48 protein-coding genes, 1 tRNA gene, 1 pseudogene and 1 riboswitch are annotated in these 54230 nt (G+C 62.4%); of the genes and pseudogenes, 15 read left to right on the forward strand and 35 right to left on the reverse strand.

Annotation, left to right across the window (positions count from 1 at the left end; all coding sequences use genetic code 11):
• Positions 1-65: 65 nt before the first annotated feature.
• Together TEP_RS18185 and TEP_RS18190 are read right to left on the reverse strand one after the other, a co-directional pair.
• Positions 66-368: a hypothetical protein gene (locus TEP_RS18185; protein ID WP_132826212.1), complete on the reverse strand. Its 303-nt coding sequence runs from the start codon at positions 366-368 to the stop codon at positions 66-68.
• A 126-nt stretch (positions 369-494) separates the two neighbouring features.
• Complete coding sequence (locus TEP_RS18190) at positions 495-1787, reverse strand: tryptophan--tRNA ligase (protein WP_132826213.1); 1293 nt, start codon at positions 1785-1787, stop codon at positions 495-497.
• A 108-nt stretch (positions 1788-1895) separates the two neighbouring features.
• Here TEP_RS18190 and TEP_RS18195 point away from each other — a divergent pair, with 108 nt between their 5' ends.
• On the forward strand, positions 1896-2690 hold the full coding sequence (locus tag TEP_RS18195) for a hypothetical protein (RefSeq protein WP_132826214.1): 795 nt from the start codon (positions 1896-1898) through the stop codon (positions 2688-2690).
• 67 nt (positions 2691-2757) lie between these two features.
• Here TEP_RS18195 and TEP_RS18200 read toward each other — a convergent pair whose 3' ends face one another.
• From TEP_RS18200 to rocF, 3 genes are all read right to left on the reverse strand, one after another.
• Complete coding sequence (locus TEP_RS18200; RefSeq protein WP_117309302.1) at positions 2758-2979, reverse strand: CsbD family protein; 222 nt, start codon at positions 2977-2979, stop codon at positions 2758-2760.
• A 202-nt stretch (positions 2980-3181) separates the two neighbouring features.
• Entirely contained in the window at positions 3182-3319 is a 138-nt protein-coding gene (locus TEP_RS18205) for an entericidin A/B family lipoprotein (RefSeq protein ID WP_019661832.1), read from the reverse strand.
• A gap of 167 nt (positions 3320-3486) precedes the next feature.
• Positions 3487-4407, reverse strand: coding sequence for an arginase (rocF, locus tag TEP_RS18210; RefSeq protein WP_080150399.1), 921 nt, complete (start codon positions 4405-4407; stop codon positions 3487-3489).
• A gap of 130 nt (positions 4408-4537) precedes the next feature.
• Here rocF and TEP_RS18215 point away from each other — a divergent pair, with 130 nt between their 5' ends.
• A complete protein-coding gene (locus tag TEP_RS18215) occupies positions 4538-4885 on the forward strand; it encodes a hypothetical protein (RefSeq protein ID WP_132826215.1) in 348 nt (115 codons plus the stop codon).
• Positions 4886-4909: 24 nt separating this feature from the next.
• Here the strand turns inward: TEP_RS18215 and TEP_RS18220 are convergent, their stop codons facing one another.
• The 3 genes from TEP_RS18220 to TEP_RS18230 form a co-directional block, all read right to left on the reverse strand.
• A complete protein-coding gene (locus TEP_RS18220) occupies positions 4910-5686 on the reverse strand; it encodes a DUF3011 domain-containing protein (protein WP_132826216.1) in 777 nt (258 codons plus the stop codon).
• 355 nt (positions 5687-6041) lie between these two features.
• A complete protein-coding gene (locus tag TEP_RS18225) occupies positions 6042-6419 on the reverse strand; it encodes an addiction module antidote protein (RefSeq protein WP_132826217.1) in 378 nt (125 codons plus the stop codon).
• A gap of 88 nt (positions 6420-6507) precedes the next feature.
• A complete protein-coding gene (locus tag TEP_RS18230; RefSeq protein WP_276321423.1) occupies positions 6508-6807 on the reverse strand; it encodes a type II toxin-antitoxin system RelE/ParE family toxin in 300 nt (99 codons plus the stop codon).
• 1379 nt (positions 6808-8186) lie between these two features.
• Here TEP_RS18230 and TEP_RS18240 point away from each other — a divergent pair.
• Positions 8187-8300 (forward strand): annotated as a pseudogene (locus TEP_RS18240) (IS5 family transposase); the annotation flags it as partial.
• Between the two features lie 1237 nt (positions 8301-9537).
• On the opposite strand, the gene TEP_RS18245 reads toward TEP_RS18240, so the two are convergent.
• The 6 genes from TEP_RS18245 to TEP_RS18270 form a co-directional block, all read right to left on the reverse strand.
• On the reverse strand, positions 9538-10827 hold the full coding sequence (locus TEP_RS18245; protein ID WP_165933938.1) for a S41 family peptidase: 1290 nt from the start codon (positions 10825-10827) through the stop codon (positions 9538-9540).
• A 64-nt stretch (positions 10828-10891) separates the two neighbouring features.
• Positions 10892-13981 carry a lantibiotic dehydratase gene (locus TEP_RS18250; RefSeq protein WP_240790764.1) on the reverse strand — a complete coding sequence of 1030 codons (3090 nt, stop codon included), beginning with the start codon at positions 13979-13981 and terminating at the stop codon, positions 10892-10894.
• A gap of 5 nt (positions 13982-13986) precedes the next feature.
• A complete protein-coding gene (locus TEP_RS18255; RefSeq protein WP_132826221.1) occupies positions 13987-16128 on the reverse strand; it encodes a peptidase domain-containing ABC transporter in 2142 nt (713 codons plus the stop codon).
• Positions 16125-17282 (reverse strand): HlyD family efflux transporter periplasmic adaptor subunit, encoded by a 1158-nt coding sequence (locus tag TEP_RS18260; RefSeq protein WP_165933939.1) that lies wholly within the window; start codon positions 17280-17282, stop codon positions 16125-16127. Before TEP_RS18260 ends, TEP_RS18255 begins: the two co-directional genes overlap by 4 nt.
• Positions 17283-17731: 449 nt before the next feature.
• Entirely contained in the window at positions 17732-19306 is a 1575-nt protein-coding gene (locus TEP_RS18265) for a lanthionine synthetase LanC family protein (RefSeq protein WP_165933940.1), read from the reverse strand.
• 416 nt (positions 19307-19722) lie between these two features.
• On the reverse strand, positions 19723-20214 hold the full coding sequence (locus tag TEP_RS18270) for a hypothetical protein (protein ID WP_132826224.1): 492 nt from the start codon (positions 20212-20214) through the stop codon (positions 19723-19725).
• A gap of 567 nt (positions 20215-20781) precedes the next feature.
• Here TEP_RS18270 and TEP_RS18275 point away from each other — a divergent pair.
• Positions 20782-21905, forward strand: a protein-coding gene (locus TEP_RS18275) for an IS3 family transposase (protein ID WP_132826225.1) whose coding sequence is annotated in 2 segments (ribosomal slippage) — positions 20782-21058 and positions 21058-21905 — 1125 coding nt in all. Because the reading frame shifts where the segments join, the coding sequence is not laid out codon by codon here.
• Positions 21906-22322: 417 nt separating this feature from the next.
• Here the strand turns inward: TEP_RS18275 and xopAX are convergent.
• The 6 genes from xopAX to birA form a co-directional block, all read right to left on the reverse strand.
• The gene (gene xopAX / locus TEP_RS18280) at positions 22323-23351 is read right to left on the reverse strand and encodes a XopAX family type III secretion system effector (protein ID WP_132826226.1); all 1029 of its coding nucleotides are present in this window, start codon (positions 23349-23351) and stop codon (positions 22323-22325) included.
• Between the two features lie 668 nt (positions 23352-24019).
• Positions 24020-25240, reverse strand: coding sequence for an integrase arm-type DNA-binding domain-containing protein (locus TEP_RS18285; RefSeq protein WP_132826227.1), 1221 nt, complete (start codon positions 25238-25240; stop codon positions 24020-24022).
• 173 nt (positions 25241-25413) lie between these two features.
• Positions 25414-25489 (reverse strand) — tRNA-Thr (locus TEP_RS18290).
• A 41-nt stretch (positions 25490-25530) separates the two neighbouring features.
• The gene (locus TEP_RS18295) at positions 25531-26352 is read right to left on the reverse strand and encodes an SPOR domain-containing protein (RefSeq protein ID WP_132826228.1); all 822 of its coding nucleotides are present in this window, start codon (positions 26350-26352) and stop codon (positions 25531-25533) included.
• A 9-nt stretch (positions 26353-26361) separates the two neighbouring features.
• A complete protein-coding gene (locus tag TEP_RS18300; RefSeq protein WP_132826229.1) occupies positions 26362-27093 on the reverse strand; it encodes a type III pantothenate kinase in 732 nt (243 codons plus the stop codon).
• Complete coding sequence (gene birA, locus TEP_RS18305) at positions 27090-28055, reverse strand: bifunctional biotin--[acetyl-CoA-carboxylase] ligase/biotin operon repressor BirA (RefSeq protein ID WP_132826230.1); 966 nt, start codon at positions 28053-28055, stop codon at positions 27090-27092. Before birA ends, TEP_RS18300 begins: the two co-directional genes overlap by 4 nt.
• Before the next feature lie 143 nt (positions 28056-28198).
• Between birA and TEP_RS18310 the strand changes: the two genes are divergently transcribed.
• Together TEP_RS18310 and TEP_RS18315 are read left to right on the forward strand one after the other, a co-directional pair.
• A complete protein-coding gene (locus TEP_RS18310) occupies positions 28199-28474 on the forward strand; it encodes a hypothetical protein (RefSeq protein ID WP_132826231.1) in 276 nt (91 codons plus the stop codon).
• Positions 28441-29229 (forward strand): M90 family metallopeptidase, encoded by a 789-nt coding sequence (locus TEP_RS18315; protein WP_165933941.1) that lies wholly within the window; start codon positions 28441-28443, stop codon positions 29227-29229. The genes TEP_RS18310 and TEP_RS18315 overlap by 34 nt, the downstream gene beginning before the upstream one ends.
• A gap of 73 nt (positions 29230-29302) precedes the next feature.
• On the opposite strand, the gene TEP_RS18320 is transcribed toward TEP_RS18315, so the two are convergent.
• From TEP_RS18320 to dusA, 4 genes are all read right to left on the reverse strand, one after another.
• On the reverse strand, positions 29303-30727 hold the full coding sequence (locus tag TEP_RS18320; protein WP_132826232.1) for a sensor histidine kinase: 1425 nt from the start codon (positions 30725-30727) through the stop codon (positions 29303-29305).
• Between the two features lie 22 nt (positions 30728-30749).
• Positions 30750-31433, reverse strand: coding sequence for a response regulator transcription factor (locus tag TEP_RS18325; RefSeq protein WP_004136763.1), 684 nt, complete (start codon positions 31431-31433; stop codon positions 30750-30752).
• Positions 31434-31505: 72 nt separating this feature from the next.
• Entirely contained in the window at positions 31506-31874 is a 369-nt protein-coding gene (locus tag TEP_RS18330; protein ID WP_025878314.1) for a hypothetical protein, read from the reverse strand.
• 222 nt (positions 31875-32096) lie between these two features.
• The gene (gene dusA, locus TEP_RS18335) at positions 32097-33128 is read right to left on the reverse strand and encodes a tRNA dihydrouridine(20/20a) synthase DusA (RefSeq protein WP_132826233.1); all 1032 of its coding nucleotides are present in this window, start codon (positions 33126-33128) and stop codon (positions 32097-32099) included.
• A 199-nt stretch (positions 33129-33327) separates the two neighbouring features.
• Between dusA and TEP_RS18340 the strand changes: the two genes are divergently transcribed.
• The gene (locus TEP_RS18340) at positions 33328-33570 is read left to right on the forward strand and encodes a hypothetical protein (protein ID WP_132826234.1); all 243 of its coding nucleotides are present in this window, start codon (positions 33328-33330) and stop codon (positions 33568-33570) included.
• 12 nt (positions 33571-33582) lie between these two features.
• Positions 33583-34479 carry a hypothetical protein gene (locus TEP_RS18345; RefSeq protein ID WP_132826235.1) on the forward strand — a complete coding sequence of 299 codons (897 nt, stop codon included), beginning with the start codon at positions 33583-33585 and terminating at the stop codon, positions 34477-34479.
• A gap of 158 nt (positions 34480-34637) precedes the next feature.
• On the opposite strand, the gene TEP_RS18350 is transcribed toward TEP_RS18345, so the two are convergent.
• Entirely contained in the window at positions 34638-36092 is a 1455-nt protein-coding gene (locus tag TEP_RS18350) for a SulP family inorganic anion transporter (RefSeq protein ID WP_132826236.1), read from the reverse strand.
• Positions 36093-36302: 210 nt separating this feature from the next.
• Here TEP_RS18350 and TEP_RS18355 point away from each other — a divergent pair, with 210 nt between their 5' ends.
• Entirely contained in the window at positions 36303-37283 is a 981-nt protein-coding gene (locus TEP_RS18355) for a cation transporter (protein ID WP_132826237.1), read from the forward strand.
• A 111-nt stretch (positions 37284-37394) separates the two neighbouring features.
• Positions 37395-37820 (forward strand): organic hydroperoxide resistance protein, encoded by a 426-nt coding sequence (locus tag TEP_RS18360; RefSeq protein WP_004153735.1) that lies wholly within the window; start codon positions 37395-37397, stop codon positions 37818-37820.
• Between the two features lie 267 nt (positions 37821-38087).
• Here the strand turns inward: TEP_RS18360 and mmsB are convergent, their stop codons facing one another.
• The 5 genes from mmsB to TEP_RS18385 are packed head-to-tail and all read right to left on the reverse strand — an operon-like array spanning position 38088 to position 43628.
• Complete coding sequence (gene mmsB, locus TEP_RS18365; RefSeq protein WP_132826238.1) at positions 38088-38978, reverse strand: 3-hydroxyisobutyrate dehydrogenase; 891 nt, start codon at positions 38976-38978, stop codon at positions 38088-38090.
• Entirely contained in the window at positions 38975-40150 is a 1176-nt protein-coding gene (locus tag TEP_RS18370) for an enoyl-CoA hydratase/isomerase family protein (protein ID WP_132826239.1), read from the reverse strand. The genes mmsB and TEP_RS18370 overlap by 4 nt, the downstream gene beginning before the upstream one ends.
• The gene (locus TEP_RS18375; RefSeq protein WP_132826240.1) at positions 40147-40944 is read right to left on the reverse strand and encodes an enoyl-CoA hydratase; all 798 of its coding nucleotides are present in this window, start codon (positions 40942-40944) and stop codon (positions 40147-40149) included. Before TEP_RS18375 ends, TEP_RS18370 begins: the two co-directional genes overlap by 4 nt.
• Positions 40941-42107, reverse strand: a complete 1167-nt coding sequence (locus tag TEP_RS18380; RefSeq protein WP_132826241.1) for an acyl-CoA dehydrogenase family protein — start codon at positions 42105-42107, stop codon at positions 40941-40943. The genes TEP_RS18375 and TEP_RS18380 overlap by 4 nt, the downstream gene beginning before the upstream one ends.
• Before the next feature lie 15 nt (positions 42108-42122).
• Entirely contained in the window at positions 42123-43628 is a 1506-nt protein-coding gene (locus TEP_RS18385; protein ID WP_132826242.1) for a CoA-acylating methylmalonate-semialdehyde dehydrogenase, read from the reverse strand.
• An 87-nt stretch (positions 43629-43715) separates the two neighbouring features.
• Between TEP_RS18385 and TEP_RS18390 the strand changes: the two genes are divergently transcribed.
• The gene (locus TEP_RS18390; protein ID WP_177177078.1) at positions 43716-45110 is read left to right on the forward strand and encodes a short-chain fatty acyl-CoA regulator family protein; all 1395 of its coding nucleotides are present in this window, start codon (positions 43716-43718) and stop codon (positions 45108-45110) included.
• Between the two features lie 188 nt (positions 45111-45298).
• On the opposite strand, the gene TEP_RS18395 is transcribed toward TEP_RS18390, so the two are convergent.
• Positions 45299-47149, reverse strand: a complete 1851-nt coding sequence (locus TEP_RS18395) for a patatin-like phospholipase family protein (protein ID WP_165933942.1) — start codon at positions 47147-47149, stop codon at positions 45299-45301.
• 154 nt (positions 47150-47303) lie between these two features.
• Positions 47304-47521: riboswitch (cobalamin riboswitch) on the forward strand.
• Between the two features lie 140 nt (positions 47522-47661).
• Here TEP_RS18395 and TEP_RS18400 point away from each other — a divergent pair.
• The 3 genes from TEP_RS18400 (at position 47662) to TEP_RS18410 (ending at position 49881) form a co-directional block, all read left to right on the forward strand.
• Entirely contained in the window at positions 47662-48333 is a 672-nt protein-coding gene (locus TEP_RS18400) for an epoxyqueuosine reductase QueH (RefSeq protein WP_132826244.1), read from the forward strand.
• A gap of 57 nt (positions 48334-48390) precedes the next feature.
• Positions 48391-49017, forward strand: a complete 627-nt coding sequence (gene pncA, locus TEP_RS18405; protein ID WP_132826245.1) for a bifunctional nicotinamidase/pyrazinamidase — start codon at positions 48391-48393, stop codon at positions 49015-49017.
• 144 nt (positions 49018-49161) lie between these two features.
• Positions 49162-49881, forward strand: a complete 720-nt coding sequence (locus tag TEP_RS18410) for an NYN domain-containing protein (protein WP_132826246.1) — start codon at positions 49162-49164, stop codon at positions 49879-49881.
• Here the strand turns inward: TEP_RS18410 and purU are convergent.
• Positions 49874-50725: a formyltetrahydrofolate deformylase gene (gene purU, locus TEP_RS18415; protein ID WP_132826573.1), complete on the reverse strand. Its 852-nt coding sequence runs from the start codon at positions 50723-50725 to the stop codon at positions 49874-49876. The genes TEP_RS18410 and purU overlap by 8 nt on opposite strands.
• A 113-nt stretch (positions 50726-50838) precedes the next feature.
• Here purU and TEP_RS18420 point away from each other — a divergent pair, with 113 nt between their 5' ends.
• Positions 50839-51750, forward strand: coding sequence for a LysR family transcriptional regulator (locus tag TEP_RS18420; RefSeq protein ID WP_132826247.1), 912 nt, complete (start codon positions 50839-50841; stop codon positions 51748-51750).
• Between the two features lie 3 nt (positions 51751-51753).
• Here TEP_RS18420 and TEP_RS18425 read toward each other — a convergent pair whose 3' ends face one another.
• The 3 genes from TEP_RS18425 to TEP_RS18435 all read right to left on the reverse strand — a co-directional run bounded on the left by TEP_RS18425 (position 51754) and on the right by TEP_RS18435 (position 54216).
• Entirely contained in the window at positions 51754-52857 is a 1104-nt protein-coding gene (locus TEP_RS18425; protein WP_132826248.1) for an NADH:flavin oxidoreductase/NADH oxidase, read from the reverse strand.
• Positions 52858-52958: 101 nt separating this feature from the next.
• Positions 52959-53762, reverse strand: coding sequence for an NAD-dependent protein deacetylase (locus TEP_RS18430; protein WP_132826249.1), 804 nt, complete (start codon positions 53760-53762; stop codon positions 52959-52961).
• Positions 53763-53805: 43 nt separating this feature from the next.
• Positions 53806-54216 (reverse strand): acyl-CoA thioesterase, encoded by a 411-nt coding sequence (locus TEP_RS18435; protein WP_132826250.1) that lies wholly within the window; start codon positions 54214-54216, stop codon positions 53806-53808.
• Positions 54217-54230 lie beyond the last annotated feature (14 nt).

Raw genomic sequence — 54230 nt, forward strand, 5'->3', positions numbered from 1 at the left:
CCGCTGGCCGGCAACCCGGGTTAGCCAGTTGAATGCAGTTGCCGGCCAGCGGCCGGCACTACCGATCAGCTGCAGCGCAAAGCGAATCGCGGCCGCAGCAGCAGCGCCAGTACCAGCACCGCCAGGAACGCGCCATAGGCATACAGCACCGCCAGCACCTGCGGCCAGATCGGCCCGGCGCCCGGCTGTACCAGACCGATGTGGTGGCCCCACAGCATCGCCACGATGCTCAGGGCCAGCGCCAGTGCCAGCGTAGCGCCATCGAACAGGCGTCGCCGCGGGGTACGCGGCTGGCGCGGAAACAGCCAGTACAGGCTGCCCAGCAGAATGAACCAGGGCAGGAACAGCAGCAGCGACAACCAGGCCATTGCAGACTCCATGTCATCGCGCCTGAGGCGCGCGGACATCATGCCATGGGTGCACTGCCGTGGTAGTGCCGGCCGCTGGCCGGCATTTCGCCCTCAACAGCGCCGACCAAGGTCGGCATCTACCGATCAGTCGGCGCGCAGCACAGCCAGCGCCGCCAGCACCGCATCCACCTCGGCTTCCAGCTTGAACAGGTCGCTCTGCAGCTGGTCACCCTGCTCGGCCTGCTTCAGCACCGCGATCAGCTGGCCGGCATCGCGCGGCGAGTCGAAGCCTTCGCTCTGGATCAGCAGCGTGCCGTCACCGGCGGTCAGCTTGAAGTAGAAGCGACCATCCTTCTCGCGGTACTGCTTGAACAGCGGCGGAGCGGCGCGGGCTTCACCGGCATCTTCGCTGGCGATGTCGCCGGCATCGGACAGATCACGCAGGCCCACCGCATGGCGCAGTTCTTGCAGCAGCGGTGCTGCCAGCTGCTCACGCAACTGCTGGCCACGGCGCTTGAGCAGTGCTTCGATCTTCTCCGGCTCGGCCATCAGCGCGTTGTAGCGCTCGCGCAGCGGCGACAGTTCGCTGTCGATGCGCTCGAACAGCTGCTGCTTGGCACCGCCCCAGCTGATGCCATCGGCGAAGGCCTTGGCGAAGGCAGCGGTCTGCTCCGGGGTGGCGAACGCCTGGTACATCTGGAACAGCGCCGAACCTTCGGTGTCCTTCGGCTCGCCCGGGGCACGCGAGTCGGTCAGGATCGAAAACACCAGCTTCTTCAGCTCCTCGCGCGGCACGAACAGCGGAATGGTGTTGTGGTAGCTCTTGCTCATCTTGCGGCCATCCAGCCCCGCCAGGGTTGCCACCTGCTCGTCGATCACCACGTCGGGCAGCGGGAAATATTCCTTGCCGTACACATGGTTGAAGCGCTGGGCGAAGTCGCGCGCCATCTCGATGTGCTGGATCTGGTCACGGCCCACCGGTACTTGGTTGGCCTTGAAGATCAGGATGTCGGCCGCCATCAGCACCGGGTACATGAACAGGCCAGCGCTGACACCTGCGTCCTCGTCCTGGCCTTCCTCCCGGTTCCTGTCCACCGCCGCCTTGTAGGCATGGGCGCGGTTGAGGATGCCCTTGCTGGCGATGGCGGTCAGGAACCACATCAGCTCGGTGGTCTCGCGGATGTCACTCTGGCGGTAGAACCACACGTGTTCCGGGTCCAGGCCACAGGCCAGCCAGCTGGCAGCGATCTCCAAGGTCGCGCGCTGGGTGCGCTGCGGGTCCTGCGACTTGATCAGGCTGTGCAGATCGGCCAGGAAGAAGAAGCTCTCGATGTCCGGCGCGCGGCTGGCCGCAATGGCCGGACGAATGGCGCCAACGTAGTTGCCCAGGTGGGGCGTGCCGGAGGGGGTGATGCCGGTAAGGACTCGGGTCGTCATGACTGCGTGCGGAAACCTTCTATGAACGCGGCCAGTTTACCGTGCACACGGTCAACCCCGTCAGGGCCTCCGGCGCGTTCATTCACCCAACCCCGCTGGAGACGCCCGATGAAACGCCTGCTGCCCCTGCTGCTGATCCTGCCCCTGGCCGGCTTCCGCCCGGCTCCGCTGCCCCCGCCGATGCCGCAGGACGGCCCGGTGCGCGTGGCCCTGGTCGACCGCGACCGCGGCACCGAGCTGCGCAGCTACCCGGCCGACGGCCAGCGCTGGGTGGCCGGTGAGCGCGGCCACCGCTATGCCGTGCGCCTGTACAACGACAGCCCGCGACGGGTGCTGGTGGTGCTGTCGGTGGACGGGGTCAACGCCATCTCCGGTGAAGACGCCGATCCCTCGCAGACCGGTTACGTGCTCAACCCGGGCCAGCGCGCCGACATCACCGGTTGGCGCAAGACCCAGGACGAAGTGGCCCAGTTCGTCTTCAGCAGCCCCAGCGGCAGCTATGCCAGCCGCACCGGTCGCCCGGACAACGTCGGCGTGGTCGGCGTGGCGGTGTTCGAGGAAGCGCGTCGCTGGCGTCCAGAGCCGATCCTGCGCCGTGGCCTGCCGGTACCTGCGCCGGCCGCCGAGGCCGCCGCCGATGCGAGTGCCAGCCGCAGCGAAGGCTACGCCACGAAGTCGCAGGCACCCGCGCTGGGCACCGGGCATGGTGCGCGCGAAAGTTCATCGGTGCGCGATACCGATTTCGAACGCGCTACCCGCAGCCCGGCACAGGTGCTGCAGCTGCGCTACGACAGCGCCCGCAACCTGCGAGCACGCGGCATCCTGCTCGATTCGCCCTCGCGCCTGGACCGCCAGCCACAGGCCTTTCCCAACCCTTACGTGCCCGACCCGCCGGTACGCTGATCTCCCCACAGCACGACGCCCGCACCGGTAGGGTGCGGGCGTCGGACGTGGGAGAAGAAGCCGGGTGTTACTTGTAGTCCGGATAATCCTTGCGCACGCTGGCCTCGAAATCACGGACCTCGCTCTCGGCGCGGTCCTTGGCCCAGCCATAGCGCTCCTGCAGGCGGCCCGCCAGATACTCGGCATTGCCCTCTGCCACATCGAAGTCGTCGTTGGTCAGATCGCCCCACTTGGCCTGGGCCTTGCCCTTGAGCTGCGACCACTTGCCGGAAATGATGTCTTTGTTCATTGCTGGAACTCCTGGGTTGCAACGGCGTTCTTACCGTGCATCCAGCCTGCCGCATCACCTGTTGAAGAGCGGTCAACCCGTAATGAAATGCATGCTCACCTGCTTGAATGGTTCACTGCTCCGACGGAATCCCACGGACAGACGCGCATGAAAAAAGGCCGGGGAGACCCCGGCCTTTTCCATACTGCGCACCACCTCAGGCTCAGTTGCCCTTGGCGGCATCCTCAACCTTCTCACCAGCCTTCTGCACGTCCTTGCCGGCACCGGCAACGGTGTTGCAACCGGCCAGCAGGGCCACCGAGAACATCGACAACAGCATCAGGGCAACTACGCGCTTCATGGGCTTCTCCTTGGGTTTGCCGCTACACCGCTCAATCACGGGGTTCGGTTGTATTGATCGGGGCGGCAGGCTGGCTCGAAGCCAACACTGCCGCGTGAGGTGCAATCTGGCGGCAGGGGCGTGGAGCGCGTGTGAACGGTTCGTCCAACCGTTCAGGCTGGATCCTCTCAGTCGCGCATCAGGGTCGATTTCCCGAACAGGCTTTCGACCAGGTCCACGGCCAGTTCGGCGGTGCTGTTGTGGTTGTCCAGCAGCGGATTGAGTTCGACGATATCCAGTGAGCCCATGCGGCCACTGTCGGCGATCATCTCCATCACCAGCTGCGCTTCGCGGTAATTCACCCCGCCCGGCACGGTGGTGCCCACGCCCGGGGCAATGCTCGGGTCGAGGAAATCGACGTCGAAGCTGACGTGCAGGTGGGTGTTCTCGTCGATGCCGGCCAGCGCCGCTTCCACGGTGCGCTTCATGCCGTTCTCGTCGATGTAACGCATGTCGTAGACATCGACCTTGTGGGTCTTGATCAGGCGCTTTTCTTCCGGGTCCACCGAACGGATGCCGATCTGGTGCACCTGCGAAGGCTTGATCGCCGGTGAGGTGCCGCCCAGCCTGGTCAGCGCATCCGGGCCGAGGCCGCACAGGCAGGCCACCGGCATGCCGTGGATGTTGCCCGACGGGGTCACCTCGCTGGTGTTGAAATCCGAATGCGCATCCAGCCACAGCACGCGCAGGTCCTTGCCCTGCTCGCGGCACCAGCGCGCGACGGCAGTGATCGAACCGATGCCCAGGCAGTGGTCGCCGCCCAGCATGATCGGCATGCGGCCGGCCTGCAGTTCGGCATAGCTGGCCTCCATCAGCGCATGGTTCCACGCCACCACTTCATCCAGGTGCCGATAGCCCTGCACCGGCGCGGTCCACGGGTTGCGCGGGCCGTCCAGGTTGCCGAGGTCGCGCACGTCCACGCCGCGCGCTTCCAGTGCTTCAGGCAGGCCGGCCACGCGCAGGGCTTCCGGCCCCAGCCGGGCGCCGCGATGGCCCGCCCCGATGTCGGTGGGCACGCCGATCAGGGTAACGGCGGGATGATGGGCCATGGGTGCCTCCTGCGAACGAAAAAGAAGCACAGTCTAGCCAGACGCATGTGACACCACTCGCGGCGGTGCAGCAGGGCCATCGCATGGCATGATGCCGCGCGGACCCGACCGCCCTTCATGGAAGATTGCGATGTCGCCCTTCATCAACACCGCTTGGTCGCGTTTTTTCATCGGGGCGCTGCCCATCGCCGTTTTCGCGATTCTGTTCAGCAGCTCGATGGATGCGTCGCCGAATGGCTGGCTGATGCAGGCGGCGCTCCTGCTGGTGCCGTTCTCGACCCTGGTATTCCTCGGGTTGGGCTGGCAGCGTCTGCGCAAGGCACACGCCGAATATCCGATCCTGAAAAGCGAGCTGCACCGTATGCTGACGGCGTTGATCGGCAATGTGAAGCTGGCGGCGCTGTGGTCCGGCCTGACCTTCGTCGGCATGCTCGGCTTGGTGCTGGCGTGGGTACTGCTGTATACATCCTGCGGCTGAAGCAAGCACCGGCCCACTGCACGCTCAGCTTCCGCGGCGGCGAATCGGCGTCACGCTCTGCACCCGGCCGTCGTTGCGCATCATGCACAGGAAGCGGCCCTCGGGATAATCGATGATCAGTTCCTGGTAATCGGTGCCGACCGGCACCTGGGTCACCAGCGTGCCCTGTGCACCTTTGCTTGCATTGCACGAACCGAGCGCGGTATCGCCCGCTGGCGCGTTGGCTGCGGCCTTGGACATGTTGCGGAACGTCGCGCGGCAGCCGCCATTGACCCAGACCGAATGCCGCGACAGGCCCCAGTTGCTGCCCTGCTCGCAACGGGTACGGCTGAGCTGGCGCACGATCTCCACATTGCCACGCGTGTCCATGTCACAGGACACCTGGCGCTGGTCGGTGGATTCGCAGGTCACCTCGCGTGGCAGTGCTGCATCGTCATCGCGATCCTGATCACGGTGGTGCCTGCCACCTTCCACGGCAGCCGCCGGCGTGCCGTTGTTGCTGACCTGGCAGATGCCGTTGGCACCGCCGCGTCCGGTGTAGCTGACCTGCGGCGTACCCTCGTCACCGGTGCTGATTGAAAGCGTGGTGCCGCTGTTGGCATCGCGCGCTTCGAAGTAGCGATCGTTGAAGCGCTTGAGGGTGGTCTCGCGGCCCTGCACGTAGACCGGCCCGCCCTCGTCTGCATGGACATCCAGCCCACCGGGGCAGCTGGCATTGAAGAACGGCACGGCGGCCATCGCCGGTGCTGTGAAGGCGCTGGCGAGCAGCGCGACGGTCAACGGCAAGCGGTGGCGGCGCATGGTCGGCTTCCTTGTGAGGAGTGAGCGGAGGGCGCCAGTATGGGGACTGCCGGAGTTGCTCGACCGTGAGGAATATCAAGCAACCGATCACGGGCCGCAGACCACCGCCATCAGGCCAGCGCCATCATCGGGCGCATCACACGGACGTCCGGTATGCACACATGACAGCTCCGCCCTTCGGCCACGCACAGCAGCAGCTGCTGGCGCTGCAGGCCATGCGTCCGCGGTTGTCGTTCATGGTCATCCAGGCAGCAACGGGGGCTGCGTCAGCCATTTCGCCGAGGATGTGTTTCCGTGGCCGCAACCCGTGCCGGGTGATCCGGGGACGCGTTGACCGAACACGAACATTGCCAACTCACGCCACCTTCTTCGCCGTCTTCGAAGTGGTCTTGCTTGGCTTGGTTTTGGACTTCGCCTTGATCGGCTTGCCGTTGCTGTCGACCGGTACCAGGCTCAGACGGAACCCGAGCGATCTGGCCAGCTTGCTGAGGTTGCCCATGGTTGGGTTTCCTTCTCCACGCAGCATCTTGTAGAGCGTTTCGCGGGCGATTCCCGTAGAGCGTGCAAGATCTGAGATGTTCCGTGCTCTCGCCGCGATACCCAGTACGGATGCGATGAAGGCCGAGTCATCGGGAGCCTCTTCCAGCGCGGCTTCGATGAAAAAAGCGATGTCTTCTTCGTCGCGCAGGTGTTCAGCAGCGTCCCAATCGTGCAGCTGTACTTTGTTGTTCATGATTGTCTGCCTCATCTTCCGTCGCATATACGCTGCAGCCACTTGGTCAAAGCAGACTGGCGAGCTTGCGGGCCTGCTCGATGTCGCGTTACTGGCTGTCTTTGTCGTCGCCGCACAACAGGATGTAGGTAATCCCCGCGCGCTGCGTGTAATAGATGCGGTATCCCGGGCCGAAGTCGATTTTCAGTTCGGCGATACCGCCGGCGAGCACCCGGTGCTTGCCAGGATTACCCAGCGCCAGCCGTGTGATGCGTACAGCGATGCGCTGACGGCCCTGCTTGTCACGCAGACCGTTGAGCCAACTGTTGAACTCAGTGGTTGTCTGAATTCTCGTCACATGTCCAATATAATGGACATGCAACCATGGCAAATCAAGTGGGGAACGCAACTGGATTGCTTGCACTGATCTCAGTCAGTGGATGGTGCTTATCCGAACCACAAAGGACATCCATCTATTTAATTACAATGGATATTTTTAATGAACGTCAACATTGACACCCCCAATTGTACCCCGCATGACTTGGCATGGTGGCGGACCCCCACAGATGCTATGGACGGTGGTGCTCGCTACTGGGGCAAATTGACATGGTCAGAGCAACGCGCCCAATCCGGCATAGTCCGTCTGGTGCACCCTGGTTAAGCTCGCCAGCAGTGCTGGCGATCCAGGCAGGCTCGTAGCTTAGCTAAGCCCAATGACATATCGAGTGGGCTAGCGGAGTCTCGATCCGTGCCATAGCTATCCTTCTGGAGCCGCATGCCGTCCACGATGAGCCGAGAAATCCGCGTCGACGGTTAGCGCCATGAGCCAAGCTGAACGTTCTGCCTCAAACCGTCCGCGCCGCTCCAAGCACCGTATGCTTGCGCCGAATCGCCCCATGGCCGCCGATGCGTTGGCAGCAAAGACTGGGCTTCAATCGCGCGTACAGCCGCTCTGCCGAACGTCAGGAACTGCACTTGGAACCATCGGCAGTCTCAACTCAGCGACGGCACCGCCTAGAGGGCTTCTTCGATTTAGCGAGATGCTGCCCCCCGCACTCTCAACGATCTGCCTCGACAGGGCTAGCCCGATCCCTGAACCACCCTCTTTGGTCGTGAAGAACGGAACGAAGAGGTTTGGGCTTGGGGGCGATCCCGGGCCACGGTCGAGAACTCGCAGCTGGACCGTACTTCCACAACAGTCCGATTCAATCTCGACCAAACTGCCCGCTCCAGCCTCAGCAGCATTGCGGATGAGATTGATCAGTGCTTGGCTCATCTGATCCGGATCAACCAAGACCGTAACATCAGGATCGACGTCAATTCTGATAGGACAATCTACGAACGCAGCACTGCTAACGCAGAGCTCCGCAACCCGCGTACGCCCTCAGCGCCAACACGAACAGTGCGCCGGCTATGACGACTGGACAGCACCCCGCGTTAGATGAAACCGATGAGGGAGGAGCGTTTCCGGGGACAGGCGGCCGATGCGGGGCCAGAGGTCGCTGACTCGGAGACTGCTGCTGCATACCCCCAACAATGGACTGATTCCTACTCTGCGTCGGCGATGGATTCAGGACTGGCAGAGGGGGAACTCCCGATCCTGGCACCGCTCCCACCATCCCCTTGATGATGCTTGCATTGCGACTGGCTGCTTGAGTCGAGATGCCCCCAAGGCAGCTCCTACAGACTTCCCAACCACCCGAAGCCGGAACTTGGCGTCCTATTCGCCCAGCATCTGTATCTGACCAGGTGAGCTGATCGTAATTAACACGTGGGTATAGGTGATAGTTCGGCTACGCCAAGGTCCACTATCGCGGCCTGGCCAAGAACACTGCGCAGGTACTCACGCTGTTTGCGCTGTCCAATCTATGGATGGTGCGTCGGCAGTTGATGCCGGCGTAGGGGCTGGTGCGTCCGGCGCAAAGCGGGACGCGCAGATGGGCGCTGGAAGCGCCCGCAAGGTCGGTTGAAGCCGCCCAGATAATAGAGGTGTGGATCCATCGCTCCGGGATGCCTTGAATCAAGATGGCGAGGCGAATTGATCAGATGATCCCTAGGAGCATGCCCACCACCCCCGAATTGACTCTACCAATTCGAGATTCCCAGGGCCATCCGGGGAACTATCACTCCGCAAGCTGCAGAAATACTCGCCTACCCAAGCATGCCTCACCGTAGTCTCTACCGATCGAAAGAATGTGGGAAGATACCATTGAATACATTTGGGTAGGCGCAAGACTCCCGGACACGAAGCGCATCAGAACATTATTTCTGCCCAGTTCAGATGATATTTCCCAGAGCATTCCATTCGTGGCAGAGTTAATTGACTCGACTGGCTGATGACAAAGCAAGATGTCAAAGCAGCTCTCTCTGCCATCCACGACACCTAAAGGCACGACGACGCACCAAACCAATCCAGTGACCTTCCGGACGCGCTGGAGGGCACTCCAGACGTCTTGATGCACGAATGAAGGGCGCTGAAGTGAAAGATTCACTTCCCTCACCTCCTCAGCCTTGTAACCCGGCGGAGACGAGTGAGTTGACCTCGAAATATCCTTCGCAAAGTACTGTTGCAGCCTCTGCTTCTGCGCATCGAAGAACGCGCCCGCGGATGAGTACGCAACCAGACTTACATCGATAAATTCTTGCCTGTACTGCTCCGAAATATCGGAAGAAATCGACTTCACCCTGGAGCGCACATCGCAAAGGGGCATGTAGCTAAAATTAAGAACTCCTCTTCGCGCACACTCAAGGAATTTCTGCCGAACTTGATAAGGCGTCCTCGCTCCAGGTGCGATTAGAGTGGGAAATGCGTCCACCTCAGAGTAGTTCGCACTTACACCGGCCGCTGCTCGAAGACATCTCTCTGTAAATTCTCGATCGACGACAGCCAGATCAAGATCCGATCTGCCACGAGCAAATGAATGCCCGTGGAGCAGGCTTATTCCGTACTTGGCGGAGCCACAAGCGTATACTGCGCTCTTTGGAACTGCCAAAGCGTCAGAGACACGATCACGAATAGCGTTGACGATAGACTCATCAGCGCCTTGATCGTCGTGAGAATGGTCTCGAAAAGCAAAAGCAGCAATATCGGCCGACGAGCACCCCTCACTTTGCAGCAGCGTCAATTTCTCAAGCAAACTCACTTGTCCACCTCGTCTTCACGCAACCAATTTTCGGCGGCTCGTTCCGCTCTGGAATCGGACAAAGAGAGAACGGCCTTGTCGGGCTCAATACCGGAAGGATATACCCGACCAGCCCTGTCCATAAATGTGGCGCATGCAACGTGCAAGCGATAGCCACCGGGCAGGTCGAAGCTCCTATTGGATGTAGAGTACCCCCCGCTGCGCTCACCGAAACTCCTCGTTCGGGGCCGCCCATTGAAGGCGATCGCAACAGCTTCACCAGAGCTCGCGGTACTTGAACCAAGCAGAACTGCCACCTTATCTCCCGTGAGATCTGGTACAGATGGTGCTGGCGGATCAACAATCCAAGCGTCGACGGATCCATCCCCGTTCTCGGTTCCGCCGATATCCTCGGTTCCAAGGAGGGGACTCAAAGCTGAAAGCATAGGCCACATATTCCCTCCACTATTCAACCTAAGATCTACAATCCACCGCCTGACCCCGAGAGCGTGCAGCCTGGATAGCTGTGAATGGAACGTCCCCACAAAACGATCAACTTGCTCTCGATCGCCGCCTGAGAAAGGCGGCACTGACACAATTGCGACGTTGGCACCAATCTGGGTGAACTCTGGCTCAAATTTTGGACCCGACTGCCCCTCAGCCGCAACTACATCGTCAGGCGTCTGAAGAGCACTATGATGATCTCCAAGAGCTCGCAAGACCCCCCTGATGCGCCGCTCCATTTGCCAGGGCGTTTCTCGAGCAACCTCCGCCAACACCGCCTCACCGTCTACTACTCGCCAGTCCACCTTGCTGGCAAATAGAGCATGCTCACGGACTATGCGCGTGGCTTCCTTGTATATCTCAACTGTAGAAACCTTAGTTACCAAGCCCTTATCGACATCAGCAAGGGGGGAAACAGTTAGCGATTCCAACTCAACGCCGATTCCATCAAAAATGGCAACTCCCACAATCAGTGTATCTGCACGACTATCTATGTCGAATCTCCTGACGAACAGACCCTTCTGATCGACAAGGGCCATCTCAGCAGCGTCAATCTGAGCCGAATCACTGTCGACCCTGAGCATGATCTTTGCCCTACCGGCACCTTCAAGCCGATATTTAGCCTTGATCTCCACCTGACGACCCTTTAACTGCGCAGCATCCAAACGAATTGCAACTCCGCCGTAGCGGCACGTTCCGCCGCCGCCACCTGCACCTATGCTCGCCCCCCCGGAATTAAGTGGATTACCCTCACCGTGCCAAACACATGATTTGTCAGGCGAGACAGCGAACCACTTGCCCATCAACTTTCCTCGCGAACATGAAGCAACAGATATTGATATTGCGAACGCAAGTAAAATAGAGAGACTACGCATGGCACACAGCCGTGGAACTCTCATTATCTGTCGCCCGACGTTTCACAAAAGCGACATAGGACCGCTTCAGAAGCTCCCACACAACCGCCTCTTGGTATCGATGATCCTGAACGAACATTCTATTTACCCTCATGTGTATTATCGCCCATGAAATAGAATATCTCCTTCCCTCTGACTGCATAGCAAGATCGCTGGCAATTTGATCTGTCAAAGACTCCGGCGCAAGCGCTTCGCACCACTGCGTATCAACCCCGTCAAAGCTGATCGCCCCTTCGAGCAACCTACTCCCTGCGGTAGCAAACAAGCGCCCTATTCGCTTCCTGTCATTCTTTGAAAATCTAATTTCAGCGTGAAAATCTGCAGCAGCTCGCGTTGCGAACTTCAGCCGAGATTCAAGCGACCTGTACCCTAGGGAGATCATTAAGCGGTCCATTGAAGCTGCAACGCACTTCCAGTAATCGCCCCCCTGATCATCCAGGCGATCGGACTGCCTCATTAGTGATTCACTCTCACATACCCAAAGATCTTCAATCTTCGAGAGGAGCGCATCTCCTCCATACCGCTGAAGTTCACGGACATAGGAGTCGACTGATATCTCCTGAATGATAAATTCACGCCGGAGAGCATCTAGCGCCTCTACTAACGACCCCACCACCTCCAAGCTAACTTTGCCTTTCGACGTCCTAAGCCTGACACGAAGATGAAAGCCCTTATCGTCTCTATACCTGACAAAGAACAGTTCTAGCTGCTTCTCAGCAGCGAATTTCGCGAGTGCATCAAGCACATACGATGCACTTTGGGCGGAGGAGTATATTTTCACATAGATCCAACCCCTACCAAGCACCTTGACGGCCGAATCAATATCTGCATGGCACTCCGAGTCATGCGGGCGGCCTTGCCCAACAAGCCGATGGACGAGCTGCAGCTCATGAGCTCGCGGGCCGTCGGCCGCCATGATGGCTGGCTGAAGGCCAAGTGGTGATGTAGTCGTCAAAATGGACTTCTCGGCACGTTTGAGGTGCCGTATTAGCTCGGTTAGCATCCACCCAACCCGGGTGTCAAAGGGGATAACTCGATCGCCCTGTACCAATGCCACCTCGTGCGGCATCGAAAAATCGTCAGATAGTGTACGCCAGGCTTGAAGAAGCTGATCTCCCTTCAGCTTAGCTACGTCATCAATCCTTTCGGGTTTAATGTACCAGGTCGGCCTGCTGAGAATAATATCCTTGAACCTCATTCCTGGCACATAAGGCGCCGTTGGAAAACGGTCACGCAAGGTGGGGATAGAGACCGCTTGCCCCTGTGTAGCGATACTGCTTAGGAATCGGTAAAGGGGCAGACTGCCGGGTCGATCGACTGCGTGAGCGTTGCTCATTCGAAGGGACAGGAAACGTCCTAAGGATCGCGATTTGACAAGGACACGACCATCTCTGACCAGAATCACCAAGTCTGCGAGATTAACACGCAGTACGTTCTTCGAAGGACCAGCGCGTATCCCGATCTCCACTGCACTCAACACTGGACGCGCACAAACACTACCTAAATCATCTTCCGGCAAATGAACGATCTCTGCGGGCAGCGCATCAGATTTTGAGTGGGGCATGCCGTCACGAGCGAGAGCACTTCTTAGCTCCGGCAGCTGATACGAAAATCGTCCCATCACCCGCCCAGCTCTTTGCGCGCCAACGCTTCGTATTTCGATCAACTCACCAGCGTTCGACTTCCAGACGCTCAACCATGAAACCACTTGCGCATCCAGAGAGTTTTGCGAAAGCCCGACATAAGACTCCGGGCCGGGCCGAAGGTGGATATACTCCTGTGTAGAATCGGAAATCAACTTATCCACCACATTGGATATACCTGTGGCAGCCGTACTATCTCGTGACCTCGTTACCGATGACGCGCCCAGGAAGCGGAGGATGGACGGAGCTGAAGACGACCTCTCGACGTACCCAAGGCCTGAAAGCTCACTTGCAATATCAAGTAGCGGGACCTCTAAGTCCCCGTATCGAGCAACGAAATTAGCAGCGAACTTAGTCAACCCATTGTTCTTCTCAGAGAACACCGCAAACATCGCGATCGCCTCCTCTACGCTCTTGACAACACGCGAGGAGACTGCTCCGAGGCTCTTCCTAGCGTACAGATCGACTTTCACAGGCAGATCAGAGCGCTCAGCACCAGGACCTTGCAGATCTGCAAGACTACTCATCGCCGCGTCATAAGACGAAGGGACAGAGAGAGCCATTTCTCCTGAGAGGCAACTGACCTTGGATTGCGCGTCTGCGATTTTCTTTCCATGGATGCCCGCCTCAACGAAAGAATTCGCCATACTATCCAAAAGATCGTCAGACGTCAGATCAAGGAGGCCATCGCAGCAGAGCAGCTGAGCATCAACGAGTTCAGCCAAAAATTCGGCGAACTGACCCTCGGAGACCTCAGGGTAAGAGTCCGTCGCGGCTCTAGCGAGTGTCGTGAGACTTAAACCCTGACGGGCAAGCTCCAGCACGTGCGAAAGATACTTATCGACCTCCACCATTTCATTCCGATATATTCTCTTCCCCTTTCTATTTAGGGAATACGCCACCCATGATGCGCGCCCGCAGCGAATACTTAGCGTGTCATTTGGATAAAAGGGCAGGTCTGGATTATCATGCATCTGTCGCAACAATCTTGAAGCTATCAGACTGACCGCCGCTGTGGAGGCCTGAACGTGACGATAAAGCTCTCGCCGGACGGGGGCAACCACGCTTCCACAGCCCGCGACAGCTACAGTACCAACGCCGGCAAAGGTGCCAAATGGCGTAGACCGATACGACATGCGGATTAGGTATTTTGCAACTGCTGCGATGACGTCAACGTCAATCTCGCAACCTGTCGAGCTAACGTGATCATATCGAGCAAGCAGTGCGGGGCTGGCCAACCACACTGCCTCGCGAACATAGGGATCCGCCATAAGAGCAGCAACTTCCCTTACCAAATCTTCCTCGCCGCAAGACAGCCTTCTGACAGTGTCAGCGGGCAAAACCGCGAATCGAACGAATGCAACGTCAGACGTCATTACCTTCAGCTGATTGGTAGGCATATTACTCACGACCCGACCTCCAGTATTCGACCACTCCGCACCTCTAGTACTCTGTCTGCCAGATTTATAGTCTGAGGACGATGTGCAATTACTATTGCTGTAATTCCGCCGTCACGGACGGCCTCGCCAATTGACTGCTCATTTTCCAGGTCGAGTTGACTCGTCGCCTCGTCAAGGACCAAGATCTTCGGCTTCTTATAGAATGCCCTAGCGAGTAGTATGCGCTGCACCTGCCCCCCCGACAGAGTGCTACCCATATCACCAACTGAGGTGCGATAACCCATTGGCATTCCCTCAATTTCTCCAGCTACGCGAGCCCGCCGGGCCGCGTGCACGATGTCTTCCATCGACGCATCTTCGTCAAAGAACGAGATGTTCTCTGCGATCGTGCCAGAGAAGAGCTGATCCGTCTGCATAACACAGCCAATCGCATCACGCACCAGCCGTTTGCCCGCAGTGCGAATGTCCACACCACCAACAGAGATAGCGCCAGCTTGTTGGTCATGAACACCAAGGAGCAGCTTTGCAATTGTGCTTTTTCCGGAACCCGACGCGCCGGTAATGGCGACCACCTCACCACTCCTAACAGTAAAGCTCACACCATCTAGAATCTGGGGTGTCCCGTAGCCATAACTAAACTTTACATTGCAGAACTCCACGTCACTCCCGACCAATCCAGCAATTGTGGATTCCGTATATTTTTCCGGAGAAGAAAGCGCGATATCTGCGATTCGCTCTGCGTGGAACTTCAGCAGTCGAAACTGAACCGCATAGTCAGCCAACTTTGCAAATCGCAAAGTAAATTGATCGCTGTATATAACAAATGCAACAAGCGTCCCTGAAGTCATCTCGCCACTTAGCGCGAGAAATCCACCAATCCAGAGAACGGCCACTCTCTGGCCGGCTGTGCAAATAGTGTTTGCAATTTCGAAGAATAGATCTAGCCGCTGAAACTTAACATTCGTATTAATGACTCTGGCCGTGGCATTCATGAAGCGGACCGACCGCGATGCCGCTTTATTGTTGAGCCGAAGAGTAAGCATGCCGCGCAAGGACTCGATCAACTCACCCTGCTGGACAGCAGTAACGTTGACCTGTCTCTGAGCCACTTCTTCGTATGCACGCAGATACAAAAGCCGCGCTACGACGTAGGACGCAGCAAAGAGGAAGACGACCCCAGCTAGAACCTTACTGTAGTAGAGCAGCAAACCGAGCGCTGCGACGGCCATCACCCCATCGATAACTACCACAACAAAGTTAGTCGTCAGGGTCTGCTGTATTACCGATATGGACCCAAATCTGGCAACTATGTCTCCCAGCTGACGCTTGAAGAAGTAGTCCAGTGGCAGCCTGAGCAGGTGATTATAGGTGTTAGCGTTCCATCCAATATTTATGTTGCTTGAGATCCATATAAGCATCCATTTCCTCATCGCCTCCGTCGCGGCACGTAGTCCGAGCACCGCGAGAAAAGTAAACCCAAGAAAATGTAGCAACTGCATATCAGAAAAAGGAAGGACCTGGTCGATGGTCATCCTGAGCTGCTGCGGAACAACAAGCATTAGCGCTTCCAAGAAAAGCGCGAGCACTAATACTTGTGCCAAGCTACGCCCTAGACCTTGGATTGAACCTGCGAGAGCCCTGAGAGACACCGGCTCCGCACGCACTTTTCTCTTGACCTTTACCCCGGGCTCGACCTCAAGGGCTACGCCTGTCGCAAACTCATCGAGCTGCTTCAATGAAATTTTCTGTCGACCTAGTTTGGGGTCGACAACAATCACGTGATCACGAGCGACTCTGGTCAGAACGACAAAATGCTTCATCTTCCAATGAAGTATGCATGGAAGCTGCAACTGAGGAAGTTCGCCGAGATCGTACTTGACTGGACGTGACGAGAGACCTATGTCGCTCAAAATTTCAATAAGATGCTGCAACCCCATTCCGCGCGAGGTTACCGGGTATCTCTCACGAAGCTCATAGAGGCTCTGTTCGACCCCGTGGTACCCGGCCACCATCGAAATGCATGCCAATCCGCACTCCGCCTGCTCGGTCTGGAGAACCGTCTCAACTCGCTTCTCAGACCGTAAATTGAGGAGCCTTGAGTAGCTGTGGCCAGCGGCCTCGGCATTTCCGCTCAGATCACCGCTCATTTAAGATCTTCCGTCTTTCTTACAACTTTGAACACCGGCTCGAATACCCATTCATATATGGCGCGACTTTCGAGCATAATGTCCCCTTCGACAGCCATCCCTGCTGAAAGCGCTCGGGGCCCGTACTGTGTCATTATTTCATTGTCACGAAGTTTTACCAGGACGCGATAGGAACTCTCCGCCTTCTCGTCTCCAATCCCAAGACTACTCCTGACTTCATCGGACCCGAGCGAAACCCTGGTCATGGAAATTACTTCTCCTGAATGTGTTCCATACTTCTGATGAGGAAAGGCCAGGTACCTCAGCCCTACGTTAGTGCCGGGCGAGATGAAGCCTGACGCGGCCGTAGGAACATATAGCTCTGCCTGAAGCGCGGAGTTCAAAGGCAATACTGTCATGATTGAACCGCCGGAAATAACGGTATCGCCGCTCTTCACGAGGATATTCGTAACCACCCCCTCCCGAGGAGATACTATTGAACTGCGCTCCTGGACGTAACTCTCGTTCAGAGATCGAGTCAGTTCACCGCGCTTTCTTTCGAGTTCGTTTCTCAACCTTATGGTATCCGCGTCCTGCCTGTTGAGCTGCAGCATCAATTCGGACTTAACTCTCATCAGTGAAGAGATCTGTGCAGTTTGCTGTGCAATTCTCGCCTTAGCCTGTAGCACCGAAGATCGCTGCAGCACGACCTGCGCTCCAGATACGTATCCTTCCCCCTGAATGGCTTCGTACTTTTGCAGCAATTCATTCTGCGACTCGAGATCTGCGCGATAAGCGTCTAGCTGCTGGTTGGCCGCGGCTACCTCCGAGCTCAAAAAATGTATTCTATCTCGGATACTTCTGCGCTCTTCTTGCGCGACTTCACCAACTCCGGAGGTCTCCTCCAGAATGTCTGAGATCTCCGACTTTATCCGCGCCTGATCTGATTCAGACATTGCGCCGGATTTCTCAGATCTCAGATCATTAGAAAGCTCAACTAGAATCTGCCCTGCGCGGACCACATCCCCTTCTCGGACATGAAGATCAACAACTTCACCAGCAGACCTCGCCTTGACCCGAGCCATCCCTTCTACGGGAACCAACACCCCTTTTGCGGTTTCTCGCCGACTGTATGTGCCCAGCAGCATCCACACAATCAGCACCAGCAACGTCATCAATGCAAGCCCGGCCCAGACTGTGTGGCTAAGTGGTGCGCCGACACGTATTTCACCGAGGACAGAACGCCCTGGCCGCTCCCGCGCGCCCTTTCCTAGGTGGTGACGCCCCGGATCCAACTTACGGGCAAACGTCCGTGTAGTTGCAGTTATAGGACGCGCACGTTCCATCGCTGTCGCAAATGTTGCTCACACAGCCGTCGCTGTCACAACCGAAGCTACCACACCAGTCGCTGGTGCAGTCCCCGCTCGCACACCAGCCACTTGGATTATCGCATCGGCCGCTCATGGTCTCGATTCCACCACTAACCAGCGACACTTCGTCGTTAGTCAGGACCGTGACAGTACGCTTCTTAAGCTTGAGCATTTTTTTATTCCTTGTCCTTGTTTATAGATATTAATGCAAGTCCAGTGCACACATCTTTCTTCCACACACCTCCTTCAGTAGTTCACTCCAATATTCCTAGCGCGGACATCCAAGGCCGGACGTTGGTTCCTCTTCGAATTGCACGATTTGCGAGCGCAATCCCCGCTGCGCCCTCAAGCAGAGAACGACGTATCTCTTGCGTACCGTTGTACTCACTTTTGAAAGCAGGACCGGGCACTTCCAGTGAAATTGCCCTTTCGTCCATTTCGCGAGAAACGTCCCTCAGACGTCCGCGTATATTCATCGGAAGATGAGACGAGCCGGAAAGTAGGTTAGTTATAAGAGCAGCCCCTGAGAATCCATGACACAAAGACGCGTCCTTCATTCCGTGGTCACCCGACTTAAACTGCTCAAGAATTCCGTTGGCTACAAGAGCGAATCTCTCAGACCAGCTTCCATCCAGCCTACAGACTCGATCTAAAATTATTCCAATACCCAGACCTCCGTAGCACCACGCTAAACGCGATGGTTGCGCTCCACCTATAAAGGAAGGGAATGCAACGGCATCTGATGAAAGTGCTATGGATTGACTCCAAATGCGCTGGGCGGCCATTTGGATCACACCAAACTCCTTGTCTGAAAGCTCACTTCCATACACTCCTAGCGCAACAAGCAGCAGTCCAGGGACACCATGGGCAACACCGAGGTCTAGCGCGCGTTTTGACACTGATTTTTCCGAACCATCTCGCCAGGATGAGAGAATTCGGAAGACATCTTCTCGCAGCGCGGCTTTCAGCGCGCCCGAGCCACCATAGGCAGAACGGCTAAATGCATAAACCAGAACGCCAGCCAAGCCATTTACAAGATCGACTTCCGGGTTCCTGATTGCGGAGTACTGCTCAGCAAGAATGTCATCAAGATCACTCAATAGCTCAATCAAGTGCTCTGGCGCCGCTTCAGAAGGTCCCATCTGAGCAACCAAGGCGAATCCGGTTATTCCCTTATATAGGGAAGAATTCAGAGAACGGGAGTCTAGCAACTCGATTGTCGAATCAAAACATGCTCGGTAAGAAAGTAGCCGGCCCGGCACTTTCGAGTCGCTGTAATCGTCGGACATGCAGAGCATGGAGAGAGGCAAGCCATGCCCGAGCGAGTGGGACATTGGGCCATTGAACTGCAGCTCGCGAGACGAGCAAAGTCTGGATAGCAGATCATCATCAGGCGAATTTCCGACATCACGAGCAGGCTCCACAACTGCGTCCAGATCCATACTATTCGCTCTCGCGCTCCAAACAGCTGATTCCGAGATAACCCCGAGGATCTCGGAGAAATAGTCAACTAGTGATATCCAGTTTCCATTTGCTTCGACATCGCGCACCTTTATTTCATACGCACCGTGGGCCTTTTGATTTACAATAGATAGAGGCAGGAACAATTCGTCAAGCTTTGGATCTGCGTTGAGGTGACAACTGAATAGCGCGCGCGCAACTCTGCCATTCCCATCTGCAAATGGGTGAATGTTCAATAATACTGCCTGTGCAAATATTGCACCGCCCACTGGAGGGAATTCTCCAGCGCACAGTTGAGCCCTGAGCTCTTCAAGCCGATCTTCAATATCACTCGGATGAGAGAAACTTACTAGCTTGTCGCCTGCCATGCCAGTTATGCCAACTTCGAATGTTCGCAGCTCCGCACGCTCACCAGTTGCCGCAGAAGCGACACCAGTTAGCCAACGCTGGAAATTTTCTCTTGAGCTTATGGCCAGAGGATATATGGCGCTCGCACTTCTGAAGATCCTGTAGGCGTCAGAATGAGTGCACACCCTTCTTTCGGCTATCCCGCGTTGAAAGGACACGCTTGGGTGAGCGGCGGGGTGCACAAGCCGCGAGGAATTGGCCTGCCAGAACTCTGCGGCGCTAACAGCACTGGTTAGATCGCGGTTCCCACTCAATATTTTACGAACCCTCTTCGATTCGCAATCAAGGCTGTTCAGCCTTTTGAGGCAAACGGCTGAAAGATCTCCGACCTTAGGAAAATTGAGACGTCGCACACGAACCATTTCGCTGGCAGACATCAGTCCAGCTCCATCTGATCACAACGCAGAAGTATGGCGCCGTTCGGCGCGGACTCATCACCAGCCTTCCGCTGGCTGTAGAGCGTCGCAAAGTACATCCCGATCTTCAGGACTTCGGAGCCATCCATGTCTAGTGGAATCATCCGTATATCTAGCCCATACCCCAACTGATCTTTGGACCACTCTGCGAGCGCAGCGGGACGCAACCTTTCCGATTGGTAGAAAAGTACGCAGTCCAGGTCTACCGGGAACTTCTTTGGGTTACAGAAACTCCCACCAATTAGGGCAACTTCTACAGAAACCCCCATACCTTCCAGTGCGAAGATAGCCTCTCTCAAGCACTCAACAAGGCGAATTCTCGCATCGTCTAAGTCTAGAGATACTAGATCAGACCAGTTCGCTATGTATGGAGATGAGTTCTCCGGAGCACTTCTATCTATCGGCCGCGTGAATAGCGGAAGGCCTAGCATCCATGCATGCTTCAGTTGCATCCTTTATTCCTAGCTAATTATTTACTAGTTGATGCCCGGTGAAATTCACTCTCCACCCTATTCCGATTGACACAAATCGACTCACTATGTGAAGGCGCACTTGCTGTGACCAGCGAGGCCGTTTGCACCGCGCCTGCACTGCCTATCCGGAATCACGGCATGGGGATCAGCACCCTCAGCGGGAGCGCTTTACTCCGGACATCGGCCAGCCGATTTCACTGCGCGTGCAGATATCAACCTCGCACGTAAGCTCCTTTTGCGCGCGCGATGCATAACCAACCCCCTTTGATCAATCGGTCCCAATTCATTCCTCTCCCTTGTCGGAACACGTCGGCATACGCGGAAGATTCTAAACCGCCCGTGGGCATCTTGAACTTGCACCGCACGCGAATGATGTCCCGCCCTTGGTGCCTTGCCGTGCACAAAGGCTATCAGCTTAGTTCTGCAGGTTCTGCCTAAGGAGGTTACATCTGGACAGTTTTTCTTAAATCTGCGCCATGCATCACGATTTCATTAGCGACGTCCCCCCAAGATTGAGTAGCGAAGCGGTTTGGAGTCCAATCCTCAATAACAAGGAGATTGGACGTGAAAAAGCGCTTTTCCGAAGAGCAAATCATCGGCTTCCTACGCGAGGCTGAGGCCGGCATGCCCATCAAGGACCTCTGCCGCCAGCATGGCTTCAGCGAGGCCTCGTATTACCTGTGGCGCAGCAGGTTCGGTGGCATGAGCGTGCCCGACGCGAAGCGGCTCAAGGACCTGGAGGCGGAGAACACACGCCTGAAAAAACTGCTGGCAGAACAGGTCTTCGAGAACGACGTCATCAAGGATGCGTTGCGAAAAAAGTGGTGACCGCGCCGGCGCGCAGGCTGCTGGTGCAGAGCATGGTCGAGAAGGGGCTGAGCGAGCGGCGAGCGCTCACGGTCGTACGGATGAGCGCGAGCGCACTGCGCTATGAGCCTCGGCCCGACCTCAACGTTGAGCTGCGCGAGCAGATCGCTGCGCTGGCGCACCGGCACAGACGCTACGGGGTGGGCATGATCCATCTGAAGCTGCGGCAGAAAGGACTTGTAGTGAACTACAAGCGAGTGGAGCGCTTGTATCAGGAAGCGGGCCTGCAGGTGCGTCGCAGAAAGCGTAAGAAGGTGCCGGCAGGCGAGCGCCAGTCCCTTCTGCGGCCGTCCGCCGCCAATGAGGTGTGGTCGATGGACTTCGTGTTCGACCGTACCGCCGAAGGCCGGGTGATCAAGTGCCTGACCATCGTCGACGACGCCACCCACGAGGCTGCGGCCATCGAAGTGGAGCGGGCAATATCCGGGCAAGGCGTGTCCAGGGTACTGGACAGACTGGCCATGCAGCGCGGCCTGCCACGAGTGATCAGGACAGACAACGGCAAGGAGTTTTGCGGTAAGGCGATGGTGGCCTGGGCTCACGAAAAGGGAGTTGCCCTGCGTCTGATCGAACCGGGCAAACCGAACCAAAATGCTTACGTCGAGTCCTTCAACGGACGGCTGCGCGACGAATGCCTCAACGAGCACTGGTTCCCGACATTGCTTCATGCCCGCACCAGCATCGAAAGCTGGCGGCGCGACTATAACGAAGAAAGACCCAAGCGAGCGCTTGGCGGGCTAACCCCCGCCCAGTACGCCGCACAGTTGGCGGCGAAGAACGATAACATCAGCACCGGACTCTAAATCCACCCACTACTCAAACCGGGGGACGTCGGCACGACGGGGGCTTTCATCGCGAGACGCTTCGCGTAGAACCCGCTCGTAGACACCAGCTATTCGGCCCTCTCCACTCAGAGGCACTCTCGAATTGGCGCATCAGCTCATCGTCAGCAAAGTCAGGAGCTTTCAGGAACGCGTGACTCAATGCGATCTGAATATCGCCAGCAAGATCGCGCACCTCAGAATCACGCTCGAAGTCAAGTAGACGGTCAAGCCGAGAGAGATGGCCGGCCAATGGACGCGTGAAAGAATTTGGCGCGGACGGAGAATTGGATAGCCGACATTGATCTCCAATGCGCGTTGAGTGAGCGCGACGCTGCCAATGAACGCGCCCAAGAGCCCAGTCACTCCACCTGAGCAACGATCTCCCCTACGCTAGCGTCACTGGAGGGTCAGCCACCGGATGTAGCTCGCCGCTGCGTCATCATTCAGTTCATGCCTAACCCGAGCCTCGAAGAACAGCGCACAGACTCCAGGAAATGCCGTCGGCGCTATCCGGTAGTCTTCGTCATAACTGTCTGCATGTAGAAAGCCAGTACGCTCCAATTCTTCCAGCATTTCGTGGATATCGAGGTCCTCGAATTCCTCGGAATCGTCAATACCGTCTTCATCGAGCTCGACGACAGCTTCATCGTCGTCATCCTCACATGCGTCATCCTCACTTCTTTCACGCTCAGAATCGCTAATGGCGTCTTCGAGGAACGACGCCACTTCTTCGCGAGAAATACGCTCTCCGTACACTAGCGCAGGGACGATATGTTCAAGGACAAATGCCGCAACGCTCGGATGACAGGCAGCCACCTCTCCACGCGCAGTCCGCAGAACTACATCATCTCTGCACAAAAGCAACGTGCAGAATGCATCAATTTCGGCCTCACTCATGTTTAGTACGGCTGCACAGGCCCTTGGATCAATGACACGAATCAACCGATTTTGCTTGCCTCCGGTGAGTTCTGAATTGATGGCTTGGACCAACTTGTGGTGTTTCGCCAAGTCAAAACAGCAGAGAATCCACCACTCGTCGACGCGCTCAAACGCGTCGTGAGATTGGCGCTTTAGGGTGCCGATCATGGTTTCCTGACCGGCCTTCTTAGTGCGATCCTTTAAGGCTTCCTGCTCGGACTTAATTTGCAACCCCAAACGCCACTCACTGCCCTGGTGGTTCGAGACGCGGAGCAGAACATCGATCCCCTGATCTCGGACGAACTGGGTTGGATTAACATCAATGCCATAGCGTTTAAAGGATTCAAGAATGCAGTCAACTCGATTGGACCACTCCTCGACAAGCCAATCATGGCTCGTCTTATCATCCTGAAAGAACCTTTTCGTGTCTGCTGATGTAGTTCCACGACGAGTGGCAATCTCAGCCAGGATTTCGATAGGCGAGTAGTTGTCGTTGGTAATTCGCATCGGGACTTGAAAGAAATGAGAAGGTATTGAGTATAGCCGCGCAATAGTCCATCATCCCGGCTTCTGGCGTACCAAGACCGCAGCACCCATTGCATATAAGCGTGCGATTGTCGCTAGACACGTCAACTTCAATCCCTCTCCGGCATATCACGAGCAGTGGGTGTTAGCGTTTCCTCCGTGCCGAAGCGGACAGCCGGAGAAGATGTGGTCGCCACCAAAGTCAACCTGTCTGACTCTCCTCTATTCCGTGATCCACCTCGCAGAGTTGCTGCGCGGGGGCAAAGACTAATAGGAGGCGACGTTCACGGAGCGGGCCATCGCTGATTTGTATTACGAGCTATTCGCTGCAATAGATAGCTGGAATGAAGTCAGGAGCGGGAGCGGGCAGGTGGAGGTTGGGAGGGCGCTGGAAGTCGCGTACGACGCTGCCTGGCAGTTCGAAGACTATTTTTATAATGCCAAGGGTAGCGCCTTGGATGCTGAGCTCTATAAATCGTAGCTGGAATGGCTAGAACACGGGTCGCGCAGCGTTACCGTCAGCGTATCAGGCGATTGCCAACGCCCGCTCTTGGCCGGAAGCAGACATCCGATCTGGGAGAGCAACCGCAAGGACGTCCGCTAAGCACTTCAGTTTTTCCTGGTTGAGGGCGACCTACCAGTTAGGGCGCTTACGCCACAGCCAGCAACTTTGGCTTCCTTGTTTCAATCCTTAGCCCGTCCAAGTAGTCAGCCCATGCCTGCATCATCCGACGTCGCTCTGGAAGATGCTCAGCGCGGTTATAGGCTGCCTTGATAGGGTTACGCTCCGCATGAGCCAACTGCCGCTCAATCGCATCTGAAGTCCACCCCATCTCATGCAAGAGAGTTGAAGCCATGCTCCGGAAGCCATGACCTGTCATGTCGTCCGTCCCGTAACCCAGCCTACGCAGTGCCGCATTGACAGTGTTCTCGCTCATCGGATCCCGCAGGCTGCGCACTGAAGGAAAGATGTAGCGACTCTTGCTGGTCACTGGTTGGAGCTCACGGAGGACCGCCAAGGCCTGCTTTGATAGAGGGACGATGTGCGCGACGCCCATCTTCATCTTTTCTGCGGGGATACACCATTGGCCAGCCTCGAAGTCGATCTCGGACCACTCCGCCTTTCTCAATTCACCTGGGCGGGCGAACACCAGCGGCGCGAACCTGAGGGCACACAGGGTCGTGAGCTGCCCCGTGTATCCGTCAATCGCCCGCAGCAGCTCTCCAATCTTCGATGGGTCCGTGATCGAGGCATAGTGACGGTTCTTTGCGGTCTTCAACGCCCCTCGTAGGGCTGCAGTAGGATCCCGATCTAGCCGACCGGTGGCCACTGCGTATCGAAACACTTGGCCGCAGATCTGGCGCAGCCGTTGGGTCGACTCAATCTTGTCCTGCGCCTCAAGCCGGCGCAGAACTGACAGGATCTCTGCAGTGCTGATGTCTTCGATTGTGCGCTTACCCAGCCATGGGAACGCGTATGTCTCTAGCATCCACTTGGCCTTGGACCGTGTGCTTTCCGCCAGATCCCCTCTTGTGTCGAGCCATTCAAGAGCCACTGTCGCGAAGCGACCATCTGCGGACAACTGTGCCTTCAGCTTTTGAAGCTGCTTCTCCTCAGACGGATCCTTCCCGTCTCGCAGCTGCGCGCGCGCGGCGTCGCGCCTGTCACACGCCTCTTTCAGAGTCACCTCCGGGTAGACCCCGATGGAGAGCAACTTCTCTTTGCCCGCATGGCGGTACTTCATTCGCCAGTAGCGATTCCCATTGGGCATGACCTGCAGGTAGAGCCCTGCTCCTGCCGCAAGCTTGTAGGGCTTCTCTTTGCCCTTTGCGTTCCTTGCAGCCATATCCGTCAACGACTTATGGGCCATTGGGGGTACATCCTCCTATCCATCTTGCTTGATTCCCCATGTACCCCCAATTGCACCCCCAGTCTGGGTGGATGCTCATGGACGGCCGGGGACAAAAAAGCACAAAAAAACCCGCTATTTCAGCGGGTTGATTGTGCACCGTGGACATCCGTGGATGCCAGTGGATCGGAAGATGGTGCCGCTTATCCGAATCGAACGGATGACCTACTGTTTACAAGACAGTTGCTCTACCAACTGAGCTAAAGCGGCACGGGGTGAAACGCCGACGGCAGCGCCGTGGTTTGGGAATTCTAGCGCAGTCGCGTGCATTCCAGCGACCGTTGCTGCGCGGCGCCACTGCGCTGCTGTGCCTGGGCCGGTTCGCTGCCGGTGGCCAGCTGCCCTTCCAGCCACCATTGGCCGGCATCGCCACTGGCCACCAGACGCGGCTGGAAGCCGGCGGCCTGCACCGCGGCCATGCGCCGTTCGGCGCCCTCGCGATTGCGGTACTGGCCCAGCGCAATGGCGTTGGTCTCGTCGCCCTGGCTGATGATGTAGTAGTCGCTCAGCCCGGCAGCGACGATGCGCTTGACCGTGGCCTGCGCGTCATCGCGGCTGGCGGCGGCGGGCAGCAGCACGCGGTAACGGGCGCTGCCGCTGGCGGCGGGCTGCTCGCGCAGGCGCATCTGGCTCAGCAGGTTGCCGGCACGGCCCTGTGCGGCGGTGGCAGCGGCGCGATCAGCGAACGGGCCCAGTGCCAGGCAGCGCGGCGGTACGGCCGGGGCTGCGGGTTTCTCGGCCACCGGTTCGGGCGCTGGCTTGGCGACGGCGGCCATCGGCTCAGGCGCCTTCACCGGTTCGGCGGGCTTGCTGGGTGCTGTCGCCGGTGCGGGTACAGCGGCCACTGCGGTAGCCGGCGCCGCCTCACGCTCCACCAGTGCTTCAGTGGGTGCCGCTGCCGAGGCCTGCGCGGCCACGGCGGCATCGGTGCCGCCGGGCAACCAGCGCAGCTCGGCCACGCCGGTCGGGGGCGGCGGCAACGGCGCGCGCGCGGGTTCATCGCGCAGCAGCCACCAGGTGGCAACACCAAGATTGAGGATCGCCAGCACGACGATCAGGGCACGGGTCAGCATGCGCCGATACTAGCCTGCGGGCTGGTGTACCGCCCAGCGGGCGAGGCCATCCAGCACCAGCGAGGGGTGATAGTCGGCGCCGTCCAGCAGCGGCATCAGTGCGGGTGCGCCACCGCCATGCACCAGCAGCGACGGCACGACGCCCAGCAGCGCCTGTGCTTGGCGGGCGCTGCGTTCAACCAGCGCCACGGCGGCACCATCGCAGCCGGAGGCCAGCGCATCGGCGGTGTCGTTGGCGAATTCGCTGTAGTCACCGCCGCTGGCCGGCAGCTGCACCGCGCGCGCGTGCAGCGCCTCGCGCATGGTGGTCGGCGAGGCGGAAATGCGTCCACCGTGATGCTGGCCGTTGGCATCCAGCAGGTCGATGGTCAACGCGGTGCCGACACCGACCACCAGCACCGGCCGCTGTGCCTTGGCGGCAGCCAGCAGAGCCAGGAAGCGGTCGACACCGAATTTTTCCGGCTTGGCGTAGGCAATGCGTACACCCGCGCACTGGGCGCTGGTACGCACCACATGCACGTGCTCGAAGCGGCGCTGCAGCTGATCCAGCATCGCGCTGGTCAGCGATGGCGCGGCGACGCTGGCCACAAACGCGGTGCCGCCACTGGGCAGGCTGTGCGGCGGTTGCCCGGCCATGCCTTCGGCGCCATGCGCCCACGCCTGCACATCACCGGCACGGTCACCCTGCAACGGCGCGAACTTGAAGCGCGAATTGCCCAGATCGAACAACCAGTCGCTCATGCTTTTCTCACACTGACTTCGCCGGCATGCAGCAGGCGCTCGCGGCCATCGATACGCACGCGCAGCGCGCCATCGTCAGCCAAGCCGAGCGCGGTACCGTGCTGCCATTCGCCATCCAGCTGCACGCGCACTTCGCGCCCGGCCAGCATGTCGAACGCTGCGTAGCGCTGCAGGAACGGCGCCAGCCCTTCGCGATCGAATTCCTCCAGCGCCGGCAGCAGGCGTCCCAGCACGGCGGCCACCACCGTGTTGCGATCCACCGATGCGCCGGCCAGTGTGTCCAGGTCCACCCACGGCTGGGTGATCTGTTCGGCGAACGCCGGCGGCATGTGCACGTTGATGCCGATGCCGATCACTGCACGCGCCGGGCCGGCGTATTCGCCACCACCCTCGGCCAGCAGGCCCACCAGCTTGCGGCCATCGACCAGCACGTCGTTCGGCCACTTCAGCTGCGCCTGCGTGTAGCCCAGGTCGTGCAGGGCTTCGGCCACGGCGACGCCGGCGACCAGGCTCAGCCCGGCCAAGCGGCCGAGGCCACCCTCGAACAGCCGCAGCACCGACAGATACACATGCGCGGCCAGCGGCGACGCCCAGGTGCGCCCGCGACGGCCTCGGCCACCGGTCTGGCGTTCGGCCAACAGGACGCTGACACCGCGCTGGGGCGCGCTGCAGCGCAGCAATTCGGCGTTGGTGGAGTCCACGGTCCAGGCCACCTGCAGGTCGTGCAGCAGGGCTGCGGCCGCCTTGGGCAGGCCGGCGCGGATGGCCCCGGCGTCCAGCAGGTCGACCGGCCGGGTCAGCCCGTAGCCCTCGCCTGCGCGCCCTTCAACCTCGACGCCAGCGGCTCTAAGCCCTTGAATTCGCTTCCAAATGGCGGCCCGGGTCTGGCCGAGCTCACGGGCCAGGGCGTCGCCGGACAGGCGACCGGCAGCGAGTTTGGCCAGCAATTGGCGATCGTCCACGGCAGCTTCCACAAGGTCAGGACGGAATTATGCGGGAAAGCCGCCAGCGGCGCCCGCCGGCCCCGGTTCCGGCGGGCTTCCAATCTGGCGCCGGGTTCGGGCTAGAATCGGGAACTCACCTTCCCTTAACGTGGATGTCGTCAATGCGCCGTTATGCCCATTGCCTGATCCTGCTGACGATGCCCTTCGCGGCATCTGCCACAGCAGCGCTTGATGACAGCCGTGGCGCCTGCGTCTATTCGGCCAGCGATGCAGCCTCGCAGCGCGCACCGACCAATGCGCCGACAGCAACGGCCGCCAAGCCGGCACCGGTACGTCCGGCCGCTGCGACCAGCAGCGGCGGTGGCGGTGACGACGATGTACTGCAGCGCATCCGTGCCCCGAAGTGGCACAGCTACCTGCCGGGTATGTTCCGCTGATCAAGTCGTTGCTGCAGTGGCTGCGGCCCGCGCCGCGACCGATCGAAGACGCACACTGGAACGATGCCTGCCACCGCGCAGCGTGGTTGCGCGGCCTGGACGACGAACGGCATGCACGCCTGCGCGCGCTGACCACGCGCTTCCTGCATGAGAAGACCATCTCCCCCATCGGCGAACTGCAGCTGCAGCCGGCCGATGGTGTGCTGCTGGCCGCACTGTGCTGCCTGCCGCTGCTGGAGTTCGGCGAGGTGGGGCTGGAAGGCTGGTCGCAGCTGATCGTCTACCCCGATGCGTTCCGCGTGCATCGCAGCCATATGGACGCCGCCGGCGTACTGCATGAGTGGGATGACGAGCTGATCGGCGAGTCGTGGGACAGCGGTCCGCTGATTCTTTCGTGGGCCGATGTGCAGGCCGATCTGGCGGCACCGCATGAGGGTTACTGCGTGGCCGTGCATGAGATGGTGCACAAACTGGATGCGCTCGACGGTGCGATGGACGGCACGCCACCGTTGCCGCGTGCGTGGCAACGCGAGTGGGCTGCCGACTTCCAGAAATCGTACGACGCGTTCTGTGCGCAGGTGGATGCCGGCGTGGAAACACGGATCGATCCGTATGCGGCCGAGGCGCCGGAAGAGTTCTTCGCGGTCGCCAGCGAGTACCACTTCTCTGCGCCGGACCTGCTGGCCGAAGCGTTGCCGGAGGTGGCTGCGCATCTGCGGCGGTTCTACGGCGAGCCGCCGGCAATGGTCGGGTGATTCATCCGTCCGCCGGGCATGGCCCGGCGCTACCCGAGGGTGTACGTCGACCGGATCGGGTTGCAACGGATCGTTAAGGCCCCGGCGGCAGCCGCACTTCGAAGCGGGCGCCGCCCAGTTCGCTGGAACGGGACACCTGCAGCTCGCCGCGGTAATCCTTGATCAGGTCCTGCACGATCGACAGGCCGATGCCGTGGCCCTGTACGCGCTCATCGCCGCGCACGCCACGCTGCAGCACCTTGCCGATGTCCTCCGGCGCAATACCCGGGCCATCGTCATCCACCGCCAGCAGCAGGCCGGCGCGACGCGCATTCGGCGCCGGCAACGGCTGCGCGGTCAGCAACACGCGGCGCTTGGCCCACTTGAACGCGTTCTCCAGCAGGTTGCCCAGCAGCTCCTGCAGGTCGCCCGGTTCGCCGTGGAAGCGCGCGGCCGGGTCGATGTCGAATTCGCACAGCACGCCCTTGGACGCATAGACCTTTTCCAGGCCACGCACGATCTCTTCGGCGTTGGGTTCGATCGGCAGCGGTGCCGAGAACAGCTTGTGGCCCGACGAGGCCGCGCGTGCCAGCTGGTAGGACACCAGGTTGTTCATGCGCTGCAGCTGCACGTCCAGCTCTTCGCGCAGGGCGCCATCGCCGGCGCCGCTGTCCATCTGCGTACGCAGCACCGCAATCGGCGTCTTCAGGCTGTGCGCCAGGTCGGCCAGGGTATTGCGCTGGCGCTCGAGGTTCTCACGCTCGCCCTCGATGAAGGCATTGATGCTGTCGGTCAACGGCTCCAGCTCTCGCGGGTGGCGCTCGCTCATGCGCTCGGTCTCGCCGCGCTGGACCTTGGTCAGTTCGGTGATCACCCGCCGCAACGGGCGCAGGCTCCACTGCAGGATGACCGTCTGCAGCAGCAGCAGGATCAGGCCGATGCCGCCCAGGTAGAACCAGACCCGGCTGCGGAACACGCGCAGCTGCGCACCCAGCGCGCGCGAGTCTTCCATCACGTAGATGGTGTACGGGAATTCGGTGGCCGGGTCGGCGTCGGCATCCCACACCAGGCCCAGGCCATAGCGATAAACCGAGCCTTGGCTGCCGTCGATCTGGATCATCGGCAGCGGGCCTTCGAAGACTTCCTGGCGCGGGGCCAGCAGGCCGCCGCCGACGGTGGGCAGCATCGGGCCTTCGGCGGACATCGAATTGCCCTTGCCGTCGGGCATGACGACCTGCAGGTACAGGCCGCTGCCGGGCACATCGAAACGCGGATCCGGCGGCTGCTCGCGGATGTACAGCGAGCGGTCGCGGGTGAAGTCGATGCCGGCCGCATAGGCGGTGGCATAGTTCTTCAGGCGCTCGCGCAGGTTCGCCTTCGCCGTATCGGCGAAGGCGGCATCAAGCGCGTAACCGGCCAGGGCCAGGAACGCGACCAGACCCACGGACGCGGCGAACATCTGGCGCGCCTGCAGAGAGCGCGGCCGCCAGCGTCGGAAGAACCACAGACGGCCGGACATCGTTTATCGCCTGCTGAAGGCCTCAGCCCTCGTTGCGCGGAATCGCGAAACGGTAGCCACGACCACGCACGGTCTCGATCGGCTTCAGTTCGCCATCCGGGTCCAGCTTCTTGCGCAGGCGGCCGATGAACACTTCCAGCACGTTCGAGTCACGATCGAAGTCCTGCTGGTAGATGTGCTCGGTGAGGTCGGCCTTGGAGACCAGTTCGCCGGCATGCATCATCAGGTACTCCAGCACCTTGTACTCGTAGCTGGTGAGGTCGACATTGCTGCCGGCCACGCTGACGGTCTGCGCTGCCAGATCCAGAGCAACCGGACCGCATTCCAGGGTCGGCTTGCTCCAGCCTGCGGCGCGGCGCAGCAGCGCGTTGACGCGGGCCAGCAGCTCTTCCACATGGAACGGCTTGACCAGGTAATCGTCGGCGCCCTGCTTCAGGCCCTCGACCTTGTCCTGCCAGCTCGAACGCGCGGTCAGGATCAGCACCGGGAACTTCTTGCCTTCATCGCGCAGGGCCTTGATCAGCTCCATGCCCGACATCTTGGGCAGGCCAAGGTCGATGATGCCGACGTCGAACGGCACTTCGCGGCCCATGTACAGGCCTTCTTCGCCGTCCTGCGCTGCATCGACGGCAAAACCTTCGCGCTTGAGCCGGGCTGCCAGGGTCTCACGCAGCGGGGCTTCGTCTTCGACCAGAAGGATACGCATGAACTCTCCCTAGTGTGCTGGGTGCGGCCCGGAGGCCTGTGGGTACGGGTTGATAGCGACAACTATCCCTGTTCAGGGGTTATCGCCGCGTAGTGATGACATATCCGACCGCGGTGTGCGCGGCTGTGAACGTGCCGGGGCGGGGTCGTCCATGTAGCGGACCCGACCGCGGTCGTCCATGTATTTGACCCGGTTGATGTCACGACCATCGAACGGCACACGCTCGGCGCCCAGGATGTGGCCACCGGTGGTGCGTTGCACGCGGCGCACGGCATCGGACAGCGAGCGCTCGTTGCTGGCGCCACGGCCTCCACGCTCCATCATTTCTGCGCGCCCCTGTTCCCGCTGCGGGTCCTGCGCCAGCGCCGAAGACAGCGGGGCAGCCGCCAGGACCACGCAGGTGGCCAGGGCGATACAGCGGTGGAAGGGAGCGGAAGACATCGATGCGATCCTAGCCGAGCACGGCGATTCGTTCAAAAGTCGTAAATCCGGGCACCGGAATGGAACCCGGCGTTTTACAAATCTTTACAAATCTTTTGCAAATTCTTGGTTTCGGGCAGTGAATCCGGTCTGAACTTTTCCAGATGCTCCAGACCGTTGTTCAGCTAAGTGAACATTCGGGACGAAACGGCCGCCCTTGTCAAGTCAGGAATGTGACTGACGTCACGCAGCGGCGCGGTCGGCTTCGCGTTCGGTGACTGCCAGCGCCTGCTCGACCAGCGCCCAGTCGGCACCGGGGCGATGGGCACCCTCGCTCAGCACCTGGCGGAATGCGCGGCCGCCGGGCTGGCCGTGGAACAGGCCGAGGATGTGGCGGGTGATGTGCTTGAGGGCCAGGCCCTCGCCCAGGCGGGCGTCGATGTACGGGCGCAGGGCGCGCAGCAGCTCACCGCGCGGACGCAGCGGCGCGCCGGTCTGCAGCGCTTCCAGCTGATGCAGCAGGTAGGGGTCGTGGTAGGCCGCGCGACCGAGCATGACGCCATCGACGTGCGCGGCCTGCGCCTGCACCGCCTCGATGCTGGCCAGGCCACCATTGAGCACCACCGGCAGTGCCGGGCGCTCCTGCTTCAGCCGGTAGGCCCAGTCGTACTTCAACGGCGGAACCTCGCGGTTCTCCTTCGGCGACAGGCCCTTCAGCCAGGCATTGCGGGCGTGCACCACCACCATCACGGCGCCGGCCTCGACCTGGCGGTCGACGAAACGGGCGAATACCTCGTAGTTGTCGTCCTCGTCCACGCCCAGGCGGCACTTCACCGTCACCGGGATGTCCACTGCCTCGACCATGGCCGACACGCATTCGGCCACCAGCACCGGCTCGCGCATCAGGCAGGCACCGAAGCGGCCGGCCTGCACGCGGTCGGACGGGCAGCCGCAGTTGAGGTTGACCTCGTCGTAGCCCCAGTCGGCGGCGATACGCGCGGCCTGCGCCAACAGGGCCGGATCGCTGCCACCGAGCTGCAGTGCCAGCGGCTGTTCGCTGGCATCGAAACCGAGCAGGCGCTGGCGATCGCCATGGATGACCGCATTGGCGTGCACCATTTCGGTGTACAGCCGCGCACCCGGCGCCAGCAGGCGGTGGAACACCCGGCAATGGCGGTCGGTCCAGTCCATCATGGGGGCGACGGACAGGCGCAGGGAATCAGCGTAACGGGCGGTGGCGGACGTCATCGGGCGGTTGATCGCGGAGACTGGCATTGCCAGTGAGATCAATAGTTTACACCGGGTGGATGAATGGTGGCCGGGGCACCACGGCACGCGTGTACTTCCTTGCGGGCATGGTACTGCGGCCATGGCACTCGCCTGCCACACCGTCAAATACGAATGAGACGTGATATCATTTGCGCGCCGCATAACGATGTGCGGCCATGGATGTCCCAAGCAAACGGAACATGTAATGCAGCAACGCACCTATATCGAACTGGTCCTGGAACTGTTTGCCTTCATCAGCCTGTGCATGGCGATGACGACCTCCGGCATCCCGGTGGTGGTTTTTGGTCTCTCGACCATCCTGCTCACGGTATGGATCCCCTTCCAACGGCGCGAGATCCATCGCTTCACCCGTGCCGTTTCGATTGCGCTGGTCATTGCGGCAGTAGCCAGGATCGTCATTCATTTCCTACCCAATCCATCCATCTAGGAATCGAATTCGATGAGGCTGTTCCGCTACGCCACTGCTGTGGCGTTGTTGCTCTGTGCGCAGGGAGCGCACGCGCAGTTGAAGCACATACAAGATATCCCGTGCGAAGGTTGTTCATACGCTCAGATGCAGGCAGCCGCGCTGTCGGACGTCGACGTCGGCGGTGCTCTGGTAACCAGCATTTCCACGGGAGAGATTCGGAAGTTCGTCATCCTGTGGGATCGCAGGATCCAGGAGCTGCCGATCGAGCAGGACCTGGAAGACTACTTCGTAGCACTGGTCCGCTTCTGGCACGCAAATGGACGCAGCCTTGAAATGAACTACGACCTTGCGTCGAACACATGGAGGCTCCCCCCGCAGGCGATGGGGACTGCACGCGTGCGACGGGCACTGGCGGCCCCCACTGCAGACAGACCAGTTCCGGCAACCGTGTACGAAGCACTGCAGAGCCCGGCCAGAATGAACAACGCGATCGAGCAATTGAATGCCTCCTGGCTCGCCCGCGGGTACGCAGCGCACATGACGTTCATCAACTCGGTCAGGGGAAAGAACATCTCGCTGACCGCGGGCCGCCCGGTGACCACCCTGAACTTCGCCGATGGCTCGAAGATCAAGGCCTCCTACGACATAGAGATGAAGAGCTGGGCGGCGATCCCCGGCACCGGCAGAGACGTTCACGGCAACCCGGTTCCAGAGACGAAAGAGGACGTTGCCAAGGATGGCAGGCCGGTGGTGTACGAGTTCCCCGGTGGCATCACCAGTGACGCCTATATGGACTTCAGTCGCTATCTCTTCGATCTGGGCGTGCGCCCCAACATCGGGCCGGGCGACAACCAGATGATCTGCACGAGCGAAGTAATGGACGCCGACATGCGGGTAGAGGTCAGGTGCATGGGGCGAAGGCACTGATGCAACAGCACGGGTGACCGCCGCTGCGGTCACCCGGGTGCGCCGTGTTGAATCAGCGGCAGGCGCAGGTGGATGTCACCGGCGCCTGCCAAAGCGCTTATGGTCCCGCCTTTTCCGATAGTAGGTGCCGGCCGGTGAGTACGAACTCAGTGACGAACTCAGTGACTACCACCGCGCCCCCCCACCTGCTCGATCAACGTCTGGCTGGCTGCATTGAGGCCCACCACCGTCACCTCGGCACCATGCGCGGCCAGCTTTTCCTGCACGCGTTCCAGCGCGGCCACGGCAGTCAGGTCCCACAGATGGGCCTGGCGCAGGTCGATCTGCACCTTCGGCGCCACGTGCTGGTAATCGAACGCCGCACCCAGCTGCCCGGCGGAGGCGAAAAACACCTGGCCGCGCACATGGTAGATCTGCGCATCGCCCGCATCTTCTTGCTGCACGTCCAGCATGTGTCCGACCTTGCGCGCGAAGAACAGCGCCGACAACAGTACGCCGCTGAGCACACCCTTGGCCAGGTCGTGGGTGGCCACGGTGACCACCACCGTCAGCAGCATCACGGCCGACGAGCTGCGCGGATGCGTGCGCAGGTCGCGCAGCGAGCGCCAGCTGAAGGTGCCGATGCTGACCATGATCATCACCGCCACCAGTGCGGCCATCGGGATCTGCCGCACCAGGTCGCTGCCGTATACCACCAGCACCAGCAGCAGCACGCCGGCCACCAGGCAGGACAGGCGGCCTCGACCGCCGGAGGTCACGTTGATCACCGACTGGCCGATCATCGCGCAGCCGGCCATGCCACCGAGGAAACCGGTGACCGTGTTGGCCAGGCCCTGGCCGACGCACTCGCGGTTGCGCTCACTGGGCGTCTCGGTGATGTCCTCGACAATCTGCAGGGTCATCATCGATTCGAGCAGGCCGACCACCGCCAGCGTGGCCGACACCGGCAGCAGGATGCGCAGCGTCTCCCAGGTGAGCGGCACATCGGGCAGCAGGAAATGCGGCAGGCTGTCGGGCAGCTGGCCCATGTCGCCGACGCTGCGTACGTCTACGCCGAAGCCGATCACCACGGCGGTCAGCGCCACAATGGCCACCAGAGGCGACGGCACCGCGCGGGTAATCCGTGGCAGCAGGTAGATGATCGCCAACGCGGTGGCGCACAGCACGTACACGGTGGGGCCGCGGCCGATCAGCTCGGGCATCTGCGCCAGAAAGATCAGGATCGCCAACGCATTGACGAAGCCGGTGATGACCGAGCGCGAGACGAAGCGCATCAGCGAGCCCAGTTTGAACACGCCGGCCAGCATCTGCAGCAGGCCGGCCAGGATGCTGGCGGCAAACAGGTACTGCAGGCCGTGGTCCCTGACCAGGTCGACCATCACCAAGGCCATCGCGCCGGTGGCGGCGGAGATCATGCCGGGGCGGCCGCCTGCAATGGCGGTGATGACGGCAATGGAGAAAGCAGCGTACAGGCCGACCTTGGGGTCGACGCCGGCGATCAACGAGAATGCGATGGCTTCGGGAATCAGCGCCAGCGCGACGACGGTGCCGGACAGCAGATCACCACGGAGGTTGCCGAGCCATTGCTGGCGCAGGGGATAGGACGTTTGCATGGGAAAACTCCGCGCACACGCGGGCGAGGCCACGTGGCGCTGCGGTGGAAAGACGCGGGTTCCTGAGCCGGTTGGGCCGGCTGCCGAGAGGCGGCAAGGGTCAGGGTGGCGTGATCACTGCAGTGCGTCGTCGGGGAGCGTGGAAGGGGCGCAGTCTACGGGAACATCCGCCGCCGGGGTAGCGAAGGCGCCTTCTGGAAGCAGTGGAGCATGGCTGCGCTCTACAATCGCGGCATGACCGCCGACCGACCGCACTTCTTCGACCCGGCAACCGAGCAGGGTGTGCTGCGGCTGTCCATCGCCGCCTCGCTGATGCTGGCCGCCGCCGCAGTGGTATTCGGTCTGCTGGCCAATTCGTCGCTGATCATCTTCGATGGCATCTACGGTCTGATCGACGTGGTGATGACGTGGCTGTCGCTGCTGGTCGCGCGGTTGATCGCGCTGTCCACCCAGACCGATGCGTTGCAGTCACGCCTCAACCAACGCTTCACCATGGGCTTCTGGCACCTGGAACCGATCGTGCTGGGAGTGAGTGGCACGCTGATGATCGGTGCGGCGTTGTACGCACTGGTCAATGCGGTCGATGCGCTGATGTCGGGTGGGCGACAGATCGCACTTGGCCCGGCAATCATCTTCGCGGCACTGTCGATCGTGGCTGAAAGCGCGCTGGCCTGGTTCGTGCTGCGTGCGAACCGTCGCATCGGTTCGGAGTTCATCGCACTGGATGCAAAGAACTGGGTGATCGCCGCGAGCATGTCGGCCTGCTACCTGGCGGCCTTCCTCGGTGGCGTGCTGGTGCGTGGTACCTCGCTGGCATGGGTCGGGCCGTACATCGATCCGGCCATCCTCGCCTTCGTCTGCGTGCTGGTGATGATCGCGCCATTGGGCACGGTGCGGCGCGCGCTGGCCGGGATCCTGCTGGTCACCCCGCCCGAGCTGCAGGCGCATGTGGATGCGGTGGCGCGGGCAATCGTTGCAAAGCATGGCTTCGTCGAACACCGCAGCTACGTGGCGCAGGTGGGCCGGGGCGAGCAGATCGAGCTGTTCTTCGTGGTGCGCGAGGACGACCCACCGCGGCCCCTGCTGGAATGGGATCACCTGCGTGACGAGATCGGCGATGCGCTGGGCGAATCGTCGCCGGATCGCTGGCTGACCATCATATTCACTACCGACCGGGAATGGACGATCTAGGCCCGGCGGACGATCCGTCAAGTTTTGCAGACGAATTGTCACCCACCGTCTGAAGAATCCGGGCAAAGTAGGCTCCAACGCAACACCCACCCACTGACCAGGAGCATCCCGATGTCCATCGAAAAGGTTCTGTACACCGCCCAGGCCACCTCCACCGGCGGGCGTGAAGGCCGTTCCGTCTCGTCCGACAACGTGCTGGACATCCAGCTGTCGACCCCGCGCGAGCTGGGCGGCGCTGGCGGCCCGGGCACCAACCCGGAACAGCTGTTTGCTGCCGGCTATTCGGCCTGCTTCCTGGGCGCACTGAAGTTCGTCGCCGGCCAGGCCAAGGTCGCGCTGCCGGCCGACACCACCGTGACCGGCAAGGTCGGCATCGGCCAGATCCCGACCGGTTTCGGCATCGAAGCCGAGCTGACCATCAACGTGCCGGGCGTGCCGCGCGAGCAGGTGGAAGAACTGGTGCAGAAGGCGCACATCGTCTGCCCGTACTCCAACGCGACCCGCGGCAACATCGACGTGACGCTGATCGTTGCCTGATGCGGTGATGCCGGCCAGCGGCCGGCACTACCAAGCGGCTGGGCAAAAAAATGGGCGGATGCCGGTCGCAACCGGGCATCCGCCCATCCCACCTCGGGTGGGCCCCGGCACGTGGCCGGGGACGCATACGCTTTCTGTAGTGCCGAGCATGGGCTCGGCACTACACGGTCGGCGCGCATCCATCCTGCTGGAGGAGAACCCCCTTGTTGTTCAAGGGGGTGCGCCAACGGCGCGGGGATAAGGTGGAATGCGCGGACCGGCGACCGGTTACCGGTCGCTGGTGATGAGCTGCACGACGCTGGAGAAATCCAGCTTGCCGCGGCCGGCCTGGTGGTTCATCGAGTACAGGTTGCGGGCCACTTCGCCCAGCGGGATCGAGGCGCCGACGCTCATCGCCGCCTCCACCGCCAGGCCCATGTCCTTCAGCATCAGATCGCTGCCGAAGCCGCCGCTGTAACCGCGCGACGCCGGCGCGTTTTCCAGAACGCCCGGCCACGGGTTGCACACTTCGGTGGCCCAGCTGCGGCCGGTGCTGACCGCCATCATCTGCGACAGCACCTTCGGGTCCAGCCCGTGCGCCACGCCCAGGGCGATGGCTTCGCCGGTGACGGCCATGATCACGCCCAGTGCCATGTTGTTGCACAGCTTGGCGACCTGGCCGGCGCCACTGGCACCCACATGAAAGATGTTCCTGCCCATCGCCTGCAGTACCGGGCGGGCGCGTTCAAGCGCGTCCTCTTCGCCACCGACGATGAAGGTCAGCGTGCCGGCCTGTGCGCCGGCAGTGCCACCGGACACCGGCGCGTCGATCATCTGCAGGCCACGTGCGGCGGCCGCTTCGGATACCTTGCGCGCGCTGGCCGGGGCAATCGTGCTGCAGTCGATGACCAGCGCACCGGCGGGAATCGCGGCAAGAATGCCGTCATCACCCAGGTACACGCCTTCAACATGGCGGCTGGCCGGCAGCATCGAGATCACCACTTCGGCGTCGGCCAGGGTGTCGCGTGCCGACGAGGCAGCACTGGCACCGGCGTCAACGGCGGCCTGCACCGCGGCCGGGACCAGATCGAACACGCGCACGCTGTGGCCGTTCTTGACCAGATTGGCGGCCATCGGGCCACCCATGTTGCCCAACCCGATGAATGCAATGCGGCTCATGCAAGGCTCCTTTCAACAAGGGGAGTGCCCAGGTCGGCCAGCGGATGCGCGGCATCGGCCCAGGGGGAAGCGAAGAAGGTGTCGACCCACGCGCCGGTGGCCTCGGCCAGGGTGGCCGGGTTCCACTGCGGATTGCGGTCCTTGTCGATCAGCAGCGCGCGGATGCCTTCAGCGAAATCACCATGCGCAGCGCAATGCAGGGCGGTGATGTATTCCAGCCGGTACACGCTGGCCAGATCCTGGCCGGCGCTGCGGCGCTGCAGCTCGAAGGCCAGCCGTGCCGAGCCCGGTGCACCGGCGGCAAGGGTCTTCTGTGCGGCCTGCAGCCACGTGTCATCGGTCTGCAGGGTGCTGATGCGTTCGACGATGGCGGCCAGATCATCGCCTGCGCACAGCGCATCGACCTGCGTAGCGTTGGCCAGCAGCGGGCCGGTCGCGGCGTCGCTGGCAAACGACAGCAGCAGCTGTGACAGGCGCTCGTGGTTGCGTGCGGCATCGGTCGACCACGCGACCTGCAGCAGCGCGTCGAACACCGCACTGCGGCGTTCCTCGGCCACATGCACGTCGGCCAGGCCGGCATAGATCGCATCGCCCGGGTTGAGCAGCGCACCGGTCAGGGCCAGGAACAAGCCACCGTTGCCCGGCACGCGCGGCAGCAGCCAGCTGCCACCCACGTCAGGAAACAGGCCCACGGTGATTTCCGGGAAGGCCAGCTTGGAGCGCTCGCTGACCACGCGGTGGCTGGCGCCGGACATCAGGCCGATGCCACCGCCCATCACGATGCCGTGGCCCCAGCACAGGATCGGCTTGGCGTAGGTGTGGATGAGGTAATCGACGCGGTATTCGACGTCGAAGAACTCGGCGGCGTAGTCGTTCTCGCGGATATCGCCTTGGCCGGCGTCGCGGTAGGCACGCATGCTCTGGTACAGGCTGTGCAGGTCACCACCGGCGCAGAACGCCTTCTCACCGGCGCCCTGCAGCACCACCATGGCGATGCCATCGTCGTCGGCCCAGGCGTTCAACTGCTGCAACAGCAGGTGCGCCATCGGCAGCGAGAAACCATTGAGCGTGCGCGGTGCGTTCAGCGTGGCGATGCCGATGCGCGTGCCGTTGCCGGCCACGCGCTCTTCGAACAGCACCGGAGCTTGTTCGGCAACGGTGTCGGTGGTCATGCGTTCTTCCACTGCGCGGCGCGCTTTTCAAGGAAGGCACTCACGCCCTCGACCTGGTCGGCGGTGTCGAACAGATCGACGAAAGCCTCGCGCTCGGCCACCAGCGCCGACGCATGGGTGCCGGTGCGCGTGGACTGCACCAACGTCTTGCAGGCGGCAATGCTGGTCGGGCTCTGCTTGCCGGCCTTCTTCGCCCATTCCAGTGCCAGCGCCTTGGCTTCGCCCTTGCCGACCTTTTCTTCGGCAAGACCAATCCGCACGGCGGTTTCGGCGTTGATGCGCTCGCCGAGCAGGATCATGCGCTTGGCCCAACCCTCGCCGACCAGGCGCGGCAGGTTCTGGGTGCCACCGGCGCACGGCAGCAGGCCGACGGTGGCCTCCGGCAGCGCAACCTGGGCGTGCTCTTCGATGATGCGCAGGTCACAGGCCAGTGCGCATTCCAGGCCACCGCCCATGGCGTAGCCGTTGATCGCGGCGATCGACACGCCACGGAAACCGGACAGCGCTTCGAAGGCTTCACCGAAGCGGCGCGCGGCCTCGCGTGCAGCGGCCTTGTCACCCGAAGCGAACTGGTTGAGATCGGCACCGGCGGAGAAGAATTTCTCGCCGTCACCGGTGATCACCAGCGCGTAGATGTCACGGTCTGCGTTGAGCGCGCCGACCAGGTCGCGCAGCGCTGACAGGCTGTGCACGGTCCAGGTGTGCGCCGGCGGGTTGTTCAGGGTGACCACGGCGGTATGGCCGTCGGCCTCGACCTTCAGGCCCACGTGCTCCTGGGTACGCCAATCCTTCATCGCAGTTCCTCTTCGGTGTTGAGCAGGTGACGGGCAACGATCACCCGCATGATCTCGTTGGTGCCTTCCAGGATCTGGTGCACGCGGCTGTCGCGCAGCAGGCGTTCGATCGGATATTCACGGATGTAGCCGTAGCCGCCGTGGATCTGCAGGGCTTCGTTGCAGATGGTGAAGCCGGCATCGGTGGCGAAACGCTTGGCCATCGCGCACCACACGTTGGCATCGCTGGCACCGGCATCGAGCTTGCGCGCAGCGGTATGCACCATCTGCCGCGCGGCAACCAGCTCGATGGCCATGTCGGCCAGCTTGAACTGCAGCGCCTGGAATTCGGACAACGCCTTGCCGAACTGGCGGCGCTCGCCCATGTAGCGGCGTGCGGCATCCAGCGCGCCCTGCGCAGCACCCAGCGAGCACGCGGCGATGTTGATGCGGCCACCATCGAGCCCCTTCATCGCCAGCTTGAAGCCGCCGCCTTCCTCTCCCAGAAGGTGGTTGACCGGTACGCGGACGTTTTCGAAGGTGATGCCGCGGGTGGGCTGGCTGTTCCAGCCCATCTTCTCTTCCTTGCGGCCATAGCTGATGCCCGGCAGGTCGGCCGGCACCGCGATCGCGCTGACCCCGCCTGCACCGGCACCGCCGGTACGTGCCATCACCACCAGCAGCTCGGTGGCACCGGCGCCGGAGATGAAGGCCTTGGAGCCATTCAACACGTAGAAATCGCCATCGCGCACGGCGGTGGTCTTCAGCGAGGCCGCGTCCGAACCGGCGCCCGGCTCGGTCAAGCAGTACGAGGCCAGTTTGCTGCCAGAAGACAGGTCATTGCCCCACGCGTCGCGCAGCGCCGGCTGGCCCCACTTGGACACCATCCACGAGGCCATGTTGTGGATGCTGATATAGGCCGCGGTCGACGGGTCGACGTTGGCGAGCTCCTCGATGACGACGGCGGCGTCCAGTCGGCTCAGGCCGCTGCCGCCCACTTCCGGGTCCATGTACAGACCGCAGAAGCCCAGTTCACCGGCCTTGGCGATCGCCTCGCGCGGAAAGATGCCCTCCGCATCCCATCGCGCGGCGTGCGGCGCCAGTTCGGCCTGTGCGAAGTCACGCGCCGCTTCGCGGTACGCCTGCTGCGCTTCTTCCTGTTCCGTCGTCATCGAGTGGCTCATGGCTGCTCCCTGCGGTTACTTCAGGCTGATCGTGGTGTTGACGCCGTGGCTCAGCGTCTCGTCGTCGAACCAGCGCGCGGTGACGGTCTTGGTCTGCGTGTAGAACAGCACCACCTGCTTGCCGTACGGGCCCAGGTCGCCCAGCTTGGAAGCACGCGAACCGGTGAACGAGAACAGCGGCACCGGCACCGGAATCGGCACGTTGATGCCGACCTGGCCGACGTCGATGTCTTCCTGGAACCGGCGTGCTGCGGCGCCGGACTGGGTAAACAGGGCGGTGCCGTTGCCGTTCGGGTTGCTGTTGACCATGGCGATGGCCTCATCCAGCGTTTCCGCTTCGAGGATGACCAGCACCGGCCCGAAGATTTCTTCCTGGTAGATGCGCATGTCGGTGGTGACACCGGCAAAGATGGTCGGGCCAACGAAATTGCCCTTCTCGAAGCCATCGACCTGCGGCTTGCGGCCATCCAGCACCAGCTTGGCGCCCTGCTCCACGCCCGACGCGATCAGGCCTTCCACGCGATCACGGGCGCTGCAGGAAATGACCGGGCCGACGTCGGTGCCGGCGACCGTGCCAGCGCTGACCTTCAGGGTCTTGGCCTTTTCGACCAGGTCCTGCACCCAACCGCGCGCTTCACCGACCAGCACCAAGGTGGAGGCGGCCATGCAGCGCTGGCCCGCCGCACCGAAGGCCGCGCCGACCATCGCATTGAGGGTCTGCTCCTTGTTGGCGTCCGGCAGCACCACGGCGTGGTTCTTGGCGCCCATCATGCACTGCACGCGCTTGCCGGCCAGCGAGGCGCGGTTGTAGACGTGGGTGCCGACACGGGTGGAACCGACGAACGACACCGCCTTGATGTCCGGGTGGTCGCAGATGGCGTTGACCACTTCCTCGCCACCGTGGACCACGTTCAGCACGCCCTTGGGAATGCCCGCTTCCAGCGCCAGTTCGACCAGGCGCATGGTGACCATCGGGTCCTGCTCGGACGGCTTGAGGATGAAGGTGTTGCCGGTGGCAATGGCCATCGGGAACATCCACAGCGGGATCATCGCCGGGAAGTTGAACGGAGTGATGCCTGCGCACACGCCCAGCGGCTGCATGATCGAGTAGGTGTCCACGCCGTTGGCCACGTTGTTGGCCAGCTCGCCCAGCTGCAGGTTGCCGATGGCGGCCGCGTGCTCGACTACTTCCAGGCCGCGGAACACATCGCCTTCGGCGTCCGGCAGGGTCTTGCCCTGTTCGGCGGTGAGGATGTGGGCCAGCTCGCTCATGTTTTCGCGGATCAGCTGCTGGTACTTCAGGAAGATGCGCGCGCGGGTACCGATCGGGGTCTTGCGCCAGGTCTTGAAGGCTTCCTTGGCGGCCGCCACGGCGGCATCGACTTCACCCGTGGTGGCGAACGGCACCTGGGCCAGCACGTCCTGGGTGGCCGGGTTGATCACGTCCTGCCAGTGGGAGGTGGCCGATTCAACGAACTGGCCATCGATCAGCATGCGGATACGGGGCGCTGCAACAGTCATGACGACAATCCACGGGGTGCGAAAGATGCTTGGCATTATTCACAGGCCGCGCCTCGATTTCCGGGCTGAATCCGCTTAATCTGGCCAATGCCCGCCACGATTCCTGTTAATCCTGTGAATTATTCAGCCCCCCAGCGCCAACTCGGCCTGCGTCTGCTGCGCCTGCGCGAGCAGCGCGGCTACAGCCAGGCCGACCTTGCCCGCGCCCTGGGGCTGTCGGCCAGCTACCTGAACCAGATCGAGCGCAACAAGCGCCCGCTGACACCCGCGGTGCAGAAGAAGCTGGGTGAGGTGTTGGGCGATGTTTCCACCCTGTTCGACGACGATGAGCCCGCCGCGCTGCAGGAGTCGCTGGGCGAGACCCTGCGCGATCTGGGCCTGGCCGACGTCAGCGCCACCGAACTGCGCGCGCTGGCCGGCAACCTGCCGCAGGTCAGCCGCGCGCTGCTGGACCTGCATCGCCGCCACCTGGCATTGCGCGAGCATGCTGCCGCGCTGGAGTTCCAACTGGGCGAGCCGGGCGCGGGCAGCACATTGCCGGCCGGCGACCAGGTGCGCGAGTTCTTCAACCGCATGCACAACCACATCCCCGAGTTGGACGAACTGGCCGAGCAGCTGTTCGCCGAATGGGGGCTGGCGCCGGGACACGTGGCGCCACGGCTGCGCCAGCTGCTGGCCGACCGCCACGGGGTGCTGGTGGAAGTAGCTGCGCTGCAGGCCGGGCGCGAGAAGCGCCAGTACGATGCCGGCAGCCGTACGCTGTGGCTGCCCGACTACCTGGAGCCGGGCCAGCAGGCGTTCCAGATGGCGGTCGAACTGGCGCTGCGTGGTTACCTGCCGCAGATCGATGCGGTGATCGCGCGCACCGGATTCACCGATGAGGCCCGCATCGCACAGGCGCGGATCGGCCTGTCCAACTATTTCGCCGGTGCGCTGGTGATGCCGTACATGCGCTTCCTGCGCGCGGCCGAGGCCAGCGGTTATGACATCGAGCTGCTGGCGCATCAGTTCGGTGTGGGATTCGAGGCGGTCTGCCATCGGTTGAGTACGCTGGCACGCCGCAGTGCGCCGGGGCTGCCGTTCTTCTTCATCCGCGTGGACCGCGCCGGCAACGTGTCCAAGCGCCACTCTGCCACCGATTTCCACTTCTCGCAGGTGGGCGGTTCCTGCCCTTTGTGGATCGTCTATGAGGCGTTCAACCAGCCCGGACGCATCCTCACCCAGACCGCGCGCATGCCCGATGGCCGCCGCCATTTCTGGCTGGCACGGCAGGTCAGCAGCGGCCCGGTGGGACACGGCCAGCCACGCAAGACCTTCGCGGTGGCACTGGGGTGTGACCTGCAGCATGCCGATCGGCTGGTGTATTCGCTGGGGCTGGACGTGCAGAGCCCGGGCAATTCGGTGTCGATCGGGCCGGGCTGCCGGGTGTGCCCGCGCGAGGACTGCATGCAGCGCGCGTTTACCCAGTTGCCGGGGCGGTAGGGGGCGGTCCGGCAGGGCTGCGCCCTGCACCTGCGGTAGTGCTGGCCGCTGGCCGGCGACCTCAAAAGCAAGAGCAGGTTGTCTGCGGGTAGGCCGGGTGGGTCCGACAGATTTTCGCGATCTGCCGCTATTGGTGGGTGTCGACCTTGGTCGACATGGTGGATCCACGCCACGCGGGGATGCCTCACTCAATAAATCGGCGTCACTTTCATCTGCGGCAACGGCCGTGGCGAGCCGTCGGTGAGGTCGGGGCCAAGGTCATCCCAGCTGCGGCCCTGTTCCACCATCAGCCCCCACAGCTGCTGCGACGCCTGCCGCTTGTCTTCCGAACCCAGCTTGTACGACGGCGGTGGCGGCGCGCCGGTGGCCACCATCGCATAGGCCGCGCGATAGGCCAGCACCTGCTGCGCCGGATCGTCGGTGCGCGATATCTCCAGCGTGTAGCGCTGGTAAGCCGAGGCCAGGTTGCGCCAACGGATCCAGTAATGGTTCTCGAACGAGAACGAACAGAAGCGTGCACCGGCCAGGCTGCCCTTGTCGGCGATGCGGGTCAGCACCTCCTGTGGCATGTCCAGGTTCATGCCACCCTCGTCGCCTTGCAGGCTCACATGCACGATGCGGTCGCGATACCCCGGCGCACGCGCCTGCAGCAGGTCGCGCCAGTTCTGCATGGTGGCCACCACCGCAAACAGGAAACGGCCCAGCTCGCCGGCCGCCAGCGGCGTGGCGATGGACTGGTAGTGCCGCTGCCATCCATGCCGGTTCTCGGTAGGCAGGAACACCGCACGTTCCAGCGCCTGGCGGCTGTCGCTCTCGCGCACCACCGGCTCGGGACGTTGCGGATAGACCAGGTTGATGGCGAAGGTCGGCCAGCGCGGCAGCGCGGCATCGAACAGATGGATCGGGAAGTTGCTGCTGATGCCGCCATCGGAGAACCAGCACACCCGGAACGCGGTGATCACCGGACCGCAGGCCTGGCCTGCGCTGGTCAGCCCTTCCATGCTGTCGGCCACGTTCTGCCCGCCCTCATCCGCAGCCGTCGACGTCGGCTCGCAGCGACGTTCGCGACGCGAGGGCTCATGCAGCGGCACCGCGCTGATCAGCAGCGGGAAGCTCAGGCTCATGCGCGTGGCCACCAGTACCGGCAGCGACGCACCCTGCGGCAGGTGGTAGTAGTTGCGGCCTTCAACCTCGCGCGGTGGGCCGGCGCGGTCGACCATCCACTGCACCACACTGGCCGGGAACAGCTGCTCGAACTCCTCGCGCAGGAACCAGAACTGCGCCCCACCCAGCGGCAGCGTGCGCGGTTCGTTGTGCGATACGCAGGTGGTGATCATCTGCAGGGAGATCGCATGCGGGCTGTCCGGTTCGCCTGCATAGCGCGGCGCGTCGTGCAGATCGGCGAAGGTCAGCGGTGCATCCATCGGCTTGCCCGACAGCTGCTGCAGGCTTTCATGCAGCCACTCGGTCAGCGCCGGCCTGCCTGCATTCCGGCTCAGCCCGCTGCACAGGCCCAGCAGGTTGCGCCGCGCCACCCGGGCCACGCGCAGCGCTGCGGCGGCCACGCCCGCGCCGTAGGCGCACAGCAGCGACGGCAGCAGGGTCGCGGCCACGCCGCTCCAGCCGCCGCCCCACCAGCCCAGGCCGAGCAGCAGTGCCAACGACACCAGCACTTCCAGCGGCGCGATCTGGAACACCGCGATGGCCAGGCACAGCAGCTTGTGGGGCCAGCCGGCGTTGCCGGTCAGCACCACCAGCAGCCGATACGCAGCGCGCGCGCCGGCGGCGGGCTGGAACAGGCTGTAGATGAATCCGCGCCGCGACAGCTGCGCCGACACCGCCGACAGGCCGCCATAGCCGGCGTCGCCGGGCAGCTGTTCGCCCCGTTGCTGGCGTCGGTCGCCGTATGCCGCAGCGGCCGCCACGGCAGCGGCGATCGCGCCTGCCGAAGTGCCACCGATGCTCTTGAAGCGGTATTCGCGGGCCAGTGCGAGCACCGCGTTGGGATACACGATGCCGCTGGTGATACCGCCTTTCATGACCAGATCGCAGTACTTCGCCGCCACGAGCCACCTCCCGTCTGTCGGTGCCCAGTATGGCAAGAGGCGCTCTCACAGCCTGAGAAACGCGCCACAGCCCTGCGTATTCATCGGCCCTTGACCATCGCCGTCAACACGTCCACCGTGGGCACGCCGAGGGTATCCCTGCCGTGGCTTCGATGGCGGCAGCGATTTAAACGGGAATCCGGTGAAGGCGCCTTGCGCGCACATTCCGGAGCTGCCCCGCAGCGGTGAATGGAAACGAATCCTGCCAACAGCACTGGGCGCGCGCCTGGGAAGCGGCAGGTACCAGGTGGGCCAGCCGGCCCGTGTCCATCAGCCCGAATACCGGCCCCGGCCGGGGGACGCGACCGTCCCCTGACTCGACCTGGAATCTCCGCGGGGAGGTTGCCGGGGCCGTCGTCGTCCTGCGCGTGCAGGCGATGTGGCCGCGCGCGTCCTGTTCACGGTTTCCGTCCAGACCTGCTGCCCACGCCCAGATGCACCCGACGATGACCGAGCTCCAACGCCCCACCCTGACCCTTCCCGACAACGGCCAGCGCCTGTTGCTGCACTCGTGCTGTGCGCCCTGCTCGGGCGAAGTGATGGAGGCGATCACCGCCTCCGGGATCGACTACGCGATCTTCTTCTACAACCCCAACATCCATCCGGTGAAGGAATACGAGCTGCGCAAGCAGGAGAACATCCGCTTCGCCGAACAGCACGGCATCCCCTTCATCGACTGCGACTACGACACCGACAACTGGTTCAGCCGTGCACGTGGCATGGAGAACGAACCCGAGCGCGGCATCCGCTGCACCATGTGCTTCGACATGCGCTTCGAGCGCACCGCGCTGTACGCGCACGAGCATGGCTACGACACCATCAGCTCCTCGCTGGGCATCTCGCGCTGGAAGAACATGGCGCAGATCAACGATTGCGGTGTGCGTGCCGCCTCGCGCTACGTGGGCCTGCAGTACTGGGACTACAACTGGCGCAAGGGCGGCGGTGCCAGCCGCATGATCGAGATCAGCAAGCGCGAGCAGTTCTACCAGCAGGAGTACTGTGGCTGCGTCTACTCACTGCGCGATGCCAACCGCCATCGTCGCGAGAACGGCCGCGAGCGCATCAGGATCGGCCTGCTGTATTACGGGCAGGACAACGACACCGCCAGCGGCGATTGACGTGCGCGCGAGGGGCGGCCACGCTTGCCGCCCATCTTCCGTTGTGCTGGACCTGCCATGACCGCCCTGCCCGCTGATGTCGCCCTGCTGGTGATCGACCTGCAGCCGGACTTCATGCCCGGTGGCGCCCTCGCCTGCGAACAGGGCGATGCGCTGGTGGCACCGATCAACGCGCTGCTGGCCGAGCGCCGCTACCGCACCGTGGTGGCCACCCAGGACTGGCACCCGGCCAACCACGCCTCGTTCGCCAGCCAGCATCCGGGCCATCTGCCTTTTGAAGCCATCCTGCTGCATGCACAGCCGCAGACCCTGTGGCCGGACCACTGCGTGCAGGGCAGCACCGGCGCCGCCCTGCACCCCGGCGTGGACTGGACCGCGGCCGACCTGATCCTGCGCAAAGGCAGCCGCCAGCAGGTGGATTCCTACAGTGCCTTCCGCGAGAACCACGGCCCGGACGGCACGCGCCCGGCCACCGGGCTGGCCGGCTGGCTGCACGAACGCGGCATCCGCGAGGTGCACGTGTGCGGGCTGGCCCGCGACTACTGCGTGCTGTGGAGCGCGCAGGACGCGGTGAAGTCGGGTTTCCGGGTGAAATTCCTGTGGGAGCTGACCCGGCCGGTGACCGAGGCCAATGACGGCATGGTGCGCGAAGCCCTGGCGAAGGCGAAGATCGCGATCCTGTAGGCAGCGTGTCGCCTCTGCCGCTTGTGCGCCTGATACGCCCCCTGCAGAATCGAGCCATCCAGCCCTCCAAGTACGCCCCCCAACAGATCGCGGGACGGCCGAACCGAGGGCTTTTTCATTGGACGAAGCCAGGAGGGCAACGGTATGCCGACGGCAGTTCTCATTGATGGCGGCTATTTCATCAAACGCTTTCGCCGCATCGAGCCCCACAACGCCTACAACGCTCAACGCGCCGCCGAGGTCGCTCACCGATGGGCCATCGCCCATCTGAAGCATGCAAGTGGCGAGCGACGCGATCTCTATCGCATCTTCTTCTACGATTGCCCGCCGCTGCGCAAGAAGATGCACAACCCGATTTCGGGGCTGTGCATCGACTACTCGCGATCCGACGAAGCACTGTTCAGAGTCAGCCTGCACGAGGCGCTGAGGCAGAAGCGGAAGGTCGCCCTGCGTCTTGGCCACCTCACCGACTTCAGTTCGTGGACGACCGGATCGCGAACCTTCGACGACCTGCTCAAGGGCAAGCGGACCTTCGGCGATCTTCAAGCCGATGAGCTGCAACCGGATGTGCGACAGAAAGGCGTGGACATGCGCATCGGCATCGACATTTCCTCACTCGCCCTCAAGCGCCAGGTCCGCCAGATCATCCTGATGGCCGGCGATGCCGACTTCGTGCCCGCCGCGAAGCTCGCCCGGCGTGAAGGGGTCGATTTTGTATTGGATCCGATGTGGTCATCCATTCCCAAAGGGCTGATGGAACATATCGATGGCGTGCGCTCCACCTGTCCCAGGCCAGTGCAGCAGCATCGGGCGCATCGTGGGCAATTGCCGGGCTCCATCCCCGGCACTGCGCGCGTTACCTGAACACCACCGTACGGTGCCCGTTGAGCAGGATGCGGTGCTCCACATGCCGGCGTACCGCCCGCGCCAGCACCTGCGATTCGGTATCGCTGCCCAGCCGTACCAGTTCGCGCGGGGTCATCGCGTGGTCCACGCGGGCCACGTCCTGTTCGATGATCGGGCCTTCGTCCAGGTCTTCGGTGACGTAGTGCGCGGTGGCGCCGATGATCTTGACCCCGCGCGCGTGCGCCTGGTGGTACGGCTGCGCGCCCTTGAAGCTGGGCAGGAAGCTGTGGTGGATGTTGATCGCCCTGCCCGCCAGCGCACGGCACAGCGTGGGCGAGAGAATCTGCATGTAGCGCGCCAGCACCACCAGGTCGATGCGCTCACGCTCGACCAGATCGATGATCTGCTGTTCCTGCGCTGCGCGCGTGTCGGCGTTCACCGGCAGATGGTGGAACGGCACCTGGTAGGACGCTGCCAGGGTTGCGAAGTCGGCATGGTTGGAGGCCACCGCAGCGATGTCCACCTTCAACTGGCCACTGTGGGCACGGAACAGCAGGTCGTTCAGGCAATGGCCCTGCTTGCTGACCAGCACCAGCAGGCGCGGCCGGCGGCGGCCATCATGCAGCTGCCAGTCCATGCCGAAGTCCGCGGCCAGTGCGGCCATCGCCGCGTGCACGGTGCCCAGCGGCAGGCCCGCATCGCGGTCGAAGTGCACGCGCAGGAAGAAGCGACCGCTCTCCTCGTCGCCGAACTGCTGGGCGTCGAGGATGTTGCAGCCGTGATCGAACAACAGGCCCGATACGCGGTAGACGATGCCGGTACGGTCGGGACAGGAGAGAGTGAGGATGGAATCGGGGCGCATCGCCGAAGTGTAGAGCAGCGCGGCCGCGCGAAGGACGACGGTCACCGATGCAACCGACTGCTTGGGACAGACCCAAGCGATACTTGGCCTTCCGCATGGCAAGCTGGTCGGTCATGAACCTGTTGCAGCTCATCCGCAGCTTCACCCGCACCGCAGAGACCGGCAGCATTGCCGCTGCGGCGCGCACCCTTGGCATCAGCGCCACCGCAGTAGGCCAGAACATCAACCGACTGGAAGCCCATCTGGGCGTCCGCCTGCTGAACCGCAGCACGCGTCAGCTGGCGCTGAGCGAGGCCGGCACGGTGTACTTGGCGCAGGTGCGGCATATCGAAGCCGACCTGGCGCGCGCGCAGGCGATGGTGACCGCCGGCGACGTGGAGCCGGCCGGGCCCCTGCGCATCGCCAGCAGCAGCGCGTTCGGCCGGCACGTGCTGGCACCGCTGCTGCCCTCGCTGCAGCAGCGCTACCCGCAGCTGCAGCTGGAGCTGCGCCTGACCGATCGCGCCGTGCAGCACGGTGCCGAGGCAGTGGATGCCAGCATCCGCATCGGCGCGCAGCTGGAGGACGGGCTGGTGGCACGTCCACTGGCACGCATCCCGTTCGTGTTCTGCGCCTCGCCGGCGTACCTGCAGGCGCACGGCACGCCGCTGCAACCGGCGCAGCTGGCCGCCCATCGCGGCCTGCTGCATCGCTTTCCCACCGATGGCCGGCCGCTGCGCTGGGGCCTGCTGAAGGACAGCGAGCGGGTGGATGCCGCGCTGCCGCCGAGCATGGTCTGCGATGACATCGACGCGCTGGCCGAGCTGGCCGCCGCCGGTGCCGGCATCACCCGGCTGGCGGCGTTCGTGGCCGAGCCCTACCTGCGCGATGGTCGCCTGCAGTGCGTGTTCGGTTGCGGCACCGACTGGCAGCCCGAACCGATGGACGTGTACTTCTGCGTGAGCGACCGCCGCGATTTCACCGCCAAGATCCGCGCGCTGTTCGAGCACCTGCAGGCCGGCCTGCCGCCGGCCTGGCAGGTGTAGTGCTCAGCGCGGGCTGAACACGCCGCGTGCGTCGCGCGGTTCGCAGCGCAGGTACTGCGGTGCCGGCACCACGCTGTCGCCCAGTGCAGCAGCGGCGTGCCACGGCCAGCGCGGGTCGTACAGGATGCCGCGGGCCAACGCGATGGCATCGGCCTGGTTGTGGCGCAGGATCGATTCGGCCTGCTCCGGCTCGGTGATCATGCCCACCGCGATCACCGGCATGCGCACCTTCTTGGCCTTGATTGCCGCCGCGAACGGCACCTGGTAGCCCGGGCCGACACTGATCTTCTGGCGCTCGTGCAGGCCGCCGCTGGACACATGCAGGAAATTGCAGCCGCGCGCGTCCAGCACCTGTGCCAGCGCCTCGCTCTGCACGATGTCCCAGCCACCCTCGACCCAGTCGCTGGCGGAGATGCGCACGCCTACGGCGACCTTGTCCGACACGGCGGCACGCACCGCGTCGAACACTTCCACCAGCATCCGCAGGCGGTTCGGCAGCGAGCCGCCGTAGCCATCGGTACGGCGGTTGCTCAGCGGCGACAGGAACTGATGCAGCAGATAGCCGTGCGCGGCGTGGATCTCGATCAGCTCGAAGCCCAGGCGCTCGGCGCGCACCGCACTGGCGGCGAAAGCGGCAACGACTTCGGCAATACCGGCCTCGTCCAGTTCCTGCGGTGCCGGATCGGCGGCATGGAACGGCAGCGGTGAGGGGGCCACGGTCGCCCAGCCGCGGGCATCATCGGCCGGCAGCTGGCCACCGCCGTCCCAGGGACGCGCAGTGGAGGCCTTGCGGCCGGCATGGGCCAGCTGCACACCCAGCGGCATCGGCGACCAGCGGCGCACGCTGGCCAGCACCTGCGCCAGAGCGGCTTCGGTGCCGTCATCCCAAAGGCCCAGATCGGCCCAACTGATGCGGCCGCGCGCTTCGACCGCGGTGGCCTCCAGGATCAGCAGGCCCGCGCCGGACTGCGCCAGGTTGCCCAGATGCATGGCATGCCAGTCGCTGGCGCGACCGTCTTCGGCGGAGTACTGGCACATCGGCGCGACGACGATGCGGTTGGACAGGGTCAGGGGGCCGAAGGAGATCGGCGAAAACAGCTGGCTCACGGCAGTGGGGGGTGTACCAAAGGGGGTGCGTATTGCACCGCTGTGACGCCGATAGATCAACCGTGTGGGTGGATCGCTGTTTCGTGGGAAGCCACAGACGGTCAGCGCAACCAGCCGGCCAGCGCCTCGGCGCAGTCGCGCTCGTCCTTGAACTGCAGCAGGTCGTCGGCACGGGTGCGGCCACGGTTCAGCGCGGCCACCGGCAGGCCAGCCTTGGCCGCCGCCTGCACGAAGCGGAAGCCGGAATAGACCATCAGCGAGGAGCCGACCACCAACACCGCATCCGCCTGCTGCAGGTGCTCATGCACCGCATCCACACGTTCACGCGGCACGTTTTCGCCGAAGAACACCACGTCCGGCTTCAGCAGGCCGCCGCAGTGCGGGCAGTCGGGCACCGCAAACGCGGAGAAGTCGGTTTCCAGATCGGCGTCGCCGTCGGGCGCGATACCGGCCTGCAGCAGTTCCCAGCCGGGGTTGGCCTGCAGCAGCCGCTGCTGGAACGCCTCACGCTCGCTGCGGCGTTCGCAGCCCATGCAGCGCACCAGGTCCAGGCGGCCATGCAGGTCGATCACGTTCTGGCTGCCCGCGCGCTGGTGCAGGCCATCCACGTTCTGGGTCAGCAGCACCTGCAGCTTGCCGCTGTCCTCCAGTGCGGCCAGCGCCTGGTGAGTGCCGTTGGGCCGGGCCTGGCCGAAACGCGGCCAACCCAGCAGGCTGCGCGCCCAGTAGCGCTGGCGAGTGGCGGCCTCGCCCATGAAGGCCTGGTAGGTCACCGGCGGCGTGCGCTTCCACTGGCCATCGGCATCGCGGTAATCGGGGATGCCCGAGGCGGTGCTGCAGCCAGCGCCGGTCAGCACGAACAGGCGCTGGGCGCGGTCGATGAAGTCGGTGAGCGGCGGGGTCATGGCAGCCAGATGGGGGCGCACAGGCGCCCCCGCAAGCATCGGCTCAGGCCGCCGGCGCGCCGGGCAGCTGCGGCACGGTCACCGGGTGACCATCGTCGCCCAGAGCGATCATCACGAAGTGGCCGCGGGTGCACAGCTTGCGCTCGCCGCTGTGCAGGTCCTCGGCGATCAGCTCCACCTCGACCTTCATCGAGCTGCGGCCGACCTCGACGATGCGGCCGATGGTCTCCACCATCTGGCCGATGCGGATAGGCAGCTTGAAATCGACCTGGTCGCTGCGCGCGGTCACCACGGTGCGGCGCGAGTAGCGGGCGGCGGCCAGGAAAGCGGCCTTGTCCATCCATGCCAGCGCCTGGCCACCGAACAGGGTGCCCATGTGGTTGGTGTGGTTGGGAAAGACGATTTCGGCCATGCGCACTTCGGTCGGCGGCACGGTGTCGGGGATGGGGGTCATGGGGGCGGTTCGGG

Source organism: Stenotrophomonas sp. TEPEL (assembly GCF_004348785.1).
GTDB classification, from domain to species: domain Bacteria; phylum Pseudomonadota; class Gammaproteobacteria; order Xanthomonadales; family Xanthomonadaceae; genus Stenotrophomonas; species Stenotrophomonas indicatrix.

Bases quoted from the DNA above. Each gene is read 5' to 3' on its own strand.
- TEP_RS18185 (WP_132826212.1), bottom strand. From the start codon at position 368: ATGGCCTGGTTGTCGCTGCTGCTGTTCCTGCCCTGGTTCATTCTGCTG.
- TEP_RS18190 (WP_132826213.1), bottom strand. From the start codon at position 1,787: ATGACGACCCGAGTCCTTACCGGCATCACCCCCTCCGGCACGCCCCAC.
- TEP_RS18195 (WP_132826214.1), top strand. From the start codon at position 1,896: ATGAAACGCCTGCTGCCCCTGCTGCTGATCCTGCCCCTGGCCGGCTTC.
- TEP_RS18200 (WP_117309302.1), bottom strand. From the start codon at position 2,979: ATGAACAAAGACATCATTTCCGGCAAGTGGTCGCAGCTCAAGGGCAAG.
- TEP_RS18205 (WP_019661832.1), bottom strand. From the start codon at position 3,319: ATGAAGCGCGTAGTTGCCCTGATGCTGTTGTCGATGTTCTCGGTGGCC.
- rocF (WP_080150399.1), bottom strand. From the start codon at position 4,407: ATGGCCCATCATCCCGCCGTTACCCTGATCGGCGTGCCCACCGACATC.
- TEP_RS18215 (WP_132826215.1), top strand. From the start codon at position 4,538: ATGTCGCCCTTCATCAACACCGCTTGGTCGCGTTTTTTCATCGGGGCG.
- TEP_RS18220 (WP_132826216.1), bottom strand. From the start codon at position 5,686: ATGCGCCGCCACCGCTTGCCGTTGACCGTCGCGCTGCTCGCCAGCGCC.
- TEP_RS18225 (WP_132826217.1), bottom strand. From the start codon at position 6,419: ATGAACAACAAAGTACAGCTGCACGATTGGGACGCTGCTGAACACCTG.
- TEP_RS18245 (WP_165933938.1), bottom strand. From the start codon at position 10,827: ATGGGCAAGTGGTTCGCTGTCTCGCCTGACAAATCATGTGTTTGGCAC.
- TEP_RS18250 (WP_240790764.1), bottom strand. From the start codon at position 13,981: ATGCCTACCAATCAGCTGAAGGTAATGACGTCTGACGTTGCATTCGTT.
- TEP_RS18255 (WP_132826221.1), bottom strand. From the start codon at position 16,128: ATGAGCGGTGATCTGAGCGGAAATGCCGAGGCCGCTGGCCACAGCTAC.
- TEP_RS18260 (WP_165933939.1), bottom strand. From the start codon at position 17,282: ATGACGTTGCTGGTGCTGATTGTGTGGATGCTGCTGGGCACATACAGT.
- TEP_RS18265 (WP_165933940.1), bottom strand. From the start codon at position 19,306: ATGGCAGGCGACAAGCTAGTAAGTTTCTCTCATCCGAGTGATATTGAA.
- TEP_RS18270 (WP_132826224.1), bottom strand. From the start codon at position 20,214: ATGCAACTGAAGCATGCATGGATGCTAGGCCTTCCGCTATTCACGCGG.
- xopAX (WP_132826226.1), bottom strand. From the start codon at position 23,351: ATGCGAATTACCAACGACAACTACTCGCCTATCGAAATCCTGGCTGAG.
- TEP_RS18285 (WP_132826227.1), bottom strand. From the start codon at position 25,240: ATGGCCCATAAGTCGTTGACGGATATGGCTGCAAGGAACGCAAAGGGC.
- TEP_RS18295 (WP_132826228.1), bottom strand. From the start codon at position 26,352: ATGCTGACCCGTGCCCTGATCGTCGTGCTGGCGATCCTCAATCTTGGT.
- TEP_RS18300 (WP_132826229.1), bottom strand. From the start codon at position 27,093: ATGAGCGACTGGTTGTTCGATCTGGGCAATTCGCGCTTCAAGTTCGCG.
- TEP_RS18310 (WP_132826231.1), top strand. From the start codon at position 28,199: ATGCGCCGTTATGCCCATTGCCTGATCCTGCTGACGATGCCCTTCGCG.
- TEP_RS18320 (WP_132826232.1), bottom strand. From the start codon at position 30,727: ATGTCCGGCCGTCTGTGGTTCTTCCGACGCTGGCGGCCGCGCTCTCTG.
- TEP_RS18325 (WP_004136763.1), bottom strand. From the start codon at position 31,433: ATGCGTATCCTTCTGGTCGAAGACGAAGCCCCGCTGCGTGAGACCCTG.
- TEP_RS18330 (WP_025878314.1), bottom strand. From the start codon at position 31,874: ATGTCTTCCGCTCCCTTCCACCGCTGTATCGCCCTGGCCACCTGCGTG.
- dusA (WP_132826233.1), bottom strand. From the start codon at position 33,128: ATGCCAGTCTCCGCGATCAACCGCCCGATGACGTCCGCCACCGCCCGT.
- TEP_RS18340 (WP_132826234.1), top strand. From the start codon at position 33,328: ATGCAGCAACGCACCTATATCGAACTGGTCCTGGAACTGTTTGCCTTC.
- TEP_RS18345 (WP_132826235.1), top strand. From the start codon at position 33,583: ATGAGGCTGTTCCGCTACGCCACTGCTGTGGCGTTGTTGCTCTGTGCG.
- TEP_RS18350 (WP_132826236.1), bottom strand. From the start codon at position 36,092: ATGCAAACGTCCTATCCCCTGCGCCAGCAATGGCTCGGCAACCTCCGT.
- TEP_RS18355 (WP_132826237.1), top strand. From the start codon at position 36,303: ATGGCTGCGCTCTACAATCGCGGCATGACCGCCGACCGACCGCACTTC.
- TEP_RS18360 (WP_004153735.1), top strand. From the start codon at position 37,395: ATGTCCATCGAAAAGGTTCTGTACACCGCCCAGGCCACCTCCACCGGC.
- mmsB (WP_132826238.1), bottom strand. From the start codon at position 38,978: ATGAGCCGCATTGCATTCATCGGGTTGGGCAACATGGGTGGCCCGATG.
- TEP_RS18370 (WP_132826239.1), bottom strand. From the start codon at position 40,150: ATGACCACCGACACCGTTGCCGAACAAGCTCCGGTGCTGTTCGAAGAG.
- TEP_RS18375 (WP_132826240.1), bottom strand. From the start codon at position 40,944: ATGAAGGATTGGCGTACCCAGGAGCACGTGGGCCTGAAGGTCGAGGCC.
- TEP_RS18380 (WP_132826241.1), bottom strand. From the start codon at position 42,107: ATGAGCCACTCGATGACGACGGAACAGGAAGAAGCGCAGCAGGCGTAC.
- TEP_RS18385 (WP_132826242.1), bottom strand. From the start codon at position 43,628: ATGACTGTTGCAGCGCCCCGTATCCGCATGCTGATCGATGGCCAGTTC.
- TEP_RS18390 (WP_177177078.1), top strand. From the start codon at position 43,716: ATGCCCGCCACGATTCCTGTTAATCCTGTGAATTATTCAGCCCCCCAG.
- TEP_RS18395 (WP_165933942.1), bottom strand. From the start codon at position 47,149: ATGAAAGGCGGTATCACCAGCGGCATCGTGTATCCCAACGCGGTGCTC.
- TEP_RS18400 (WP_132826244.1), top strand. From the start codon at position 47,662: ATGACCGAGCTCCAACGCCCCACCCTGACCCTTCCCGACAACGGCCAG.
- pncA (WP_132826245.1), top strand. From the start codon at position 48,391: ATGACCGCCCTGCCCGCTGATGTCGCCCTGCTGGTGATCGACCTGCAG.
- TEP_RS18410 (WP_132826246.1), top strand. From the start codon at position 49,162: ATGCCGACGGCAGTTCTCATTGATGGCGGCTATTTCATCAAACGCTTT.
- purU (WP_132826573.1), bottom strand. From the start codon at position 50,725: ATGCGCCCCGATTCCATCCTCACTCTCTCCTGTCCCGACCGTACCGGC.
- TEP_RS18420 (WP_132826247.1), top strand. From the start codon at position 50,839: ATGAACCTGTTGCAGCTCATCCGCAGCTTCACCCGCACCGCAGAGACC.
- TEP_RS18430 (WP_132826249.1), bottom strand. From the start codon at position 53,762: ATGACCCCGCCGCTCACCGACTTCATCGACCGCGCCCAGCGCCTGTTC.
- TEP_RS18435 (WP_132826250.1), bottom strand. From the start codon at position 54,216: ATGACCCCCATCCCCGACACCGTGCCGCCGACCGAAGTGCGCATGGCC.